The sequence below is a fragment of the Agromyces sp. Marseille-P2726 genome, from assembly GCF_902809835.1.
Lineage (GTDB): Bacteria > Actinomycetota > Actinomycetes > Actinomycetales > Microbacteriaceae > Agromyces.
The window spans coordinates 1-56,577 of the sequence record NZ_CADDWM010000001.1 but is presented as its reverse complement, the minus strand read 5'-3'; the positions used below and the strand labels follow the sequence as shown (position 1 = coordinate 56,577).

The window sequence follows — 56,577 nt, the reverse complement described above, 5'->3', positions numbered from 1 at the left end:
ACGACCGCAGCGACGCGATCGCTGCCGCGCAGAAAGTCCTCGCCGGGATGGCGACCGCGATCCCGAAGGACACCACCGGTGTCATCGAATCGATCCGGATGCTGACATTGGTGCGGAATTCCGCGGTGAAGTCCCGCACGCAGGCGTTGAACCAGATCAAGGACCTCCTCGTTACCGCGCCCACCCCGCTGCGGGAACAACTCCGCCGATTCAGCCTGCCCACGATCGCGAAACACGCGGCCGCACTCCAACCCGACACCGGGCGGTACGCCGATCCGGCACACGCAGCCGAGCATGCCCTGAAACGTCTCGGTCACCGCGTCGCCGCCCTGAACGACGAGATCACCGCCGCAGATCAGGAACTACGCGCCCTGACCACGGCGACCGCACCAACTCTGCTCGCTCGTCCCGGGCTGGGCGTCCACACCACCGCCCAGTTCCTGATCACCGCCGCCGAGAACATCGACCGGATCACCAGCGACGCCGCATTCGCCAGACTCTGCGGAGCCGCACCCGTCCCAGTATCGTCCGGACAAACCCACCGGATGCGACTGCACCGCGGCGGCGACCGGCAAGCCAACCGAGCGCTGCACATGATCATCATCGGCCGGATGAAGAACGACCCCGACACCCGCGCCTACATCACCCGAAGACTCACCGAAGGCCTCTCAAAACGCGACACCATCCGCGCCCTGAAACGCTACGTCGCCCGCCAAGTCTTCAACGACCTCAAAACCGACCTCACCAAGAATCGACATCCATAGGACCATCGACCGGTGGCCTGCGGGCGCTACTCGACGACCGGTGGGCTTCGGCGGCGCTCCTCGACGACCGGTGGCCTACCGACGGCGCTTGGCCGGCGTCTCGGCGAGCTGTCGGCGCGGCACCGGCCGCACGGGCTCGCCGCGGCGATCCTGCCCGGGCAGCGGCCGCGATCGCCGGCCGTACAGCAGGTCCGACGAGTCGAGCAGCCACGGCACGAGCGCCACCGTCACCCCGTGCACGAGCAGCAGCTTCTGCCGGATGCGGCGGGACTTGTGGTTGTGCAGGAGGTTCTCCCACCAATGCCCGACGATGTACTGCGGGAGGTACACGGTGATGACCTCGGCCCCGAACTGCTCGCGGCGCGACTTGATGTACTCCATCAGCGGGTGGCTGAGGTCGCGGTAGGGCGACGAGAGCACGCGCAGCTTCACGTGGATGTTCTGCTTGACCCAGTCCTTCTTGAGACGCTTCGTCTCGTCGTCGTCGATCGACACGTGCACGGCCTCGATGGAGGCATGCCGGGCCGCGATCGCATAGTCGAGCGCCTTCAGCGTGGGCTTCTGCATGCGTCCGACGAGCACGATGGCGTGGTCGCCTGCGGCGCCGAACGTGGTCGTCGGGTCCACCGCGATCTCCTTCTCGACGTCGCGGTAGTACCGGTTCACCCCCAGCATGAGGAAGAACAGGATGGGCATCATGACGAACACGATCCACGCGCCGTGCGTGAACTTCGTGACGGTCACCACGATCAGCACGACCGCGGTCATGACCGCGCCGAGCGCGTTGATCGCGAGGGCTCGCCAGATGGCGGCCGGGGAGAGCGGCTTCGCATCGGCATCCGCTCGCGCCTTCGATGCCTTCGACCTGGCCGACGCCTTCGACCTGCTGGACCCCTTCGAGCTGCTGGTCGCCTTCGACGCCGGATGCCGCAGCCGGCCCAGTTCCGCCATCCAATGCCGCACCATGCCGGTCTGGCCGACCGTGAAGGAGACGAACACGCCGATGATGTAGAGCTGGATCAACACGGTGAGGTTCGCCTGGAACACCACCAAGATCACGGATGCCGCGAGCGCGAGGATCACGACGCCGTTCGAGTAGATCAGCCGGTCGCCCCGCGTCGACAACGACTTGGGGGCGTAGCCGTCGCGCGCGAGCACCGATCCCAGCAGCGGGAACCCGTTGAAGGCGGTGTTCGCGGCGAGGAGCAGCACGAGCGCGGTCGCGACCTGGATGACGTAGAAGAACACCGTGTCGCCGCCGAAGGTCGCGGCCGCCACCTGCGCCATGAGGCTCGGCTGCGGCTCGGTCGCGCAGTCGGTCCACCCGATGAGCTGGCACGGATTCTCGGCGTAGTGCACGTTCGCGATGAGCGCGAGTGCGGTGAGACCCGCGAACAGCACGATCGCGATGCCGCCCATGAGCGTGAGGGTCGCCTGCGCGTTGCGGATCTTCGGTCGCCGGAAGGCCGGCACGCCGTTCGAGATCGCCTCGACACCGGTGAGCGCGGAGCATCCGCTCGCGAACGACCGCAGCAGCAGCAGGATGATGCCCGCCTGCGTGAGCGACTCCGCCCCGACGCCGAACGCGGCCGACTCGGCGATGGGGGCGTCGCCGAACGCGGTACGGGTGAGTCCGACGACGATCATCACGAAGACGCTGCCGATGAACAGGTAGGTCGGCAGGGCGAACGCCTTCGACGACTCGCTGACGCCCCGGAGGTTCACCGCGGCGAGGATGATCACGAAGACCACCGCGATCTCGACGCGGAACGGGTTGAGCTCGGGGAATGCCGAGATGATGTTGTCGACGCCCGACGCGACCGAGACGACGACCGTCATGATGTAGTCGACGAGCAGGGCGGATGCCACGACGAGGCCGGCTTTCTCGCCGAGGTTGCGATTCGCCACCTCGTAGTCGCCGCCGCCCGATGGGTAGGCGCGGATGAGCTGCCGGTAGGACGCCACCACCGTGACGAGGAGCACGATGACGGCGAGCGCGACCCATGGCGCGAAACTCAGGAACGCGAGCCCGCCGATCGTGAGGATCATGAGCAGTTCCTGCGGCGCGTACGCCACCGAGGACAGCGGATCGCTGGCGAAGATCGGGAGCGCCAAGTGCTTCGGAAGGAGTTGCCCCTCGAGCTTCTCGGTCGGAAGGGGGTCCCCGATGATCCAGTGTTTGGGAGATTTCAGTTCGGTGGGCGGTGCCTCCGCCTCATGTACCACGGCGGATCACACTACGCCCCCGGCGGCGCGTGTCAAGGGGCATGCGTCCCGCGTCAGCGGGCGAGGAGGTACGCGGCCGCCGCCGCGGCCAGCCCGAGCGTCAACGTCACGACGACGTTGAGGATCGCGGCTCGCCGGCGACCGCCGTCGGCGAGCTCGATCGTCTCCACCGTCCACGTGCTGAACGTGGTGAGTCCGCCGCAGAAGCCGGTGACGAGGATGAGCCGCAGGTCGCCGTCGAGGGCTGCCCGCTCCGTGAGGCCGATGAGTGCGCCGGCGACGCCGGAACCGACGACGTTGACGATCAGGATGCCGCCCGGCAGGTGTCCGGGGCGTACCGGAAGGGCGCGCGAGAGCCGGTAGCGGAGTACGGCGCCGACCGCGCCGGCTACGAGCACGGCAACCACGATGAGCGGGGAGAGGGAGCCCGTCACAGGGGCTCCCCGGCATCCGTGACCTCGGTCGGCATGGGACGGTGGGCGATGAGCGAGCCGATGCGCAGCCCCGCGGCGGCGAGGGCGAGCCCGGCCACGACCGAGCCGAGCAGGTACGCCGCGGCGACCCACGCCTCGCCCGCGCGCGTGAGCACGATGAGCCCGGCCATCACCGCCGAGAGCGTGGTGAACGAACCGATCACCCCCGATCCGAGACCGGCCTTCAGCCAGGTGGGCGTCGACGGGCGGGTCCAGACTCCGCCCGCCAGCCAGCCCAGCACGAACGAGCCGACCAGGTTCACGACGAACGTCTCGACCGGGAACGCTGCGTCGTCGTGCGGGAACGCGAGGTCGAACGCCAGGCGCAGTCCCGTGCCGATGACGCCGCCCACGGCGACCGCGAGATAGGCGCGCACCCCTGCAGGCTACGCCGTGCGCTCGGCGAGCTCGATGACCCAGTCGTTCGTGTGCAGGATGTTGCCGGGGGAGACCTCGAAATCGAGCTCACCGAGCAGTGCGAATCCCGCCTTGCGGCAGACGGCGTTCGACGCCGGGTTGTCGACGCGCGGATAGGCGTGCACCGGGAGCGTCTCTCGGGCGGCGCGCGCCCGGTCGAGCATGGCGACGACGGCGGCCGGCGCGATGCCGCGCCCGCGATACTCCTGCTCGACCGACCAGCCCGCCTCGAGCGCCGGCTCCCCGCCCACGTCGTGGTGCCAGTAGCCGACGAGCCCGACGCCCTCGGGATGCCCCGGGATCACGATGCGGAACTGGCAACCGGTGCCCTCCCGCTCGAGGCGAAGGTATCGCTGGTGACGGGCGATCACCTGCTCGTCGGTCTCGACGCCGCCCATCTGGTCCATGAGTTCGGGCGTGTTGGCGCGTCGCACGAGATCGAGGTCGTCGGACGACAGGGGAACGATCGCGACGTCGGTCATCTGCTCATCGAACCACGGGCCGCCAACGCTGGCCAGCGGTGATCGAGTAGCGACGGTCGAAGGCCGACGCGTATCCAGATCGGCACGCGAGGTCTCGATACGCCGCCGGCTTCGCCGGGCGCTACTCGACCACCGGGGTCAGCGCTCGGCGAAGGTGGCCAGCACGTCGGCGCGAACCTGGGCGAGGCGAGCCTTGAGCAGGTTCACCGCCTCCGAGCTCACGCGTCCGCGATGCGCTTGGTTGCGAAGGTCGGTGCGCACCTGCTGGCGGAACTCGTTCAGCACGAGATCCGCCTCATGCACGGCACGGTTCGAGTCGACGTGCGGGTTCGCCGTACCGCCCGCACCCGCGTCGCTCGCCGGGGTGCGCGTCGCCGCGCGCTTGGCCTCGCGCGCGGCACTCGCGAGCTCGGCGCGGAGCGAGCGCATCGCGTCGTTGACCTCAGCGCGCACGCCGTCGGCGAGCCGACGAACGGAATCGGTGAGGTCGTCCTCGATGGCGTCGAGCTCGTGGCGCCGTGCGTCGAGCTCGGCCCGACCGGCATCCGTGATCTCGTAGACGGTCTTGCGGCCGTCGGTCGACTTCGTGACGAGACCCTCCTCCTCGAGCTTCGCGAGGCGCGGGTAGATCGTGCCGGCGCTCGGGCTGTACGTGCCGCCGAACCGGTCGGAGAGGGCCTGGATCAGCTCGTAGCCGTGGCGCGGCTGCTCCTCGAGCAGCGCGAGCAGGTAGAGCCGCAGGTGGCCGTGGGCGAAGACGGGCGGGGTCATGCCGAGGCACCGCCCTCGTTCGCGTCTGAACCCGCCGCGGCATCCGTCGCCCTCGTGCTCGAGCCGCCGCTCGTGGAGGCGCCCGCGTTCACGGGAGCCCGGTGCATGACCGAGATGTTGCCCGAGACGCTGTTGGCGCCCAGGTCGAGCCACCGGCCGGCGAGCTCGCCGACGACGCGCTCGAACCCCTTGCCGAGCACGCCCTTGATCGACGAGTCCTCGAGCAGCACGGTGCCGCCGACGGTGTTGATGCGGTAGCGCGCACCGGAACCCGGAACGAAACGCACGGTGAGGTTGCCGGACACGGTGTTCGTGTCGATACGGTCGGGCGTGCCGTACGCGTCGACGATCATGCTGCCTGAGACCGTGTCGGCGTTGAACGCCACCACGTCGCCCGTGGCGACGACGTCGCCCGAGACGGAGTGCGCGGTGATGCGCCCGGTGTGGTTGCCGGCGGAGATCTCGCCCGAGACGCTCGAGAGCTCGACGTCGCCCTCGTGGCTGTCGAGCACGACATCGCCCGAGACGGTGCTCAGCTTCGCGTCGGTCTGGAATCCCGAGACGAGCGCCTCGCCCGAGATCACGCCGAGCTTCATCGCCACGTGACGCGGCGCGAGGATCGACACCTCGGCCTTCGCGTTGCCGACCCAGCCCTTGAACGCCTCGATGAAGTTGTCCCAGCGCAGTTGCGGGTGGTCGATCTCGAGGGTGTCGCCGTCGATCTCGATCCTCAGCTCCTTGCCGGTCACGCCCGAGACCTCGACACGTGCGCCCGGCTCGTCGTGGGCGATGACATCGACCTTGCCTCCGATGAGGCTCACCTTCAGCTTGCGTACGAGCTCGATGTCGATGACCCGGCTCTCTCCGGGCGCGATGACCCACTTCTCGATGGCCATGGTGTACTCCTTCATTGCCGGGGGCGGATGCCGCGGCATCCGGCCGGCCCTTGAAACCTGTCTCGCGATATATCGCGTTTCGATGCCTTCACGATATATCGCGTCTCCGCCGGGCGCAAGGCCGGAGCGGAAATCGACCTGGTCGGATCGAGGTTCGGTGGTTGACCTTGACGCCGCGTCAACCTCTAGCGTGGCAATCGCGGGGGAGCAACCCCGACGATCGTGAGAGGAGCCCGCCGTGGACTGGTCGATCCAGGAGATCGCCAAGCTCGCCGGCACGACGAGTCGCACCCTTCGTCACTACGACGACATCGGGCTGCTCGCGCCGGCGCGCATCGGCGCGAACGGATATCGGTACTACGACGAGCCGGCGCTCCTGCGACTGCAGCGAATCCTGCTGCTGCGCGAGCTCGGGCTCGGGCTCCCCGCGATCGCCGACGTGCTCGCCCAGGAGGAGAGCGCTCCGCACGCCCTGAGAACCCACCTCGGTTGGCTGCAGCAGGAGCGCGACCGACTGGCGCGGCAGATCGCGTCGGTCGAACGCACCATCGGAGCACTAGAAGGAGGTGAACGACTGATGGCAGAGAACATGTTCGACGGCTTCGACCACACGCAGTACAAGGAGGAGGTCGAGGAGCGTTGGGGCAAGGAGGCGTACGCGAAGAGCGACGCGTGGTGGCGCTCGCTGACCGCTGAAGACAAGGCGGCCTGGCAGCAGCGCGCGACGCAGCTCGGCGCCGACTGGATCTCGGCGCACGAGCGGGGTGTCGACCCAGCGGGAGAAGAGGCGCAGGCGCTCGCGCAGCGCCACTTCGACTGGCTCCGCGACATCCCCGGCACACCCGGCGGCGGCGCGGGCGGCCCGTCGAGGGAGTACTTCCTCGGCCTCGCGGAGATGTACGTGGCCGATGAGCGCTTCGGCGCGAACTACGGCGGCCGCGAAGGCGCCGAGTTCGTCCGCGACGCGATGACCGCGTACGCGGAGCGCAACCTGTAGCGCCGCTCACCGGTCGTCGAGTTGCGACGCGCGGAGCGCGACGCGTATCGAGACGCGGCATCAGGTCTGTCGGTCGTCGAGTTGCGACGCGCGGAGCGCGACGCGTATCGACGCGGCATCTGGTCTTTCGGTCGTCGAGTTGCGACGCGCGGAGCGCGACGCGTATCGAGACGCAGCGTCTGGTCTGTCGGCCGTCGAGTTGCGACGCGCGGAGCGCGACGCGTATCGAGACGCGGCATCTGGTCTCGATACGCGTCGGCCTGCGGCCGTCGCTACTCGACCACCGGCAGGGGCCTGGTCATCGGGTCTCGATACGCGTCGGCCTGCGGCCGGCGCTACTCGACCACCGGCAGGGGCCTGGTCATCGGGTCTCGATACGCGTCGGCCTGCGGCCGGCGCTACTCGACCACCGGCAGGGGCTCGGTCATTGGGTCTCGATACGCGTCGGCCTGCGGCCGGCGCTACTCGACCACCGGCTGGCCGCCGCTTCCGCGGTATCCGTTCGCGGTGCTCGTTCCGCACGCTTGATCGCGAACAGCGGGATCGTGTAGCCGCAGAGCGGCCCGATCAGGAGCGCGAAGGCAACGGTGCCGATGCCGGCGTTGCCGCCGAGCAACCAGCCCGCGCCGAGCACGAAGACCTCGATGCCCGTGCGGACGATCCAGATCTTCCAACCGGTGACGCGGTGCAGGCCCGTCATCAAGCCGTCGCGCGGTCCAGGGCCGAAGTGCGCACCGATGTAGAGCCCGGTCGCGATCGCGAGCACCACGATGCCGGCGGGGAGCAGGAGGACCCGCACCCACAGGTCGAGCCCCGGCGGGATCAACCACAGTCCGACATCGGCGGCCGGCCCCACCAGAAGGGCGTTCATGACGGTGCCGAACCCGAGCCGCTGCCGGATCGGGATCCACAGGAGCAGCACGACGCCGCTCGTGATGACCGTGATCAGGCCGAAGCTGAGCCCGGTCTGCTTCGCGATGCCCTGGGTCAGAACGTCCCACGGGGCCACGCCGAGCTCGCCGCGCACGATCATCGCGATGGCGATGCCGTACAGGAACAGCCCGACGAAGAGCTGGAGGAAGCGGCGTACGAGCACCGGAGCAGGATCGGAAGGCCGGCGGAGGAGGCGAAGCATGGAACCAATCCAATTCCAAGATTGGCCTTTTCGCAAAGTACCAATCACCGTAAAGTGGCTTTATGGCTGACCTCGCGCTCACCGCGCGGTCGCTCGAGCTCCTGCTCGGCGACTGGCGCGGAACCGGAAATGCCTATGAAGCACTCGCCGAACGCATCCGGCTCCTCATCGTCGACGGGCGTATCGCCGTCGACACGCGCATCCCCGCCGAGCGCGATCTCGCCGAGCGCCTCGGCATCAGCCGCACGACGGTCACGGCCGCCTACCGTCACCTGCGGGAGCAGGGGCTGCTGCACAGCGTGCGCGGGTCGGGCAGCGTCGCCCGCCTCCCGGGTGCGCCCGCGATCCTCCCGGCTCCCCTCGAGAGCGAGTACATCGACTTCTCGAAGGCGTCGCCGTCGGCACTGCCGTGGCTCCCCGATGTGGCCCGGCAGGCGGTCGACGACCTTCCGGGCTACCTGGGCGACGCCGGGTTCGACCCGATCGGCCAGATCGTGCTCCGCGAGGCGATCGCCGATCGGTACACCACGCGGGGGCTGCCCACCTCACCCGACCAGATCATGGTCACCATCGGGGCCCAGCACGCGATCGCCCTGCTCTCGCGTGCGCTCGTCGGTCGTGGCGACCGCGCGCTCATCGAGGTGCCCACGTATCCGCATGCGTACGAGGCGTTCCGCGCGGCGGGAGCGCGTCTCGTGCCGGTGCCGGTCGCGCCGCAAGGTCGGGGCGTCGACGAACGCGAGGAGACCGCGGCGCTGGTGCAGGCGATCCGGCACTCCAATCCGGTCGCCGCGTACCTCATTCCCGATTTCCAGAACCCGACAGGCCGCACGATGAGCCGCGAGGCGAGGGCGCAGGCGCTCGATGCGGCGGCGCGCCAGGGCACGGTCGTGATCGCCGACGAGACGACCGCGGAGCTCGACATCGATCGTGCGCGAGCGTTCCCGCCCATGGCGGCCGACGGCGCGGCGGTCATGGTGGGCTCGGTCGGGAAATCGGTCTGGGGCGGCATCCGGGTCGGCTGGATCCGTGCCGATCGCCCGCTCATCCGACGCCTGCTCGCCGTGCGTTCGCCGGGCGACCTCGGCACCCCGATCCTCGAACAGCTCATCGTCACCCGCCTGCTCGGGCGCATGGACGAGATCATCGAGCTTCGTCGCGAGCAGCTGCGCGCCGGTCGCGATCGGCTCGAGCGCCTGCTCGCGACCACCTTCCCCGAGTGGGACGTGCCACATGTCGACGGCGGCATCGTGACCTGGATCGGTCTCGGCTCGCCCGTCAGTTCGCAGCCCGCGCTCGCCGCTCGGCGCGAGGGGCTCATCGTGGCCGCGGGGCCGCGCTTCGGCGTCGACGGGGCATTCGAGCGGTTCCTGCGCCTGCCGATCTGCTACTCCCCCGAGACGACGGATGCCGCGGTGGCGGCGCTCGCCCGAACGTGGCGATCGCTCGCGCACTCGCCGGTGGTCGAGCCCGAGCCGGCCCTGCTCGCGTCGGTCGTCTAGGGCGGGCACGCCCGAAGAGCGGGACGGCGTCGGTCCCCGAACCCTCCGCCGCCCCGCCGTCCTCTCACGCGGTCAGCGCCGCATCGAGAACCTGCGTGCGCCCACCGCGGCCAATGCGACCCCGCCGAGGATCGCGAGCGCGATCATCCCGAGGTCGGCCATCGCCTCCACCTCGCTGAGCGGGCGACTCGCGGATGCCGCGATGACCGACGTTCCCGGCGCGCTCGCCGTCGACGCGGCGATGCACATCTCGCCCTGATCCGACCCTTGCGGCGACCCGACGGCAGCGGTGGCGTCGGTCGGCTCGACCGATTCACTGCGACCCGTGTCATCGGTCGGGACAACCGGACGGATGCAGTCCCTCGGATCACCGGGATCGGTCGGGTCGGCCGGGTCCTTCGGGTCGGCCGGGTCCTTCGGGTCGGCCGGGTCCTTCGGGTCGGCCGGGTCCTTCGGGTCGGCCGGGTCCTTCGGGTCGGCCGGGTCCTTCGGGTCCGGGTTGCCCGGCACGACGATCGTCGTCGAATCGTCCGTCGTGCTGTCGCCGATCACCGAGACGGCGTTGCCGCCGATGGTGATGGGCAGGGACAGGTTCGGAACGAGCTGTGTTCCCCCGAGCAGCCCGTCCGAACCGTCCGTCAGTGCGGAGCCGCCCCCGGCTCCGGGTAGCACGACCGTCGTGGCATCCGTCGACGTGCTGTCTCCGATGACCGAGACCGCGTTGCCCGCGATCGTCACGGGCAGGTCGAGGTCGGCGAGCAGTTGCGTGCCGCCGAGGATGGAGTCCTCGCCGTCGGTGACGGCTGATGGGGCACCGCCCTCGCCTGAGCCGCCTGTGGCGACCTTGGTCACGACGTCGTCGGTCGACGAGTCGCCGATGACCGAGATCGCATTGCCGCTGACGGTGATGGGGAGCGACACGTCGATGAGCGCCTGCGTCCCGCCGAGGATCGAGTCCTCACCCGACGTGACCGCCCAGATGCCGTCGTCGCCGCTCGTCTCCGAAGCGTGTGCGACGCCGGCCCCGAGGAGCATGAGCCCCCCGGTGAAGAGGGTCGCGTACAGCGCCCTCAGAGCCATTCTCTTCATGTTCCAGTCCTCCTGACTGATGGGAGTTGTCGCTCCCGGGCAGGGAGCGATGACCGTCTTCCGCCGAAGCACGAGGGTTCGTGCCGGCGGACCGGTTCCCGTCAGTCAGGGGTGGAATCGGTGTCGTACACCGGCGACGACGGCAGTTCGTCGTCGACCGAGTGGAGCACCAGCGATGCGAGCGCGTCGAGTTCGAGGGCCGCCGACGTCGCGTCGGAGGTTCCGGATGCCCCTGCTCCGGAGCCAGAGGCGCCGGTACCGCCCGCGCCCGAACCGCCCTGGGGAACGGCGGGCACGGCTGGCGCCTCACCGCGGAGTGGACCGCCGCCGCCGGCAGGCGCGGTCGTACCGCCGGCCGTGCCGCCCGGCCCAGCCGGGCTCGCAGCACCGGGCCACGAGCCGATCGCCTGACCATGCGCCGCCGCGGTATCCGAAGCGCTCGGAACGGGTGCGCCGCCGCCCGGCGCGACCGACGGGCCGGGCGCCTCGGTGCTCGGGGCGAGCGGAATCTCGGGCAGCTGGGGGATCACGCCGCTGCCCTCGGTCGGGAGCCGTGGCGCCGATCCGACCACGGTGGCCAAGGTGCCGTCGACGAGGCCGGCCACGGGGTCGACGACGCTGCCGAGCGCGCCGTCGCCGACCAGGCCGCCGACGATCGGCACGGCGCCGACCGCACCGTCGAGCAATTCGGTCGCCGGCGTGGTGATGGTGCCCACAACGCCGCCACCCATGAGGTCGGAGGTGTCGACCAGGTCGGCGATCGCACCGCCGACGGGCGCGGGCGCGTCCGCCACGACGGGCTCGAGCACCGCGGACACCGGCTCGGCGACGGTGTCGACCGCATTGCCGAGGGCTCCGCCGACGGCGCCGGTGATCGAGGTCACGCCGCCGAGCGCGGAACCGGCCGTTCCGAGGAGTCCGGAGGGATCGCGTTCGTCGGCGGCGGCGCTCGACGTGGACGAGAAGAGACCGATGATCAGCCAGGCGGCGCAGATGACGAGCGCGAGGAGCACCCAACGAAGCCACGGCACGTGCCGAGCGGCATCCGCTGACCCTGACCCCATCGCACCCCCTGATCTGGTCTCGACCGTACCGAAACGGGCGGGCGTTCGTCCAGCATCGCCGCGCGTGCCGGCATGTCGGCCGCCTGACTCCCAGCTGCCCGTGACATCGGGAGCCCACGCCCCTGCGAGAATCGTGGGATGCACCTGCTTGCCGCGCTCAGCATGAGGAACCGGGCGCTGATCGCGTTGGTGACGGTCGTCGTCGCCATCTTCGGCGGCATCGCCCTGACCAACCTCAAGCAGGAGCTCGCACCCTCGATCGAGTTCCCGCAGCTCTCGATCGTCACGTCCTACCCAGGTGCAGCGCCCGATGTCGTGAACACGGATGTCTCCACGCCGATCGAGACGGCGATCCAGGGCATCACGGGGCTCGAGTCGACCTCCACCACGAGCTCGACCGGCCTCTCGCGCGTCACGGCCGTGTTCACCTACGGCACCGACCTCGCCTTCGCCGAGCAGAAGCTGCTCTCGGCGGTGAACCGCATCGCCGGTGAGCTTCCCGAAGACGTCGACCCGCGCGTGCTCGCGCTGAGCCTCGACGACTTCCCGGTGATCGCGGTCGCGGTGACGGGCGCCGACGACGTCAGCGCGCTGTCCGACGAGATCGACCGCACGACCCTCGGCGAGATCCGCGACCTCGATGGCGTGCGTGACGCGAGCCTCATCGGCGACGTCGGGCAGCGCGTCACGATCACCCCGAACCCGGCCGAGCTCGCGGCCCGCGGCATCACGCAGCAGGCCATCCGCGACGCGCTGCAGCAGAACGGCCTGCTCGTGCCGGCGGGAACCATCACCGAGGGCGACTCGACCTTCGCGGTGCAGACGGGCGTGGTGATCGGCAGCGTCGACGAGATCGCGGCCCTGCCGGTGCTCGGTGCGACGGAGACGGAGACGGTGACGGATGCCGCCGGCGACGAGTCCGAGGCGGACGGCGGTCAGGCCGCGCTGCGCGTTCCCGTCGCCACGACCATCGCCGACGTGGCATCCGTCGAACTCACCGACAACCCGGTGACCAGCATCTCGCGCGTGAACGGCGAGCCGGCGCTCACGATCACGGTCACGAAGCTGCCGGCCGCGAACACGGTCGAGGTCTCGAACGCGGTGCGTGAGCTGCTCCCCGAGCTCGAGGCGAGCCTCGACACCACGAACCCGGGCGCCTCGTTCACCGTGGTCTTCGACCAGGCGCCGTACATCGAGCAATCGATCGAGTCGCTCGCCACCGAGGGCCTGCTCGGACTGGTGTTCGCGGTGATCGTGATCCTCGTCTTCCTGCTCTCGGTGCGCGCGACGCTCGTGACGGCGATCTCGATCCCGACCTCGGTGCTGATCACCTTCATCGGGCTCCAGGCCGCCGACTACACGCTGAACATCCTGACGCTCGGCGCCCTCACGATCGCCATCGGCCGCGTGGTCGACGACTCCATCGTCGTCATCGAGAACATCAAGCGGCACCTCGTCGAGGGCGCCGACAAGGCGTCGACCATCGTCCGCGCGGTGCGCGAGGTGGCCGGGGCGATCACGGCATCGACGATCACGACCGTCGCGGTGTTCCTGCCGCTCGCGCTCGTCGAGGGCGTCACCGGCGAGCTGTTCCGACCGTTCTCGTTCACGGTGACCATCGCGCTGCTCGCCTCGTTGCTCGTGTCGCTGACGATCGTTCCCGTGCTCGCGTACTGGTTCCTGAAGCCGGCGAAGCTCCGGCGCACGGGCCCCGAGGCGGAGGCCGGCGTCGAGGAGGCGCGCGAAGCGGAGCTCGCGGCGGCGGCGTTCGTCGACGACGTGTGGCTCGCGCCCGAGCTTCGGGACGCCGACGGAAACACGGGGCTCCGGCCCAAGCCCGCCACGGTGCTCGCGGAGCCCGTCGGGAGCACGGCGAGCGAGCCCACGCGACCGGGCGCCGGCGGCGCCGGCCGTGCGGCGACGCCCCCTTCACGGGGCTCGGCGGGCGTTCCCGACGAGCTCGAGCACCCGACGCGGCTGCAGCGCGGCTACCTGCCGATCATCGAGTGGACCCTCAAGCACGGCGTCGTCACCCTGGTGATCGCGGTGCTGATCCTCGGCGGCACCATCGCGCTCGTGCCGTTCATGAAGACGAACTTCCTCGGCTCGAGCGGGCAGAACACCTTCCAGGTGTCGCAGGAACTGCCCGTGGGCACGAGCCTCGAGGCGATGGACGAGGCGTCGCAGTCGGTCGAGCAGGTGATCCGCGACACCGAGGGCGTCGAGACCGTGCAGACGTCGATCGGCTCCGGCGGGCGCGGGCTCGCGGCCGCCCTCGGCGGCGGTGGCGGCTCGACCATCACGTACTCGATCACGACCGACGAGGACGCCGACCAGGACGCACTCCAGGCGTCGGTCCGCGCCGAGCTCGCCGAGCTCGACGACGTCGGTGAGATCACGCTCGCGGCGGCCAGCGGCTTCGGCGCCTCGAACGACATCGAGGTCGACGTGACGGCGTCGAACGCCGAGGACCTGCGGGCGGCGACCGACGCGGTGCAGCAGGAGCTCGACTCGCTCGACTTGCTCGCCCAGACCAGCTCGAACCTGTCGGAATCGCGCCGCTACATCGCCGTGGAGGTGAACCGGGCGGATGCCGCGGCCGCGGGCTACTCCGAGGTCGCGCTCGGCGGCATCGTCTCGGCGGCGATGCAGCCGCAGCCGGCCGGCTCCGTGGTGATCGACGAGAAGACGCTCACGATCTACCTGGCGTCGCAGGATCCGCCGTCCTCGGTCGAGGCGCTCTCGGCGCTCGGGATCCCGACGCCGACCGGGATCGTGCCGCTGGCCTCGCTCGCGACCGTCGCCGAGGTCGACGGACCGTCATCCGTCACGACCGTGCAGGGCCTTCGCAGCGCGACGATCTCGGCGACGCCGAACGACGACGACCTCGGCACCGCGAGCGCGCAGGTGTCGGCGGCCATCGAGGCCGCCGACCTGCCGGCGGGTGCCTCCGCCGCCATCGGCGGCGTCTCCGCCGACCAGGCGGAGTCGTTCTCGCAGCTCGGGCTCGCGCTGCTCGCCGCGATCCTCATCGTCTACATCGTGATGGTCGCGACGTTCCGCTCACTCCTGCAGCCGTTGCTCCTGCTCGTGTCGGTGCCGTTCGCGGCGACCGGTGCCATCGCATTGCAGGTGATCACCGGCATCCCGCTCGGCGTCGCATCGCTCGTCGGCGTGCTCATGCTCGTCGGCATCGTCGTGACCAACGCGATCGTGCTCGTCGACCTCGTGAACCAGTACCGCGACCGTGGCATGAACGTGCGCGACGCCCTGCTGCACGGCGCGTCCCGGCGTCTGCGTCCCATCCTCATGACGGCGCTGGCGACGATCTTCGCCCTGCTGCCGCTCGCGATCGGACTCACCGGCAGCGGCGGGTTCATCTCGCAGCCCCTCGCGCTCGTCGTGATCGGCGGCCTGGTCTCGTCGACCGCCCTCACCCTCGTCGTGCTGCCCGTGCTCTACGATCTCGTCGAGGGTGGTCGGGAGCGCCGTCGCGCGCGCCGCGCCGCGAATGATGCTGATCCGGTGATCGTGTAGTGCCGCCGCAGGCGACGCCGATCGGGGGCCCCTGGGGCTGGTCTCGATACGCGTCCGGCTTCGCCGGGCGCTACTCGACCACCGGTGGTGCAATACGCGTCCGGCTTCGCCGGGCGCTCCTCGACCACCGGTGGTGCAATACGCGTCCGGCTTCGCCGGGCGCTACTCGACCACCGGTGGTGCGAGCGCGGCGGCCTTCGCGAGCAACGCGGCCCGTTCGCGCTCGTTGCCGGTGAGCCGCGCCGCCGCCTCGAACTCGCCGCGCGCCTCGTTCGAGCGCCCGAGACGCGAGAGCAGCTCCGCACGCACGGCGGGCAGGCCGGGGTAGCCGGCGAGCCGGCCCGATCGCTCGAGGTCGTCGACGATGCGCAGCGCGCTCGCCGGGCCGGTCGACATCGCCACGGCGACCGCGCGGTTGAGCTCGACCACGGGCGACGGCGCGAGGCGGCCCAGTGCCTCGTAGAGCACGACGATGCGTGCCCAGTCGGTCTCGTCGGTCGAGGCCGCCACCGCGTGGCACTCGGCGATGGCGGCCTGCAACCCGTACGAGGCGCGCCCGCGCCCGAGGCGGTCGGCCCGGGCGAGTGCCGCGCGGCCGCGCTCGATCTGCGCACGGTCCCATCGGGAGCGATCCTGCTGGTCGAGCGGCACGGGCGTCCCGTCGTGCGCGACGCGTGCCCGGAACCGCGACGCCTGGAACTCCATGAGCGCCACGAGCGACTGCGCCTCGGGCTCGCGCGGCATGAGCCCCGCGACCATTCGGGCGAGCCGCAACGCCTCGGCCGAGACATCCGGCCTGGTCCATTCCTCGCCCGCGGCGGGCAGGTACCCCTCGTTGAAGATCAGGTAGAGCACGCTCAGCACGGAGCCGAGGCGTTCGGCGTACTGCTCGGGGTCGGGCACCGCGAACGGCACGTTCGCGGCGGCGAGCGTCTTCTTGGCTCGCACGATGCGCTGCTGCACGGTCGCGACCGGGACGAGGAAGGCGCGCGCGATCTCCTCGGTCGTGAGGCCGCCCACGATGCGCAGCGTCAGGGCGATCTGCGCCTCTCGCGAGAGCACGGGGTGGCACGAGACGAAGATCAGCCGCAGGATGTCGTCGTCGATCGTGTCGGGGTCCCAGAACTGACCGGATGCCGCGCCGTCCTGCTGCTCGAGGTCGCGCGCCATGGCGGCGTACCGCTCGTCGAGCCGCTCGCGCCGGCGCCATCCGTCGATGGCCCGGCGTTTCGCAACCGTCGTCAGCCACGCGCCGGGGTTGTTCGGAACGCCCTCCGACGGCCACTGCCGCAGCGCCTCGAGCATCGCCTCCTGCGCGAGGTCCTCGGCCTGTCCGACGTCGCCGACGAAGCGCGTCAGCGTGGCGATGATGCGCGCCGATTCGATGCGCCACACCGCGCCGAGCGCCCGACGGGCGCGGTCGGCATCGGGGTTTCGAGACGTCGACGTCGTCGGCTCCTCAACCCCCGAAACGTGGACCGCGCCCGAGGCATCCGTCGTCATGGAATCAGCCGTTCGAGCCCGCGGCCTTCTTCTCGAGCTCCTCGCGCCAGCCGGCCTCCTTCTGGATCCACTCGTTGTCCTGCGGGAAGTCCTCGAGCTCGTTGACGCGACGCACCTCGAGCTTCGAGCCGGGACCCAGCGGGCACCGCTTGGCCCACTCCGCAGCCTCCTCCTTGCTCGAGACCTCGATCATCCAGAAGCCGTTGAACAGCTCCTTCGCCTCGGCGTAAGGACCGTCGGTGACGACCGGCGGGGTCGAGTCGAAGTCGACCACGAAGCCCTCCTCGACACCCGCGAGGCCTTCGCCGCCGATGAGCACGCCCGCCTTCATGAGCGACTCGTTGTACGCGCCCATGGCCGCGATGATCTCGTTGAAGTCGAGGTCCTTCGACGCCTCGATGGCCTCCTGGCTGTCGCGCATGATCAGCATGTACTTCATCGTGTTCTCTCCCTGTCGTTGCGGGCCGACGTGCCCGCCTTCACTCTGGCGTCGAACGGCGACGCCGCCGATCGACATCACGCCCAGAATTCTTCGAGCATCCGCGATGCTGCACGCGCTGCGCCACTACAGCACCCTTCGCGCCAACTCGAGTGGCGCAGACGAGTCGCAAGTGGCGCAGCGGCGGGTCAAGCGATATTCCGCAGGGAGCCGCTGAGGCGCCAGACCTCACGTGACGCCGGGGCCGAGCGGCGTGCCCTGGTGGAACACGAGTCGCGGCCGGTTGCCCGAGATGCGCCAGAGCGAGCTGCGGCGGCTGCGCTCGCCGTTCGCGTCGAGCGTGTAGGTGAGCAGCGCCAGGTCGGGCGCCACGAGCTCGACGTGCTCGCCCGTGACGACGGCCGACTGGAGCTCGACCGCGTCGGATCCCGTCATCACGTCGATCAGGGCGTCGCGCGTCCAGAGCCGGCCGCTCTTGCCGATCTCTCGGAAGGATTCGTGCAGCAGTTCGCCGAGCGATTCGGGGTCGCCTCGCACCTCGGGTTCGAGCAGTCGCTTCTCGGCGCCCGCGACGAGCACCGCGATCGAGTCGTCCATGCCCGACACGCTACCCGTCCACGGTGCCGTCGCCCAGATCGGAGCCGAACGCCTACGGGGCGATCGCTGTCTGCCGAACCGGCGGCGACCCCGTGCTGCCGACCCGCTCGAGCACCGACCGCGCCGACGACTCGGGGCGCAGGTCGAGGCGACGCAGCAGCTGCGCGTTCGCCGCGACGATGATCGTCGACAGCGACATCAGGAGGGCGCCGACCGACATCGGCAGCACGAATCCGATCGGGGCGAGCACCCCCGCCGCGAGCGGCACCGAGATCAGGTTGTAGCCCGCGGCCCACCACAGGTTCTGCTGCATCTTGCGGTAGCTCGCACGTGACAGCTCGATCACCGAGAGCACCGAGCGGGGGTCGGATGACGCGAGGATGACGCCGGCCGATGCGATCGCGACATCCGTGCCCGCCCCGATCGCGATGCCGACATCGGCCTGCGCGAGTGCCGGCGCGTCGTTCACGCCGTCGCCGACCATCGCGACCGAGAGGCCCTCGCGCTGGAGTTCCTGGACCTTCGCGGCCTTGTCCTCAGGGCGTACGCCGGCGAACACGCGATCGATGCCGAGCTGGGCGGCGACGGAACGGGCGACGGGCTCCGCGTCGCCCGTGATCATCACGACCTGGATGCCCAGCGCGTGCAGCGCATCGACCGCCTCGCGCGACTCGGGCCGCACCTCGTCGGCGAGCGCGATGGCGCCCACGACCTCGAGGTCGCCCGAACCGGCCGATGGTCCGACGAGCACGTGCAGCACGGTCTGGCCCGCTTCGTGCCAGCCGGCGGATGCCGCGAGCGGCTGCTTCCCCTCACGCGCGAGCAGCCCGGGGCCGCCGACGTGCACGGTGCGCCCGTCGACGAGCGCGCGCACGCCGATCGCGGCCGAGGCCTCGAAGTCCGTCGCGGACGACACCGTGAGGCCGCGCCGCGAGGCATCCGCGACGATGGCCTTGGCCAGGGGATGCTCCGAGAACGACTCCGCCGCAGCGGCGAGCGCGATCAGCTGGTCGGGGTTGAAGCCCGGCGCCGCGAACGCGTCCGTCACGGCCGGTTCGCCCTTGGTGAGCGTGCCCGTCTTGTCGAAGAGCACCGCGTCGACGGTGCGCATGGTCTCGAGGGCGAGGCGATCGGTGACGAGCACGCCTCCGCGGGCGGCTCGCTCGGTCGCGATCGAGACGACGAGCGGAATGGCGAGGCCGAGCGCGTGGGGGCACGCGATCACGAGCACGGTGATGGTGCGCACGACGGCGTCGTCGGGGTTGCCGAGCAGGGTCCAGACGATCGCGGTGATGACGCCCACCCCGAGCGCGAACCAGAACAGCCATCCGGCGGCACGGTCGGCGAGGCGCTGCGCACGGGTGCTCGAAGCCTGCGCCTGGGCGACGAGGCGTTGGATGCCGGCAAGGGCGGTGTCGTCGCCCACGGCCGAGACCCGCACGCGGATCGCGGTGTCGGTCGCGACCGTGCCCGCGACCACGTGGTCGCCGGGGCCGCGGCTCACCGTCGTGGACTCGCCGGTGATCATGGACTCGTCCATGGCGGCGGTGCCGTCGACGACCTCGCCGTCGGCGGGCACGCGTCCGCCGGGACGCACGATCACCACGTCGCCCACGCGCAGCTCCGACGGCGACACGATCTCGACGGTCGACGTGCCGCCCGCACCCCCGGCGGGCGAGCCCGTCGAGACCACCCGCTCCGCCTCGTCGGGAAGCAGCGCCGCCAGCGCGTCGAGCGCCGACGAGGTCGCCGCGATCGAGCGCATCTCGAGCCAGTGGCCGAGCAGCATGATCACGATCAGGAGCGCCAGCTCCCACCAGAAGTCGAGGGCGTGATCGAGCACGCCGAGGGTCGCGCCGAGCGAGGCGAAGTACGCCACGGTGATGGCGAGGCCGATGAGGAGCATCATGCCGGGCTGGCGGGCCTTGAGCTCCGACCAGGCGCCGGTGAGGAACGGGCGGCCGCCCCAGAAGTAGAGCACGGTGCCGAGCACCGGCGAGATCCACGGGATCAGCGCGTTGTCGGGCAGCGAGTACCCGATGATCCCGGCGAACATCGGGCTGAAGAGGATCGTGGGCACCGCGAGCACGAGCATGATCCAGAACAGGCGCCGGAACTGGCCGACGTGATCACCGTGGCCGCCATGGCCCGCGTGCGCGTCGTGCTCGGCGTGCGCGTCGTGTCCGGCGTGCATGTCGTGTCCGGCGTGCGCGTCGTGCCCGGCGTGCGCGTCGTGTCCGGCGTGCATGTCGTGTCCGGCGTGTGCCTCGTGACCGGCGTGCGCCTCGTGCCCGGTGTGCGCGTCGTGCGGGGCGCCGTGCGCACCGGGCGATTCGGCCATCGTCCCGGTCGTCCGAGCATCCTGCCCATGGGGGTGTCCGCCATGGTGTTCGTGCCCGCGTTCGTGTATGTCGTCGCCGGTCATGTGCATCGATTGTCCTCCCTGATGCTGGCTGCAACCAGATACCCCAGCCGGGTATTCCGTCCTTGCGGAGGTGAACCGGCACCCAGAGGATGAGGGCATGCCGAATCGCTCGGAGGCCTCGATCGACCTGCCCGATGTGCCTGATCCGGTGCGAACGGATGCCGCAGCCGTCGCACGCGCTCTCGGCGTCGACCCCGACCGCGGCCTTTCGAGCGAAGAGGCATCCCGGCGGCTCGCCGAGGCCGGCCCGAACGAGCTGCGCAGCACCCGGCGCAATCCGCTGTGGCGGCGGATCCTCGCTCAGTTCACCGACCCGCTCATCCTGCTGCTGCTCGTCGCCGTCGCCATCTCGTTCATCGCGTGGCTCCTCGAGGGAGCCGACGGCCTGCCGATCGACGCGATCGTGATCCTCGCGATCATCCTGCTCAACGCGGCGCTCGGCCTCATCCAGGAGGCCCGCGCCGAGAACGCGGTGGCGGCGCTCTCGGTGATGACCCGCGCCCAGTCGACGGTGCTGCGCGATGGCGAACTGACCTCGGTGCCGAGTGCGGAACTCGTGCCCGGCGACATCCTCGTGCTCGCCGAGGGTGACCAGGTCGGAGCCGACGGCCGCCTGTTCCGTGCGAACGCGCTTCGTGTCGCGGAGGCGTCCCTCACCGGCGAGAGCGCCGCCGTCGAGAAGCGCCCCGCAACGATCGAGCGCTCGGAGGCGATCCCGCTGGGCGATCGCACCGACATGGTCTACAAGGGCACGGCAGTCAGCCGCGGAACCGGGCGCGCCATCGTCACGTCGACCGGCATGTCCACCGAGATGGGTGCCATCGCGACCATGCTCGACGAGACCGTCGAGGAGCCCACACCGCTGCAGAACGAGGTCAACCACCTCGGCAAGCTGCTGGGTCGCATCGTGGTGGTGATCGCCCTCGTCGTGATGATCACGATCGCGCTCCTCGAGGGCATCAGCACGCCGACGGATTTCGTGCAGGTGCTGCTGCTCGGCGTCTCCCTCGCCGTGGCGGCCGTGCCCGAGGGCCTCCCGGCCGTGCTGTCCGTCGTGCTCGCGCTCGGGGTGCAGCGCATGGCGAAGCGCAACGCGGTGGTGAAGAACCTCTCGAGCGTCGAGACGCTGGGGTCGGCATCCGTCATCTGCACCGACAAGACCGGCACGCTCACGACGAACCAGATGACGATCGAGCGGGTCGTCACGGCGTCGGGCACCGTCGATCTCAGCGGCGTGGGTTATGCGCCCGTCGGTCGTGCCACGAGCGGCGGATCGGAGGTCACGGAGGGCGAACTGCACCGCGAGGCGCAGTTCGTACTCGGTGCCGGATCGCTCGCCAACGACGCGCAGCTCGCCGAGCACGACGGTGAGTGGGAGATCCAGGGCGATCCGACCGAGGCGGCGTTCCTGGTCGCGGCCCGCAAGCTCGAGGGGACGATCGAGCGCACCTCGCACTACGGCCGTGTGGGGGAAGTGCCGTTCAGCTCCGAGCGCAAGATGATGTCGACCGCCCACCGGCATGAGAACGGTGCGGTGCTCCTCTTCAGCAAGGGTGCGCCCGACGTACTGCTCGAGCACTGCTCGCACGTGCAGGTCGGCGATGCCACCGTGCCGCTCGACGCGGAACGCAGGGCACGTGCGCTCGCCGCCGTCGAGGCGCTGTCGGATGCCGCGTTCCGCACGCTCGGCGTCGCGTACCGTCCGGCGCCCGAGCTGCAGAACATGTCGGGCGGCGAGGACCGGCCGCCGATCGACGAGTCGTACGAGCACGACCTCGTGTACGCCGGCGTCGTCGGGATCATCGACCCGCCTCGCCCCGAGGCACGACCCGCGATCGCCGAGGCGCATACCGCCGGCATCCGGGTCATCATGATCACCGGTGACCATCCCGCGACGGCAGCGCGCATCGCTCGTGACTTGGGCATCATCCCCGAGGACGGGGTGGCGCTGCCGGGCGTCGAGCTCGATGGCATGGACGAGCAGCGGCTCCGCGAGACCGTTCGTGAGGTGTCGGTGTTCGCGCGCGTGGCGCCCGAACACAAGCTGCGCATCGTCGACGCGCTGCAGGCCGACGGGCACATCGTGGCCATGACCGGCGACGGCGTGAACGACGCGCCCGCGCTGAAGTCCGCCGACATCGGCGTCGCGATGGGCATCACGGGCACCGAGGTCACCAAAGAGGCGGCGAAGATGGTGCTCGCCGATGACGACTTCGCGACCATCGTGCACGCCGTGCGCGAGGGGCGGGTGATCTTCGACAACATCCGCAAGTTCCTGCGGTACCTGCTCTACTCGAACATGGGCGAGGTGCTCACCGTGTTCTTCGGCATCGTGTTCGCCGGCGTGCTGGGGCTCTCGGCGGCATCCGAGGGCGAGCTCGTGCTGCCGCTGCTCGCGACGCAGATCCTCTGGATCAACCTCGTCACCGATTCGGGGCCTGCGCTGGCGATGGGCGTCGATCCCGAGATCGACGACGTCATGGCCCGCCCGCCGCGAGGACTGCACGACCGCGCGATCGACACCGGCATGTGGATCGGGATCGCCGTGACGGGCTTGGTGATCTCGGTCATCACGCTGCTGACGATGGACATCTTCCTGCCCGGCGGGTTGATCCCGGGCGGCACGGACACGCTCGAGGTGGCCCGCACCGCCGGCTTCACCACGCTCGTGTTCGCGGGGCTGTTCACCGCGTTCAATGCTCGCTCAGCCTCGTCGAGCGCGTTCCGCGGGCTGTTCGCGAACGGATGGCTGTGGGGGGCCGTGGTGCTCGCCGTCGTGCTGCAGGTCGCCGTCGTGTTGCTGCCGCCGCTGCAGGTGGCGTTCGGCACGGCATCGCTCGACGGAGCGCACTGGCTCGTGTGCGCCGCGATGGCGTCGATCGTGCTCTGGGTCGAGGAGCTTCGGAAGGTCGGCATCCGGGTGCTGGAGCGGCGACGCCGTTCGGTGGTCGAGTAGCGCCGCCCGCAAGGCGCGCGTATCGAGACCCAGCGGCTCCGTCCGATCTCGATACGCGTCCGGCTTCGCCGGTCGCTACTCGATCACCGCAGTGGTTCGCGCTACGAGAACACGCGAGACCGCGGCATCCGATCGTGATGTGATCTCGGAATGGACATCCTCATCCTCGGTGGCACCCAGTGGCTCGGACGCCGTCTCGCGCAGCAGGCGATCGCCCGCGGACATCGGGTGACGTCGCTCGCCCGCGGTGAGGCGGGAGCTGCCGCCGACGGGAGCGTGCTCGTACGCGCCGATCGTTCGCGGCCCGGGGCCTACGACGAGGTCGTGCGGCACGATTGGGACGCCGTGATCGACGTCACCCGGCAGCCCGGTTTCGCGCGTCGTGCCGCGGCCGAGCTCGGCCCGCACGCCGCGCACTGGACCTTCATCTCGTCGGGCAACGTCTACGCGGCGCACGATCAGCCGGCTGCCGACGAATCCGCTGCTCTGATGCCGCCGCTCGAGGCCGGCGAGTCCACGCCCGAGACGTACGGCGAGGCGAAGTCGGCGATCGAGCTCGCGTACCGCGAGGCCGTCGGCGAGCGACTGCTCGTCATCCGCCCGGGGCTGATCGCGGGGCCGGGCGACGCCTCAGGTCGTACCGGATACTGGGTCGCGCGTGCGGCTCGCGATGACGAGCCGATGCTGGTGCCCGACATTCCGGATGCCGCGGTGCAGGCGATCCACATCGACGACCTCGTGCGGTTCACGCTCGATTCGATCGAGCGGCGGCTGACCGGTGCGTTCAACGCGGTGGGCGATCGCGGAACGTTCGGCGACTGGCTCGAGCTCTCACGCGAGGTCGGCGGACATCGCGGAGACGTGGTGCCGGCGCCGTCGGCGTGGCTGGAGGCGCAGGGTGTTGCGGAATGGTCGGGGCCGGAGTCTCTTCCGCTCTGGATCATCGACCCGTCGTGGAGCGCGTTCCAGGATCGTTCCAACGCGGCGGCCAAGGCGGCCGGGCTGCGCCTGCGCCCTGTCGAGCAACTGCTCGCCGAGGTGCTCGAGTGGGAGCGAGGCGAGGGACTCGAGCGTGAGCGCGGCGCTGGGCTGAGCGCCGCACGGGAGCGCGAACTGCTGGCGGTGCTCCGCGGCTGAGTCAGGCGACCGCGGTCGGAGTCACGGCCGCGAGCGCCACGGCGGCGAAGGCCGCGACGGCGAGCGGCGTCGGGATCGTCTACCCGAGATGCCACCGGTCCCGCATCAGCGGGATCCTTCACGGTCCCACATCCGATCGTCAACGGCGCACCCTATAGCGGAGATGAAGCACCCGGTTGCCCAGGACAACGACATCTGGGTCTTCGAGCAGGTGCTGCGAAACGACGGAGCCGAAGTAGCGCTTGCCGGACCCGAGCACGACGGGTGCGACGTCCATGCGTACCTCGTCGACGAAACCCGCGGCGAGCACCTGGCCGCCGACGTCGCCTGCTGCGACCTCGACAGTGCGGTCACCCGCGAGCTCCTTCGCCATGGTCACGGCAGCCTCAATGCCGTCGACGAAGTGGAACGCCGCGTTGGGGCCCCAGCCCTCGGGCGTCGGCCGGTGTGTCACGACGACGACGTGGTCGATCCCGCTCGGAGGCTTGCCGTCCCAGCCGTCCGTGATGTCGAAGACGTGGCGGCCGGCGATGGTCACCCCGATCTGGTCCCAGTACGGCCGGATGTGTTCGTAGGACGCTTGCGACACGTTCAGGACGCCGCTGTCGTCCAACGGCACGTCACCGCTGACCAACCATTCGAACAGGGGACCGGGATCGTCGTTCTCAGCCGCAATGAACCCATCCACCGAGACCGACGCATTCATGACCACTTTCCCCATGAGTTCCTCCTCCGTTCGGAGTCCCAAGTCTCGTGCGTCGCGTGTGGTCCCTCTTGTAAGAAATCAATCGGCCGGCAGCGGCCAGCCCTCAAGCGCGTGGTCGGGATGCTCGCGGAGAAAGCGCTGCCGGACTTCGACATACCGCGTCGGCGTGAGCCCGGTGAACTCCCGGAACTCGTGGACGAAGTGGGCCTGGTCGAAGTAGCCTGCGCCAGCGGCAACGTCGCCCCAGTCGACAGGTGCGGCCACGTCGATCGCCAACACGGTGGCGGTGAATCGGTAGCTTCGCGCCAGCCGCTTCGGCGTGACGCCGATGACCTCCTTGAACCGCCTCGCCAAGTACGTGCTGCTCGCGTGGGCTGCCACGCCGAGGTCGCGGATCGGCACCGCTCCGCCGGTCTCCGCGATGGCGCTGCTCATGTGGCGGACGATGCCCAGGCCGTTGATCGCGCGCAGCCGCCGAACCAGTTCCTCCTCGAGCAACATCAGCATCTCGTGCGGTGCGTGCGCCGCGATCAGTCGGCGTCGCAACTCCGAGATGGCGGGCCGGCCCCAGATCTGCTCCACCGTCGCCGGACGGTCGCACAACTCGGCCGCGGGCATCGGAAGAAACGGTGCGAGCCCCCACGGCCTGAAGTGGACGCCCACGGACCGAGTCGGAGATGGGTAGCCGAACTCCCACGCACGGGTGGGCGTGGCGACCGCGCAGCCGTCGGCGTATTCCACGGCTACTGCGTGGCTGCCTGCGCGGATGACGAATGGCGCCCCGAGGTTGACGATGAGCAAGGGCGCGGGCGCCGCCGGCAGCATCAACCGGGAGTACGGCGGCGCGCCCTCCAGGTAGTAGAGGTCGTCGATCAGCCCGTCCAGCGGCGGACCGGGCACCCTGGACACATACTCCACACTGACATCATCCCCGACGGCCCATCTGACATCACGCGCGGCCGCAAGCATCGAGCCGACGCCACTGACCGGAGGCGCCCCGATCCGGCGCCTCGGTGATCGGCTACCGTCGTGAGCATGGCGACGACGCTTTCGCACGATCCCCTGTGGCCCCGCGCGGGCGGGTGGGCGCCGCTGCCGGCCCTTCGACAGGCTCAGGCACCAGCTGAGCCCGCGGCATCCGTCGACCTCGCGATCCTGGGGGTGCCAGCCTGGCGCACGTCGCTGTCACCGACGAACGCGCACGCCACCCCGGCCGCGATCCGCGAGGCGCTGCGACGGTACAGCCCCGCGCTCATGCCCGATCGGCGCGCGGCCGTCGACCGCGGCATCGGCGCCGAGGCATCCGACCCCGTCGACCTCGACGAGCTGCGGTTCGCGGATGCCGGCGACATCGACGAGCCCGACAGGCACGAGGGGGAGTCGCGGACGAAGGCGGCGGTCGGGGCGGCACTCGAGCGGGCGGCCACGCTCATGGCGCTCGGCGGCGACAACTCGGTCACCGTCGCGACCGCGCTCGGCGCCTGGGGCGACGACCTCGACCGCGCGGGCCTCGTCACCATCGACGCGCACTACGACCTGCGCGATGGCGTGTCGAACGGATCACCCGTTCGCCGGCTCGTCGAGGCGGGGCTCGATCCGCGCCGCATCGTGCAGATCGGCATCGCCGACTTCGCGAACTCGGCGGCGTACGCCAGGCGCGCGCTCGAGCTCGGCATCACCGTGATCCACCGCGATGAGCTGCACGGCCGGCGCCCGGCCGACGTCATGGCCGAGGCGCTCGACATCGCCGGCGCCGCCGGAGGCCCGGTCCACCTCGACGTCGACGTCGACGCGTGCGACCGCTCGGTCGCTCCGGCGTGCCCGGCCTCGGTGCCCGGCGGGCTCACGGCGTGGGAGCTGCGGGCACTCGTGCGCGCCGCGGCATCCGATGACCGCGTTCGCAGCGCCGACCTGGTCGAGATCGATGCGACGATGGATGCCGCAGACCAGCGCACCGTGCGACTCGCCGCGATCTGCGTGCTCGAGTTCGCCGCCGGGCTTCGGGCACGCGACCTGGCCCCGGGTGGCAGACTCGACCCATGAAGACGCTCCTGCTCGTCCGTCATGCCAAATCCGACTGGGGCCATCACGGCCTCGACGATCACGAGCGACCGCTCAACGGCCGCGGGCAGCGGGATGCGCCCGAGATGGGACGGCGGCTGGCCGAACGCGGTGTCGCCCCCGACGTGATCCTCTCGAGCACCGCCGTGCGGGCGCGCACGACGGCCGAGCTCATCGCCGAGGCGATCGGCTTCGGCGCCGCCCGGGTCATCACCGATGAGCGGCTCTACGCGGCATCCGCCGATGAGGTGCTCCGTGTGGTGGGCGAGCTCGACGGCGACCTGTCGGTGGCGATGGTCGTGGGGCACAACCCCGAGATGGCGTCGCTCGCGCATCGCTTCTCGGAGGAGATCCACGAGATGCCGACGTGTGCGGTCGCGGAGTACACGTTCGCTGTCGACGCCTGGTACGAGCTGGAGGATGCCCTGCCCACCAGCGTGTGGGTGGATACACCGCGGTCGTAGGGCGCCGGCCTGCTGCTGTGCCGGCGGCGGCCGGCAGGGCGGGCTCGCGAAATGCATGAGAATCCGGCCTCTGCACCGTCAGTCGAGCCCATGAGGCGGATGCTCATGCATTTCGTCGCGCCTCACTCCGGCGACGCCGCGAGCATCCGTTCCACGTACGGCGTCGCGGGCGACGCCCGCAACTCGTCCAGCGCGCCGCGCTGCGTCACGCGGCCCGCCTCGAGCACGAGCACCGAGTCGGCGAGGGCAGCAGCGTCCGCCGGGCTGTGCGTCACGAGCACCGTCGCCCCACCGAACTCGCGCACGTGGGTGGCGAGCTCGGCCCGCATCTCGTCGCGGATCTCGATGTCGAGCGCCGACATCGGCTCGTCGAGCAGCAGGACCTCGGGGTCGGCGGCGAGTGCGCGGGCAAGGGCGACGCGCTGGGCCTGTCCGCCCGAGAGCTGCGCGGGCAGACGGTCGGCGAGATCGGCGAGCCCGTAGCGTTCGAGCCAGGGCTCGGCGGCGGCGCGAGCAGCGGCACGGGCGCTGCCGCGCACCCGTGCGGCGAAGGCGACGTTATCGTGCACGCTCAGGTGCGGGAACAGCACGTAGTCCTGGAACACCACCCCGATGCCGCGATGCTCGGGCGGCAGCCCGTCGATGGCTCGTGACCCGATCGACACGTGCCCTGACGAGAGCGGAACCAGCCCCGCGACGGCCGCGAGCAGCGTCGACTTCCCGGCCCCGTTGGGTCCGATGATCGCGAGCGGATGCCCCGGCTCCACGTCGAACGCGGCCGCGATGCGCTGCTCGCCGCGCGCGACCTCCACGTCGGCGTGGAGCGATGGCCGGACCGGTGCCGCACCGCCGTCGCGCGCGGCATCCGTCGCCGTCATCCGCGGACCCCTGGAAGCCATCGATCGCGCAGCCCGAGCAGCACCCCGATCGACACCGCGAGCAGCAGCAGCGCGAGTGCGACCGCCTCGGCGGGGTCGGTCTGCATCGCGAGGTAGCTCGCGATCGGCAGGGTGCGGGTGACGCCGGGCAGCGAACCGGCGAAGGTGATCGTCGCGCCGAACTCGCCGAGGGCTCGCGTGAAGCACAGCACCGCGCCGGCCGCGACGCCGGGCGCCACGAGCGGCAGCGTCACGTGCCGGAACACCTGCCACCGAGAGGCGCCGAGGGTGGCGGCGGCGAGCTCGGTCCGCCGGTCGGCCGACCGCAACGCACCCTCGACCGCGAACACGAGGAACGGCAGCGACACGAACACCTGTGCGATCACCACGGCGCCGGTCGTGAACGGGATCGTGAGCCCGAACCACTGTTCGAGCGCTGAGCCGACGAGTCCCCGGCGTCCGAGCAGGAGCAGCAACGCGATGCCGCCGACCACCGGGGGAAGCACGAGGGGCACCGTCACCGCGGCCCGAAGCAGCCGGCGGGGGAGCGTCGGCCATCCGGTGGCACGCGCCAGCAGGGCCGCGAGCGGGACGCCGAGCACGAGGCACACCGCGGTCGCCATGATCGCCGTCCCGAATGAGAGCACCAGCGCCGCGATCACGGACTCGCGTACGAGCAGTTCGGGCAGGTCCGCCCACGGCGCACGCACGATCAGCGCGATGATCGGGAGCACCAGCACCGCCAGCCCAGCGATGGCGAGCACCGCCACCGGCCACGCGAGCCGGCCAGGGGCGTGCGCGGTCGTCCGCGCCACTACGGCGCTCCGAACCCGAACCGGTCGAGCACCGTTCGGCCCTCGGCGCCGGCCACGAACGCCACGAAGGCGGCCGCCGTCGCGGGCTCAGCGGCATCCGTCAGCGCAGCGATCGGGTACCGGCTGACGACGGATGCCGCGTCTGGAACCTCGATGCCCTCGACCGAGCCACCCGCCGAACGCACGTCGGTGCGATAGACGAGGGCCGCATCGACCTCGCCGAGCGACACCTTCGTGAGCACCGCCTTCACATCGGACTCGAGCGTGTCGGGTGCGGCGGTCACGCCCTGCTGCCGGAGGAGCTGCTCCGATGCGGCTCCGCACGGCACCGAGACGTCGCAGAGCGCCACGCGCAGCGAGGAGTTCGCCAGGTCGTCGAGGCCGGTCACCGCGGCGGGGTTGCCGGCCGGCACGACGAGTTCGAGCGTGTTCGTGGCGAACACGGCGGGGTCGACGGCGAGCCCGGCATCCACGACCGACTGCATCGGCGGCTCGGCGGCCGACGCGAAGACGTCGACCGGCGCGCCCTCGGCGATCTGCTGGGCGAGCGTTCCGCTGCCGCCGAAGTCGAGCACGACCTCGACCGACGGATGCTCCACCTCGAACTGTGCTGCGAGCTCGTCGAACGCCTCGGTGAGGGATGCCGCAGCGAACACGGTGATCGTCGCCGGGTCGGCCTCCGAGGTGACCGTGCCCGACGTAGCCCCGGAGCCCCCTGCGTTCGATGCGCACCCGCCGAGTGCGGCAGCGAGGAGCACGGCGAGCGTCGTTGCGATGCGCCGCGGCATCCATGTGTTCATCATGTGCCGGACCCCGGCGGCAGTTCGATGGCGACGTTCGTCGCCTTGACGCTCGCGGCCGCCAGCATGCCGGGCTCGAGGCCGAGCTGGTCGGCGGCCTCCCGGCTCATGAGCGAGACGACCCGGAACGGCCCGGCCTGCAGGTCGACCTGCGCCATGACGCCGTCGCGCTGTACCCGGATGACGAGTCCGACGAACCGGTTGCGGGCCGACGCGCGGGCAAGCGGGAACGCCTCCGCGAGCGCGGTGCCCGTGCCGGCCTCGGCCATGAGCGGCACCAGGTCGGTGCCCTCGACGACGAGCATGCCGTTCGCACCGCGCGTGGTTGCGAGGCGGCCCTGAGCGGACCAGCGGCGTACGGTGTCGTCGCTGACGCCGAGTAGAGCGGCCGCCTCGCTGATGCGGAACCGCGTCACGGCTGCATCCGCACATGCGTGTCCATGCCGGTAGCATAGCCGCGAAAGCGGCGAGCCGACGCCCGAGGATGCTCCCCCGTAAAGCCTGAGAGAATCGAGGCATGGCCCCGATCGACCCCGACTCGCCCCGCTACGCCCGCCAGCGCGTGCTGCCGGGATGGGGCCCCGACGCCCAGCGCAGACTCGCCGAGGCGCGCGTCGTCGTGCTCGGAGCCGGCGGGCTCGGCAGCTTCGTCGTGCCGGCCCTGGTCGCCGCCGGCGTCGGCACCCTGGTGCTCGTCGACGACGACGACGTCGACCTCACGAACCTGCACCGCCAGACCATCCACATGCCCGCCGACATCGGCCGCCCCAAGGTCGATTCGGCAGCGGATGCCGCAGCCGCCCTCTCCCCCGACACCGATGTCGTCACTCTGGCGAGGCGGGTCCACGCCCCGAACGCCGCCGACATCCTCGCCGGGGCCGAGCTCATCGTCGACGGCACCGACGACCTGTCCACGACGTATGCAGCGGATGCCGCGGCGTCCCGTCTCGGGATTCCGCTCGTGTGGGGATCCGCCGCCCGGTTCTCAGGACAGGTCGGCGTCGCCTGGGACGCGCACGGCATCTCGTACCGCGATCTCTTCCCCGAGCCGCCCGCCGACGGCGGCCTGAGCTGCGAGATCGACGGCATCATGCCCACCGTGTGCACGGTGACGGGCGGTCTCATGGCGGGCGAAGCGCTGAAGCTGCTGACGGGCGTGGGCGAGCCGCTCCTCGGAAGGGTCGCCGTGTTCGACGGCCTGACCGGGCGTACGCGCGAGATCGTGTATCGGCGCGCGGAAACGGGGGTGGGTCTCGAGACGCGTCCGGCTACGCCGGGCGCTCCTCGACCCGCAGAGGCGGCTACGCCGGGCGCTCCTCGACCCGCAGGGCCGGCTACGCCGGGCGCTCCTCGACCCGCAGGGGCGGCTGCGCCGGCTCCTCGACCCGCAGGGGCGGCTACGCCGGGCGCTCCTCGACCCGCAGCAGTGGCCCGACCCACGAGATCGCGTGACATGTCGGCCGAGGAGGTGGCGGCCGAGCTCGAGCGCGACGACGCTCCGCTCCTCCTCGACGTGCGCGAGCCGTGGGAGGCCGAGATCGCGTCGATCCCGGGTTCGACGCTGATCCCGTTGGGAGAGCTCGGCGCCCGCGCCGTGGAACTCCGCGGCGCGGCATCCGTCATCGCATACTGCCACCACGGGGTCCGCTCGGCACGCGCCCTCGACCTGCTCGACGCGGCCGGAATCTCGAACGCGAGGCATCTCGCGGGCGGAATCGAGGCGTGGTCGCGCACCGTCGACCCGAACGTCGCGCGGTACTGATGACCGACCGCATCCCGGTCGACGAGCACGCCGCCTTCGTGCGGTCACTGCTCGCAGGGCTCGGGGCTCGTCCGACGGAGCGGGTCGCGCTGGCCGGCGCGCTCGGTCGCATCACCGCGTCGCCCGTGGAGTCGCCGGTCGCCCTGCCTCCCTTCCGCAATTCGCAGATGGACGGCTTCGCGGTGCGTGCCGATGACGTGACGGATGCCCCGGTCTCGTTGCCGATCGTCGGCGAGATCGCCGCGGCGCCCGGAGTGCCGGCACCGCTCGTGCCCGGCACGGCCGCGCGCATCATGACCGGCGCGATGCTGCCCGACGGTGCCGACGCGGTCGTGCCCGTCGAGGACACCGAGCCGGTCGGTGGCGACGTGGTCGGTGTGCTCGTCCTGCGTCCTCGACGGGCGGGGGAGTACGTGCGCGAGGCCGGTTCCGACCTCGCCGCCGGCGAGGACGTGCTGCCTGCCGGCATCCGGCTCGCGTCGCGCCATCTCGCGGCGGTCGCGGCATCCGGCCTCACCCATGTGTTGGTGCGCGAGCGCGTGCGGGTCGCGGTCATCAGCACCGGCAGCGAACTGGTGGCGCCGGGCGAGGCGCTCGGCCCGGGGGAGATCCCCGACGCGAACGGCGTCGCACTCGTCGCTGCGGTGCGCGCGGCCGGCGCGGTGGTCGTGCACGAGGGGCGGGTCCGCGACGATGCGAACCGGCTGCGGGGCGAACTCGATGCCGCCCATGACGCCGGTGCCGAACTGGTGCTGACGAGCGGCGGCGTCTCGATGGGCGCCTACGAGGTGGTCCGCGAGGTGGTGGTGCCGCTCGGCGGGTGGGTCGGCACCGTGGCGATGCAGCCGGGCGGGCCGCAGGCGGCGGGCGCGTATCGCGGCATGCCGGTCATCGGGTTCCCGGGCAATCCGGTGAGTGCGCAACTCTCGTTCGAGCTGTTCGTCGCTCCAACGATGCGGGCGATCGCCGGGCTCCCACCAGCGGAGCACGCGCGGCTCGAGCTCGCGGAGCCGCTGCGGTCGGTCGCCGGCAAGCGCCAGTTCCTGCGCGGCCGCCGCACCGCCGACGGCCGGGTGGTCGTGGTCGGTGGGCCCGGATCGCACCTCGTGGCGGCGCTCGCGGCATCCGACCTGCTCATCGTCGTGCCCGAAGAGGTCGAAGTCCTCGACGCGGGCGCGCTCGTGGATACCGTGGAACTATGACCTCGCTCACCCACCTCGACGACGACGGCCGTGCTCGCATGGTCGACGTCGGCGCCAAGCCCGTGACCCGCCGGGTCGCCATCGCCGAGGGCCGCCTCGACACGACCGCCGAGGTCGTCGCGCTCGTCCGCAGCGACGGCCTGAAGAAGGCCGACGTGCTGCCGACCGCTCGCATCGCCGGCATCTCGGCGGCCAAGCGCACGAGCGAGCTCATTCCGCTCGCGCACATCGTGCCCCTCGACGCGGTGTCGATCGACTTCGGCTTCGAGGAGGCCGCCGTGACCATCCGGGCGACCGCGTCGACGACCGCGCGTACCGGCGTCGAGATGGAGGCGCTCACCGCGGTCGCGCTCGCCGGCCTCACCCTGCACGACATGGGGAAGGCCGTCGACCCGGCGGCACAGCTCGGCGGCATCCGGCTCGTCGAGAAGCGGGGCGGCAAGGGCGGGGTCTGGCGAGCGGATGCCGCGGGGTCGGGTGGCGAGGACGAGGCGGGTTTCGAGACGCGACCGGCTGCGGCGGGCGCTCCTCGACCCGCGGGATCGGCGACCGTGCTCGTGGTCTCGACACGAGCCGCCGAGGGAGTGGCCGACGACCTCACCGGACCGGTCATCGCCGCCTGGCTTCGCGAACGCGGATTCGACCCCGGCGAGCCGGTGGTCGTCGCCGACGCCGACGTGTCCGACGCGATGCGCCGCGCGGTCGCGGGGTCGCCGGCCGTGCTCATCACCACCGGCGGCACCGGCGTGAACCCCGGCGACGAGACCCCCGAGGCGACGCTCGCCGTGCTCGATCGCGACCTGCCCGGCGTGGCCGAGGCCATCCGCAGCGCGGGACGCGTCGCCACGCCGACTGCCGCGCTGAGCCGCGCGCTCGCCGGGGTCGCCGGACGCACCGTGGTCGTGAACCTGCCCGGCTCGCGTGGTGGCGTGGCCGACGGGCTCCGGGTGCTCGACGACCTGCTCCCCCACCTGCTCGACCAGGTCGCGGGCGGCGACCACGGGCCGCGCGACACCTCGGTGCCCGAGGCCGACATGGCCGAGGCGGCGTCAGCGGATGAGGAGGCGTCGGATGACTGAACCCGAGGTCCTCGCGCTGGTGACGTCCGAGCGCATCGTCCGGTCGGCGATCGAGGCGTTCGTGACCACGCGGCAGGATGGCGCCGTCGTGACGTTCGAGGGGATCATCCGCGATCACGACCACGGCGCATCCGTCACCGCGCTCGACTACGAGGCGCACCCCGAGGCCGAGCGCTTCCTCCGCGAGACGTGCGTCCAGGTCGCCCGCGAGACCGGGCTTCGCGTCGCCGCCGCGCACCGGGTGGGGGCGCTCACGATCGGGGATGTCGCGCTCGTGGCATCCGTCGCCGCCCCGCACCGTGCCGAGGCGTTCGCGGCGTGCGCGCTGCTCGTGGACCGCATCAAGGAGCGCACGCCGATCTGGAAGCGCCAGCACCTCGAGGGCGGCACCACGGAGTGGGTCAACCTCTGACTCAGGCGCTCCGACTCAGACGGCGGCGCTCGACGCCGAGAGCGCTTGCCGGCGCACCGCACCCGGCGTCGTTCCCATCGTGCGGGCGAACGCTCGGGTGAAGGCCGCCTCCGACTGGTAGCCCAGTTCGGCGGCGACCTGTGCCACCGTGGCATGATCATCGCGCAACCGGCCTGCCGCGACGGTCATGCGCCAGCGCGTCAGGTAGGCCATCGGCGCCTCGCCCAGCATCCCCGAGAATCGCGCGCTGAACGAGGACCGCGACATCGTGGCTGCGCGTGCGAGCTGTTCGAGGCTCCAGTCGCGGCCGGGTTCGGCGTGCATCGCCTCGAGCGCGCGGCCGATCCGGTCGTCCTGCAGCGCCAGCAGCCAGCCGTCGCGACCGGTGGGATCATCTGACAGCCAGGCGCGGATGGCCTGCACGACGAGGACGTCGGCGAGCCGCGTCGCCACCGCCTCCGCGCCGGGCTGGGCGCGGGTGAGCTCGTCGGCCATGAGTCGGAGGGTGTCGCGGATCGACGACGCCATGGCGGGCGCATCGCCGCGCACCGTCAGCACGCTCGGCAGTCCGCGGACCAGTTCGCGGGCGGCAGGGTCATCGAACGCGACGATCCCGCAGATCAGACGCGTCGCCCGCCCGCCCCCGCCGTGCCGGAGCACCGAGTAGTGCGGGCCCAGGTACTGCTGCGGAAGCCGATCCACTCGGGGTGACGGCCCGATGCCGGGCGCACTCATGATGTCGTGGCCACGGCCGCGGGGCACGAGCGCAAGGTCGCCGGCCCGGAGCTCCACGGGGTCGGCGCCGTCGACGCGCAGCCAGCACGAGCCGGTCGTCGGCACGTGGAAGCTCACCGAGTCGGCGATCGCCGGCATCTCCAGGCCCCACGGCTCGGTGAGCTCGGACCGGCAGTAGAAGACCCCGCGCATCCGCAGCGTCTGCAGGACTCGCGCGATGCGGTCGCGGCCTTCCCACGGTGGTGTGGCATCCATACCTCGATTCTGCCCGCTGTCCTCATCGAACGTCCTCGAGCGCTGGACGAATGAGCAAGGATCGCGGATCTTCCGGCATGGTGCGACCGCTCGGGTCCTCCTACCGTCGGTTGCACGAACAACCTCGATGAAGGAGTGGAACATGTATGCAGTAGCAGGAGCAACGGGACGCGTCGGATCGGCAACGGCACGCGAGCTGCTCGCCGAGGGCGCGGCGGTGCGGGTCCTCGTTCGAGACCACCGACGTGCCGCGGAATGGATCCGGCAGGGCGCCGAGGCCCGCGTCGTCGACCTCGCCCGATCGACGAGCGCTGCAGCGGGCGATCGAGGGGTGCGACGGCTTCTTCGCGCTCCTCCCGTTCGACCTCACGGTCGACGACCTCGACGCCTACGCCGACGTGATCACGGCATCGGTGGCGGGGGCGGTCGCCGACAGCGGTGTTCCGCACGTCGTGATGCTCTCGGCCGGGGGAGCCGACCTCGCCGAGGGAACCGGCCCCATCTCGGGTCTGCACCGAATGGAGCAGGCCCTGTGGTCGACGGGAACCGTGCTGACCGCACTCCGGTCGGGGCACTTCCAGGAGAAGGTCGGCGATCTCATCGAGGCGGCGCGCGCCGGCGTGTACCCGGTCTTCGCCGCGTCGGCCGACATCCCCGTTCCGATGGTGGCCACCCGCGACCTCGGGGTCGCGGCCGCCCGGGCGCTGAGGTCGCCGGATGCCGCGGGTGCGGCGATCGACGTGCGCGGGCCTGCGTATTCCGAGCGGGAGGTCGCGCGCGTGCTCGGATCGGCGCTCGGACGGGAACTCGACGTGGTCGTGCTTCCCGAGGACGCGTGGGTGCCCGCGCTGACCGACGCCGGATTCCGTCCGCACGCGGCCGAGAGCCTCGCCGCGCTCTACCGCGCCGACGCGAGCGGGCTGCTCGCACCTCGCGCGGAACGCGCGATCGACGTCGACACGCCGATCGAGACCACGATCGCCGCCCTCGTCAAGGGCCGGATCGCGGCCTGATCGTCGGCTCCCCTTCGCCGCTCAACCGCCGGCGAAGGGGGGCAGCACGTCCACCTGCGCCCCGAGGGGGGCGGCACTGTCGCGGTGCACGACCCCGTCGACGAGGAACGAACCGTTCGCGACGACCCGCGCCATCGCGTGGCCGTAGCGGGCGACCAGGAACTCCTTGAGCTCGCCGACCGTCGTGCCGGCGGCGTCGGTCGCCAGGGACTCCTCCTCGAGTCCGGCCGCCTCGGCCGCCGCGGCGAAATAGCGCACCAGCACTGCGGTCCGTGCCGTCACGGATGCCTCGACCACGGATGCCTCGACCACGGATGCCTCGCCCACGGATGCCTCAACCACCGATTCCTCCCATCGAACGTGCGGGCCGCACGAAGTCGGCGGCGTCGATGCCGTGGCCCGCCTGCTTCCCCCACATGGCCGCCCGCCCCCGGTCGGCGAGCTCGGCGTCGGACGCCCCGGCTCGCAGCATGCCACGCAGGTCGGTCTCGTCGTCGCCGAACAGGCACGAGCGCACGGTGCCCTCAGCCGTCAGGCGGGTGCGATCGCACGCAGAGCAGAACGACCGGGTCCCCGACGCGATGATGCCGCCCGTGGCCGGTCCGCCATCGACGAGCCACTCCTCGGCGGGTGCCGACGGGTCGTCGCGTCCGGCCGCTTCCAGCGTGAACCGCGTGCGAAGCACCTCGAGCAGCTCTTCGGCGGCGACCATGTTGTCGCGCTTCCATGTCTCGTCGGCATCGAGTGGCATCTGCTCGATGAAGCGGAGGCGGCATCCGTGGTCGATCGCCCAGGCGAGCAGTGCCGGCGCATCGTGCAGCGTCTCGCGCATCGCGACCGCGTTGATCTTCAGCGGGCCGAGACCGGCCCGGTGGGCCGCGGCGATGCCGTCGAGCACACGGGGCAGGCGGTCGCGCCGGGTGAGGCGGGTGAAGTGCTCGCGATCGAGGGTGTCGAGCGACACGTTGACTCGCGCGAGGCCGGCGTCTTTCAGCGCCTGCGCCGAGCGATCGAGTCCGATGCCGTTGGTGGTCATGGAGAGCGGGGTTCCGGGCGCTGCCGCAGCGCTCAACGCGATGATGTCGACGAGGTCGCCGCGGGTGAGCGGCTCACCGCCCGTGAACCGCACCTCGCGGACCCCGAGGTCGTGCACGGCGATACCGACGAGTCGCGCGATCTCGGTCGCGGAGAGCAGTTCGTCGCGCGGGATGACGGGCAGGCCCTCGGCCGGCATGCAGTAGGTGCAGCGCAGCGAGCACGCCGAGGTGATCGAGATCCGCAGGTCGTGGGCGACGCGGCCGAAGCGGTCGATGAGCCCGGGCACGTCGGGCCGGCCGTCAGTCGGCGGGGCCTCGGCGGGCGACCGCCGCACCGTCGGCATGCCGAGTGCGAGCGTGGTCATACCTCCACCATACGTGTCGATTCCCGCGCCGCGTCGGCGCTGGTCGCCCTGCGGCAGTGCGATCAGCGGCCCACACGACTCCTCGAGCGCTGCTCGGGTGGGGCCATCGGCTCCCATCCGCGACGAGCGGGTCGCGCCGCACGTCCGCCGTCGCCTGAGCGGTACACGATGTAGGGCCGGAACAGGTAGCCGACGGGCGCCGAGAACACGTGCACGAGTCGGGTGAACGGCCAGAGCGCGAAGAGCGCGGTCGCGGCGAGCACGTGCAGCTGGAACGCGAGCGGGACCTCGGTCATCAGCTCGGGCTGCGGCTGGAAGAGGATGAGGCTCCGGGTCCACGGTCCCACCGTGCCGCGGTACTCGTAGCCGGCGCCGAACACCTGGTAGAGCACCGTGGCCGCGGTGCCGAAGGCGATGGTCGCGCCGAGGAACACGTACATGGTCTTGTCCATGCGGGTCGTGGCGAGGAAGACCGGTCCGGTGGTCCGCCGGCGGTAGATGAGGATCGCCAGCCCCCCGATGGTGAGCACGGCGGCAGCCGTGCCGAGCACCGTCGCGCCGATGTGGTAGATCTCGTGGGAGATGCCGATCGCCTCGAGCCACTCGGCAGGCACGAGCAGTCCGACCGCATGGCCGATCAGCACGAACAGGATGCCGAGGTGGAATGCGGGCGACCCGATGCGCAGCAGACGGTTCTCGTAGACCTGGCTCGAGCGCGTCGTCCAGCCGAACTTGTCGTAGCGGTACCTCCAGATGTGCCCCACGATGAACACCGCGGCTGCGGCGTACGGGAAGGCGACCCAGAGCAGGATGTCGAGCGGGGTCATGAGCGCACCTCCGCAGCTGCGGCGCCGACCGGGATGAATGGCGGCAGTTCGACCGGTCCGCCGAGGCCGACCGATTCGGTGGGCGGACCCTCGTTGATGAGTCGCAGGTACCGTTCGCGGGTGCGCTCGTCGATCTCGGCGAGCGACATCCCGACCGCCTCGATGAGATCGGCGTACGGGCTGCCGACCGCGAGCAGTGCTGCGCGCAGCACCTCGATGCCCTCGCGATGCGAGGCGAGCAGCCGGTCGCCGACCGGCGATCCGCTGCGCGCCGCGAACTCGAGCACCGCGGGCAGATAATCGGGCAGTTCCTCGGCGTCGAACTCCCATCCGGCCGCGCGATACGCCTCGAGGAACGCGACGAGTGCCGCGCCCCGCCGGCGTGTGTCACCGGCGGCGTAATAGCTGAGGTACATGCAGCACTTGCGCTTGAGGTCGAACGTGGCGACGTAGCGGCGCTCGCGTTCGGCGGGCTCGAGCGGCTCGATGTCGTCCAGGAATGCGAGGAGCACGGCGCGCACCGGTGCGGGCAGCGTGCCCACCTCCCGGCGCAGCACCTGCAGCCGGTCGCCATAGGCGGCGTCGGGGTAGTCGAGCAGCAACGAGACCGCCATCTGCGTCGTCGCGCGATCGGCAGGCGACATCCGCACCGAGCGCACCGGCTCGGGCGCCTGCCGCACGCGGATCTGGGGCGTTCGGATGCCGCTCATGACGACGACTCCGGCGAGCGCGGCCCCGAGGGGCCCGACCCCGACGTCGACCCCGATGCCGCCGGGTTCCCGGGCGCCTCGGGCGTCCCCGGCCCGGACCGCGGCGGGAACAGTCCCTCGGGCGGGTCCCCGAGCCCGTCCCAGTTCAGCAGGTTGACGCGCCCGGGCGTCGATGGGCGGTCGGCGGTCTGTCGGCTCTGCAGCACGTGGAAGTTCTCGACCGCGACCGGGACCTGCGGCCCGCTCGACGAACCGAACGGGCCGGCGCCGCCCATGCCGGGGCCGCCGTCGTAGTCGAGCGAGCAGGCGATCTCCTCGAGCGCCTCGGCCTGTTCGACATGCGCCGTCGGGATCACGTACCGTTCCTCGTACTTCGCGATGGCGAGCAGCCGGTACATCTCCTCGATCTCCGCCCCCGTCATGCCGACGGACGCGGCGATCGACTCGTTCCGCTCGTCGCCGAGGTTGATGTCGCGCATGTACGAGCGCATCGCCGCGAGCTTGCGGAGGGTGGCCTGCACCGGCTGCACGTCCCCGGCCGTGAACAGCCCGGCGAGGTACTCGACGGGGATCCGCAGCCGGTCGATCGCGGCGAACAGGGTGCGGGCGTCCTCGCCGTCGGCACCCGAGTCGGCCACCACGTCGACCACCGGGGAGAGCGGCGGGATGTACCAGACCATCGGCATCGTCCGGTACTCGGGATGCAGCGGCAGCGCCACCCGGTACTGCTGGATGAGGCGCCAGATGGGGCTCTGCTGGGCCGCGTCGATCCAGTCGTCGGGGATGCCCTCGGCGCGGGCGGCGGCGATGATCGCGGGATCGTGCGGGTCGAGGAACACCGATCGCTGCGATTCGAGCAGGTCGTGCTCGTTCTCGACGGATGCCGCGGCGGCGACCCGGTCGGCGTCGTAGAGCACGAGGCCCAGGTAGCGCAGCCGTCCGACGCAGGTCTCAGAGCATACGGTCGGCAGGCCGACCTCGATGCGCGGATAGCAGAGCGTGCACTTCTCGGCCTTGCCGGTCTTGTGGTTGAAGTACACCTTCTTGTAGGGGCATCCGGTCACGCACATGCGCCAGCCGCGACAGGCGTCCTGGTCGACGAGCACGATGCCGTCCTCGACGCGCTTGTACATCGCGCCCGACGGACACGATGCGACGCACGACGGGTTCAGGCAGTGCTCGCAGATGCGCGGCAGGTAGAACATGAACGTCTGCTCGAACTCCATCGCGACGTGCTCGCTCATGTGCTGCAGGACGGGGTCGGATGCCGCGGTCTCGGTCGATCCGCCGAGGTTGTCGTCCCAGTTCGCCGACCACGAGATCGACATGTCGTCGCCGGTGATGAGGCTCTTCGGCTTCGCGACGGGCGTGTGGTCACCGGCCGGCGCGTTGAGGAGCATGTCGTACTCGTAGGTCCACGGCTCGTAGTAGTCGTAGATCTCGGGCAGCTTGGGATTCGAGAAGATCTTCGAGATCTTCGAGATGCGCCCGCCGGCCTTCAGCTTGAGCCGGCCGCGCTTCGTGCGCTCCCAGCCGCCCTGCCAGCGCTCCTGGTCTTCGTAGCCGCGCGGGTAGCCGATGCCGGGCCGCGTCTCGACGTTGTTGAACCAGACGTACTCCACACCCGTGCGGTTGGTCCACGCCTGCTTGCAGGTGACGCTGCACGTGTGGCATCCGATGCACTTGTCGAGGTTCATGACCATCGACATCTGCGCCATGACCTTCATCAGTACGTGACCTCCTGGCTGCGGCGGCGGATGACGGTGACCTCGTCGCGCTGGTTTCCCGTCGGTCCGAGGTAGTTGAACGCGAATGCGAGCTGCGCATACCCGCCGATGAGATGGCTCGGCTTCAGCAGGATGCGGGTCAGCGAGTTGTGGATGCCGCCGCGCAGGCCGCTCGTCTCGGCGCGCGGTACGTCGACGGTGCGGTCCTTCGCGTGGTACATGTACACGGTGCCCTCGGGCATGCGGTGCGAGACGATCGCGCGCGCGACGACCACGCCGTTGCGGTTGTACGACTCGATCCAGTCGTTGTCGCGCACGCCGATCTTCGCGGCATCCTCCCGGCTCATCCAGATCGTCGGTCCGCCCCGAGAGAGCGACAGCATGAAGAGGTTGTCCTGGTACTCCGAGTGGATCGACCACTTCGAGTGGGGGGTCAGGTACCGCACGGCGACCTCGGCGTGACCAGATGACGCGGGCGCTCCGCTCGGGTCGGTCGAGCCCACGGTCGGGGAGTCGCCGAACAGCCGGTGCAGGTCGAGCGGCGGGCGGTAGACCGGGAGGTTCTCGCCGAGCTCGTGCATCCAGTCGTGGTCGAGGAAGAAATGCATCCGACCCGTCAGCGTGTGCCAGGGCTTCAGGTGCTCGACGTTGATCGAGAACGCCGTGTACCGCCGCCCGCCGTGCTCCGACCCCGACCACTCGGGCGAGGTGAGCACGCTGACGGGCCGCGACGACACGTCGGCGAAGGTGATCCGGGATGCCTCGTGGTCCTCGGCCAGCTGCGCGATGCGCTGCCCGGTCTTCTGCTCGAGCTGGCGGAAGCCCTGCACGGCGAGGCGCCCGTTCGTGGTGCCCGACAGCGCGAGGATCATCTCGCACGCCCGAACGTCGGTGTCGAGCCGAACGGCACCCGCGGTGGGTCCGTCGAGCACGATCCCGTTGCGCCGCGCGAGGTCGGCCAGCTCGGGCTCGGGATGGAAGGTGATCGCCTTCGTGACCATGCCGAGCTCCCGCGGCAGCGGGCCCAGCGAACCGAACCGGGCGGCCGTGGCGGGGTAGTCGCGCTCGACCACGACGAGCTTGGGCATCGTCACGCCCGGCACCAGCGGTGCCCCGTCGACCACCGCGCCGTGCGGCGTCGCCATGGCGTCGGGCGTGTCGTGCTGGAGCGGTGCCGCCACGAGATCACGGCGGACCCCGAGGTGCACGGCGGCGAGTTCGCTGAAGCGCTCGGCGATGGTCTTGAAGATGTCGAAGTCGGTCCTCGTCTGCCAGGGCGGCGCGATCGCGGGGTTGAACGCGTGCACGAACGGATGCATGTCGGTCGACGAGAGGTCGTGCTTCTCGTACCAGGTCGCAGCGGGCAGCACCACGTCGGAGAACAGGGTCGTGCTGGTCATGCGGAAGTCGCTCGTCACCAGCAGGTCGAGCTTGCCCTCTGGCGCCTCGCGCCAGGCGATGTCGCGCGGTCGCCGCTCGGGTGGTGCCTCGGACGCCAGCACCGCGGCATCCGTGCCCAGGAGGTGCTTGAGGAAGTACTCGTTGCCCTTGCCCGAGGAACCGAGGATGTTGGCCCGCCACACGTTGACGACGCGGGGGAAGTTCTCGGGTGCGTCGGGGTCCTCCACGGCGAAGTGGAGGCTGCCCTCCTTGAGCCGCCCCATCGCGTAGTTCGCCGGGTCGTCGCCTACGGCATCGGCCTCGTCGACCAGGTCGAGCGGGTTTCGGTCGAACGTGGGATAGCTCGGCATCCACCCGCGCTTGACCGACTCCACGAGGCAGTCGGCGGTCGTGCGACCGGCGAAGGCGCCCCTCGCGAGCGGTGACGCGAGCCGGTCGGCGGGAAGGCCGTCGTACCGCCACTGGTCGGTGGCGAGGTACCAGAACGCCGTGCCGATCATCGCGCGCGGGGGCCGCGCCCAGTCGGCCGCCGTGCCGTACTGATTCGAGCCGGTGAGCGGCCGGACCTTCTCCTGCCCGACGTAGTGCGCCCAGCCGCCGCCGTTGACGCCCTGGCATCCCGTCATCGTGGTGAGCGCGAGGAACGTGCGGTAGATCGTGTCGGAGTGGAACCAGTGGTTCGTGCCCGCACCCATGAGGATCATCGAGCGGCCGCCCGAGCGCTCGGCGTTGTCGGCGAATTCACGGCCGATGCGCTCGGCCTTCGCCGCCGGCACCGACGTGATCTCCTCCTGCCACGCGGGCGTGCCGGGCGACGTGGGGTCGTCGTACCCCGTCGGCCAGAGCCCGGGAAGGCCGAGGGACTCGCGCGGCACGCCGTACTGCGCGAGCAGCAGGTCGAAGACCGTCGTCACGGTACGGCCCTCGACCGTGGCGACGGGCACGCCGCGGCGGACCACTCCGGCGCCGCCTTCGTGCTCGCGGCCCGGCTCGGGCGCGACGTCGAAGCGCGGCAGGTCGACGGCGACGGATGCCCCGCGCCACTGCTCCCCGTCGGCGATCGACAGCAGGGGGTCGATGTCACCGAGGTCGAGGTTCCATGCCCCCTCGTCGTCGGCGCTGAACCGGTGCCCGAGCGACCCGTTGGGAACGACCGGCTCGCTGTTCGCGGTGAGGAGCACGGTCTTGAACTCGGCGTTCGTCGCGCGGGCGGTGAATCCGCCGAGGTCGGCCGCCGTGAGGAACTTGCCCGGCACCCACGCGTCGCCGCGCTCATCGAGGGTGATGAGGTACGGGGCATCGGAGAACCGCTTCAGGTAGTCGACGAAGCGCGGGGTGCGTCGGTCGACGAGGAACTCCTTCAGGATCACGTGACCCATCGCCATCGCGAGCGCCCCGTCGGTTCCGGGGTGCGGCGCGAGCCATTCGTCGGCGAACTTCGTGTTGTCGGCGTAATCGGGTGAGACGGTGATGACCTTCTGGCCGCGATAGCGCGCCTCCGCCATGAAGTGGGCATCGGGAGTGCGGGTGACGGGCACGTTCGAGCCCCACATCATGAGGTACGACGAGTTCCACCAGTCGGCCGACTCGGGTACGTCCGTCTGGTCGCCGAAGACCTGTGGGCTCGCGACGGGCAGGTCGGCGTACCAGTCGTAGAACGACAGCATCGTGCCGCCGATGAGGTTGATGAAGCGGGCCCCGGCCCCGTGCGAGACCATCGACATGGCGGGGATCGGAGAGAACCCCGCGATGCGGTCGGGCCCGTAATTCTTGATCGTGTGCACGTGCGCCGCTGCCACGATCTCGGATGCCTCGTCCCAGGTGGTGCGGACGAGGCCGCCCTTGCCGCGCGACCGCTTGTAGGCCCGGGAGCGCTCGGGGTCGTCGGTGAGGTCGGCCCACGCCAGCACCGGGTCCCCCAGTCGGGCCTTCGCCTCGCGATACGCCGACACGAGCACGTCGCGAACGTACGGGTAGCGAACGCGGGTCGGGGAGTACGTGTACCAGCTGAAGGCGGCGCCTCTGGGGCATCCGCGGGGCTCGTACTCGGGGGAGTCGGGACCCACGCTCGGGTAGTCGGTCTGCTGGGTCTCCCACGTGATGATGCCGTCCTTGACGTAGACCTTCCACGAGCAGGAGCCCGTGCAGTTGACGCCGTGCGTCGAACGCACCACCTTGTCGTGCGACCAGCGGTCGCGGTAGAACGCGTCGCCCTGGCGCCCGCCCTCGAGGTAGACCGAGCGCTGGTCGGGCGAGACGCTGCCCGGCCGCACGAACCGGCCCATCGACAGCAGTGCGGAGGCGAGGGGCCCGTCGGTCGCCGGCTCGGTCGAGGTGCTGGTCGCTTGGCTCACAACGGCCCTCCCGGGGAACAGGCGGCAAGCGTCACCCTGAGGCTCGGCGTCACTGCCGCGGTCTTGGCCCCATTATGCGCTGTGTTGCGATGCACGGGAATGGAGGCCGCCGGAACCGAGCCGATTCGACCGGAGGATCCCCGCCGGATGTGCTGGCGCGCCACGCGGCGCGCGGATATGGTCGGCACCAGCAGTGCGACACGACGATCTCGCAGGGCAAGGGGGCCGACATGCAGGCAACGTCGACGCAACCGGAACGCACCGCGCTGCGAGGTCGATTCGGCCAGGTCCTGCTGGCGACCCTCGCGTCGACGGTCGGATTCTGGGCGTGGATGGTGATCGCGCCGCTCCAGAAGACGTACGCCACGGAGATGGGCCTCGATGAGGGCCAGATCTCGCTCATGCTCGCCATGCCGGTGCTGGTGGGAGCGCTCGGGCGCATCGTCACCGGTGCCCTCACCGATCGGTTCGGCGGGCGCAGGATGTTCACCTTCGTGCTGCTCGCGGCCGTTCCGCCCCTGCTGCTCGTCGCCTTGGCGGGCGTGCTGGGCAGCTTCCCGCTGCTGCTCGTGGCGGGCTTCCTCCTCGGTATCGCCGGCACCGTGTTCGCCGTCGGCGTGCCGTTCTCGAGCGCATGGTACGAGCCGAAGCGCCGCGGTTTCGCGACCGGCGTGTTCGGCATGGGCATGATCGGCACCGCGGTCTCGGCGTTCTTCACGCCGCGGCTGGCGGAGAGCATCGGGTACCTGCCGACGCACCTGCTCATCGCGGCGATCATGGTCGCGACCGCGATCGTGGTGTGGCTGTTCCTGCGGGATTCGCCGCTGTGGGAGTCGAGCCACCAGCCGCTCGTTCCGAAGGTCCTCGGCGCGCTGCGGCTGCCCATCACGTGGGAGATGTCGTTCCTCTACGCGATCGTGTTCGGCGGCTTCGTCGCGTTCTCGACCTTCCTGCCGAAGTACCTGACGACGATCTACCCCGACGAGGTCGATCCCATCGGAGCGGGCACGCGCACGGCCATGTTCGCCGCCGCGGCCGTGATCGCCAGGCCGATCGGCGGCGTGCTGTCCGATCGCTTCGGGCCCAAGATCATCTCGCTCATCTCGCTCGCGGGCATCGTGGCCCTCGCCTATATCGTCGGCCAGCAGCCGCCCGAGGGCATCGTCACCGGCGTCACCTTCCTCGCGATGGCCGGGGCGATGGGACTCGGAATGGGCGCGGTCTTCGCCTGGGTCGGGCCGTCGACGCCGAAGGACAAGGTGGGGGCGGTCACCGGTGTCGTCGCGGCGGCCGGCGGCCTCGGCGGGTACTTCCCGCCCCTGGTGATGGGTGCGACGTACAACGCCGAGACGAACTCGTACGCGCTCGGGTTGTGGCTGCTCGTGCTCGTCGGCGCGTTCGCGCTCGTCGTCGCGGGCATGCTGCGCGACGCGCGACCGAGCGCCTGAGCACCCCGGTCGATGGTCCTATGGATGTCGATTCTTGGTGAGGTCGGTTTTGAGGTCGTTGAAGACTTGGCGGGCGACGTAGCGTTTCAGGGCGCGGGTGGTGTCGCGTTTTGAGAGGCCTTCGGTGAGTCTTCGGGTGATGTAGGCGCGGGGGTCGGGGGCGGTCTTCATCCGGCCGATGATGATCATGTGCAGCGCTCGGTTGGCTTGCCGGTCGCCGCCGCGGTGCAGTCGCATCCGGTGGGTTTGTCCGGACGATACTGGGACGGGTGCGGCTCCGCAGAGTCTGGCGAATGCGGCGTCGCTGGTGATCCGGTCGATGTTCTCGGCGGCGGTGATCAGGAACTGGGCGGTGGTGTGGACGCCCAGCCCGGGACGAGCGAGCAGAGTTGGTGCGGTCGCCGTGGTCAGGGCGCGTAGTTCCTGATCTGCGGCGGTGATCTCGTCGTTCAGGGCGGCGACGCGGTGACCGAGACGTTTCAGGGCATGCTCGGCTGCGTGTGCCGGATCGGCGTACCGCCCGGTGTCGGGTTGGAGTGCGGCCGCGTGTTTCGCGATCGTGGGCAGGCTGAATCGGCGGAGTTGTTCCCGCAGCGGGGTGGGCGCGGTAACGAGGAGGTCCTTGATCTGGTTCAACGCCTGCGTGCGGGACTTCACCGCGGAATTCCGCACCAATGTCAGCATCCGGATCGATTCGATGACACCGGTGGTGTCCTTCGGGATCGCGGTCGCCATCCCGGCGAGGACTTTCTGCGCGGCAGCGATCGCGTCGCTGCGGTCGTCCTTGCCGCGTCGGGCGCGGGTGGCCTTGTCGGTGGTGTTCACTTGGAGGACGTGGATCCCTGCACCGGTCAGCGCCCGAGTCAAGCCGGCACCGTACGAGCTGGTCAGCTCGACCCCGATCCGGTCGATGATCCCGTACGAGCCGGCCCAGTCCACCAGTGCCTGGTAACCGGCCGGCGTCGCCGGGAACGCGGCGTCGCCTTCGAGCCGGCCGTTCAGATCAAGCACTGCCGCGTGATGGGTGTCCGTGTGCGTATCGACACCGACGACGACAGTCGTGCCCGGGACGGGCGCGTTCGGGGTGGGTAGCATGATGGGTGTCTCCTCTCGAGTGATCGATCGGATGACCGCACCGGGCCGGGCGGACAAGACATTGAAGAGTCGGCGGACAGGGTCCTATTAGGTCACATCCCACGCCCGGCCCGGTCTCCCGAACCGACGTGATCGACAAGCCCCGAGCAGGGCCGACAAATCGGCCGAATGACATCACAACGAGTCCGTCGAGTAGCAGGTCAGACCCAACCCGAGACCGCCACCACCATTCTCAATGTCGAGTAGCGCCCGGCGCAGCCGGACGCGTATCGAGACGGGCCCGCGTCTCGGTCGTCGAGTAGCGCCCGGCGAAGCCGGACGCGTATCGAGACGCGTGTCGTCACACTGGGACAGCGCCGCGACGTCTGCGAGCACTGAGCCGCCGTATCGTCCCGCGAGCGGATCGCTGAACGCGACCCGGCGACGCTTGACCCCACTGGGCGTCGAACCGTCTCGAAAGCCGATCCCTTCGGGAGAACACGCGGAATCTACCGGTTCAGTCAGAGAAGAGATTCCTCCTGTGCAGAGGGACGCTCAACGGGACGTCCTTGTATTCAGGAGTCGGCCCGAGGACCGGAGATTCGGCTACCAGAGCGCTGATGCCTACCCGTCGGCGGGCCAGCTCTCGGCGAGGGCGCTCGCTCGAGCGGACAGGTCGGCGAGCGAGCCGTTGCCGGCACCCACCGCGAGGCCCACGACGAACGTACTGAGCGGGGCGGCCGGTCGCGCCACGCCGTGGGCGATGTCGCGGGCGAGGTCGAGGATGGTGCCGACCGGAACGGTGGCGGGGTCGATGCCGAGTTCGGCCGCCAGGGCGGCGAGCCACCGGTCGAGCGTGTCGGGGGACTGCTGGTCGTTCACTGCGCCGCCTCCTGTTCGGTGGAGCGGGCTCGTTCGAGGTCGCTCCACGTGTCGATGTCGTGGGTGCTGCCGCCGTCGGCGACGAGGGTGAGGTCGAGGGATGCCGCGAGCCGCCGCATCGACGCACCCGTGACGCCGCGCTCGAGTTCGAGGACGTCGAGCGAACGCTCGAGCGACGAGCGCGAGTAGATCGCGGCGAGCCACTGGGTGTTGCCGTCGGCGTCGACGAGGCACACGCCGTCGCCGACGCTCGCCTCCGAGCGTGCCTCGCCCAGGCGCCGCGTGGCGTCGTGGGCGTCGGGCATGTCGCGGGCGAGCACGAGGACGTCGTCGTTCGGTGATCGAGTCGCGCCGCGCGCAGCGCGACGCGGATCGAGATCTGGGTCGCCCGGTCTCGATACGCGTCCGGCTTCGCCGGGCGCTACTCGACCACCGGGGACGCCGAGCGCCGCGAGGCCCGCGGCGACTGCTGCGACCGGGCCGCCGAACGGTGGGTCCTCGCGCACCACCGTGCAGCCGGGCGCATCCAGTTCGGACGGACCGACCACGATGATCCGAGCGCATCCCACCGTTCGTGCCGCATCGATCGCGATCGAGAGGAGGCTCCGACCACCGACCACGAGGTCGGGCTTGCTCGCGCCGCCCAGCCGCTCTGCACGCCCGCCTGCGAGGATGATCGCGTCGAGCGGGCCGGGCGCACCAGCGGGGTTCATCGCGTGACCGCCACCTCGACCGTGTCTCCCTCGGCGACGTGCTCCATCTCTTCGGGGACCACCGCGAACCCGTCGGCGGCCGCGAGCCCGCCTACGAGGTGCGAGCCGGAACCGCCCGCGGTCGCGGGACGTACGGTCGGCCCGTCGGCTCCTTGGCCCACCACGATCGGCATGTACTGCCGCTTGCCGCCGGGCGACCGCCAGCCGACCTCCGCGACGGCTCGCCACGTCGGCCGCATCACCTCGGCGCGTCCCTGCAGGCGCAGGAGCGCCGGGCGGACGAAGGCCTCGAACGACACGGCGACGCTCACCGGGTTGCCCGGCAGCCCGAAGACCGGCGTGCCGTCGGACAGGGTCCCGAATGCCTGCGGCTTGCCGGGCTGCATCGCGACCGTCGCGAAGCGAACCGTACCCAGTTCGCCGAGCACCTGGCGCACGACGTCATGAGCGCCGACGCTGACACCGCCGGCGAAGACGACCAGGTCGCACGCCCCGCGTCGATCGAGCCAATCGCGAAGCGCCGCGGGATCGTCGGCGAGGCGTAGCCGCTCGCTCACGACGCAGCCCGCCTCGGCCACGAGCGCCGCGAGCAGCAGCGAGTTCGAGTCGTGGATCATGCCCCGGCCGAGCGGCCGCCCTGGCTCGACCAACTCGCTCCCGGTGGCGACCACGGCGACCCGAGGGAGGGCGGTCACGGGCAGCTCCGCGTGGCCGGCGGCCGCCGCCGCGGCGATCCGGCGGGCACCCAGCGCCATGCCCGCGGTGAGGACCCGGTCGCCGGTGCGCAGGTCCTCCCCGCGGAGGCGGATGTGGTGGCCCGGGCGGGGAGCTCGGCGGATCGCGACGCGCGTGGCGGCGGCATCCGTCAGCTCGACCGGGACGACGGCGTCGGCACCGGGCGGAATGGGCGCGCCCGTCATGATGTGCGCGGCCTGGCCGGCGCCGATCGAGACGTCACGCGCGGGACCGGCGGGCAGGTCGGCGACCACGTCGAGCACGACCGGGGCGTCGGAGCCCGCCGTCGCGACATCCGCGCGGCGCACCGCGTAGCCGTCCATGGCCGAGTTGTCGAACGACGGCAGGTCGACGAGCGCGTCGACGGAGGTCGCCAACGTGCGGCCCGCGGCATCCGACAGCGGCACCCGCTCGACACGGGCGACCGGCGTGACCGTCGTGAGGACCCGCTCGAGGTGCTCGTGCACCGGGATGAGGGTACCGACGCCGTCGGGCGCCGCCGGGGTGGTCGGCATACTTCCACGCTAGTCGACCGGTGACAGCGGGTGCCCCGGTCACTAGACTCCCGCCATCGGGGAGGAGGACGTCATGTCGTTCATCACCAGGGGATTCAGCGGTCGCAGTCGCGAACACGACGACCGGCTCCCACCCGGCCAGACGCTCGTGCACGATTTCCCGGTGCTGTCGGCAGGACCGACCCCCGACATCGACACGGCCGACTGGGAGTTCACCGTGCGCGCCGAATCGGGCGAGCGCAGCTGGAACTGGGACCAGTTCATGTCGCTCGAGATCGACGAGGTCGACACCGACAGCCACTGCGTGACCCACTGGTCGAAACTCGGCACCAAGTGGCGCGGCGTGTCGCTCGACACCATCTTCGAGCACGTCGAGACCGACCTCGACTACGTCATGGCGCACAGCTATGGCGGGTACACCACGAACGTGCCGCTCGACGAGCTGCTCGACGCCAAGGCGTGGATCGCGTTCGAGTTCGACGGCGAACCGCTCGAGGCCGAGCACGGCGGACCCGCGCGACTGCTCGTGCCGCACCTCTACTTCTGGAAGAGCGCGAAGTGGGTGCGCGGGCTGGAGATGATGGACCAGGACGAGCCCGGCTTCTGGGAACAGAACGGCTACCACATCCACGGCGACCCCTGGAAGGAAGAGCGCTACTGGTGACCGACTCGGTCGGTTCCTCCGTCGGCCGGGTGACGGATGCCGCAGCGGGGCCCTCGTCGGTTTCGCCGATCGCCGCCGTGCCACGCTCCGGATGGCACGTCGCGACGGTGGTCGCGGCCCGCAAGGAGACGCCGAACGCGGCACGGCTCGAGCTCGACGTCGACGGATGGCCCGGCAACGCCGCCGGGCAGCACCTCGACATCCGGCTCACCGCACCCGACGGCTACACGGCGACGCGCTCGTACTCGATCGCGTCGTCGGGTCCGGGTGCCCGGGTGACGCTCGCGATCGACAAGCTGCCCGACGGCGAGGTGTCGCCGTTCCTCGTCGACGAGGTGCGCGAGGGCGACATGCTCGAGGTGCACGGGCCGCTCGGCGCGTTCTTCGTGTGGCGGCCGGCGGCCGAACGCCTGGCGGTCGACGGTGTGCGGCCGGTGCAGCTGATCGCCGGCGGGTCGGGGGTCGTGCCGCTCTTCGCCATCGCGAGCGCGCATGCGGCGGCCGACGATCCGACGCGATTCCGCCTCCTCTATTCCGTGCGTACGCCCGACGACATCTACTTCGCCGACGAGCTCCGGGCGCTCGCGTCGGCGTCGGCGCCGTTCCAGGTCGACTACGTCTACACGCGGCGAACGCCCGAGGGCTGGCCCACGGCGCCCGGGCGGATCATGCGCGACACGCTCGAGGCCGCGGTGATCCCGGCTGCGGAGCATCCGCTCGTCTACGTCTGCGGTTCGACGGGATTCGTCGAGCGCATCGCCGACTGGATGGTGGAGTTCGGGCACGATCCACGTTCGATCCGCACCGAGCGCTACGGAGGCTCGTGATGACCCATCTCGACGGCAACTCGCTCGCCGGACCGCTCGCGGAGTACTTCGCGTTCGACGTGACGATGGCGGTCGCGCGGTGCGACGGATGCGGCACCTCGGCCGAGCTCGCTCGGGCGATGGTCTACCCGAGCGGTGCCGGCACGGTGGTGCGGTGCGGCACGTGCGACCGGGTGCTCATGACGGTCGTCGAATCCGAGGACCGGGCGTGGATCCGGTTCACCGGGGTCGGCGCGATCGAAGTGCGCCGAGACCCGCTGGTCGACGAGCGGCCGGCGTAGCCGGACCTGTCTCAACTCCGACCGATCTGCGAGGCTGGGGCGATGTGGATCGGCTGGATCGAGTTCGACCTGCTGCTCGGCGACGTGCACTCGTTGAAGGAGAAGCGAGGCGTGCTCCGCCCGATCCTCGCCGACCTTCGGCGAACGACCGAGGCGAGTGTGGCCGAGGTCGCTCAGCAGGACCTGCATCGCCGCGCCGTCATCGGCGTGGGGGTCGTGGCGTCGGGGGCCGAGCGGGTGACCGACACGCTCGACCGCGCCGAGCGTCTCGTGGCATCGCGTCCCGACGTCATGCTCCTCTCGGCGCGCCGGCGGCTGCGTCGGAGCGACGACGACTGATCACGCGACGAGCGCTCCGTCCTTCCACACCGATGCCACGAGCGGAACGCCCGGCCGGTACGCGAGGTGCACGTGGCTCGGCGCATCGAGCAGCACGAGGTCGGCGCGCGCACCCGGGCGGATCACGCCCACATCCGTTCGCCGAAGCGCCGCCGCACCGCCCGCGGTCGACGCCCAGACCGCCTCGGCCGGGGTCATCCGCATGTCGCGCACGGCCACCGCGATGCAGAACGGCATCGAGCTGGTGAAGCTCGATCCCGGATTGCAGTCGCTCGCGAGCGCCACCGTCGCGCCGGCGTCGATGAGGCGACGTGCGTCGGGATACGGCTGGCGGGTCGAGAACTCGACGCCCGGCAGCAGGGTGGCGACGGTGTCGGATGCCGCGAGGGCCGCGACATCCGCGTCGCTCAGGAAGGTGCAGTGATCGACGGATGCCGCGCCCAGCTCGACCGCGAGGCGCACTCCGTCGCCCTCGCCGAGCTGGTTGCCGTGCACGCGCACCCCGAGGCCGACGGCGGCGCCCGCCTCGAGCACGCGACGGGACTGCTCGGCCGTGAAGGCGCCGCGCTCGCAGAACGCGTCGATCCACTTCGCGTGCGACGCGCACGCGTCGAGCATCTCGCCGACGACGAGGTCGACGTAGGCGTCGGGGCTCTCGGCGAACTCGGCCGGCACCACGTGCGCGCCGAGGAACGTGACCTCGGCGGTGACCTCGCGCGCGAGGCGCACGAGCCGCTCCTCGTCGGCGACCGACAGGCCGTAGCCCGACTTGATCTCGAAGGTCGTCGTGCCCTGACCGTGCAGCCCGGCGACGAACTCGGCGAGGCGGGCCCGCAGCTCGTCGTCGGTCGCGGCGCGCGTGGCCGCGACGGTCGTGCGGATGCCGCCCGCCTCGTAGCGGCGCCCGGCCATGCGTGCGGCGAACTCCTCCGCCCGGTCGCCGCCGAAGACGAGGTGCGTGTGCGAGTCGACGAAGCCGGGGATGACCGCTCGGCCGCCCACGTCGACGATGTCGGGTGATCGAGTGGCGCCCGGCGAAGCCGGACGGGTATCGAGATCTGCTGCGTCTCGATACGCGTCGCCGCCGGCGGCGGCGGCGCCACTCGACGCCCGGCTGCCGACCCACGTGATGCGGCCATCTTCGAGGCGCACCGCGGCGTCGCGGATGATGCCGAGCGGGCCGCCGTCGCGGTCAGGTGCCGGATCGTTCGTGACCAGCTCGCCGATGTTCGTGATGAGTGTGCGGCCGGCTCGCGGCATCCGTCAACCTTCCATCATGGGCACACGCAGACCGCGCTCGCGAGCCACCTCGACCGCACGGTCGTAGCCGGCGTCGACGTGCCGCATGACGCCCGAGCCGGGGTCGTTCACGAGCACGCGAGCGATCTTCTCCGCCGCGAGCTCGGTGCCGTCGGCCACCACGACCTGCCCGGCGTGGATGGAACGGCCGATGCCGACGCCGCCGCCGTGGTGGATCGAAACCCACGTCGCGCCCGATGCCGTGTTGAGCAGGGCGTTGAGCAGGGGCCAGTCGGCGATCGCATCGGAGCCGTCGGCCATCGCCTCGGTCTCGCGGTAGGGCGAGGCCACCGATCCCGAGTCGAGGTGGTCGCGGCCGATGACGACGGGCGCCGAGAGCTCGCCCGAGGCGACCATCTCGTTGAACCTCAGCCCGGCGAGGTGGCGCTCCTTGTAGCCGAGCCAGCAGATGCGCGCGGGCAGGCCCTCGAAGTGCACCTTCTCGCCCGCCTGCGTGATCCAGCGGCGCAGGTGCTCGTCGTCGGGGAAGAGCTCGAGGATGGCGCGGTCGGTGGCCGCGATGTCGGCGGGGGCGCCCGAGAGCGCCGCCCAGCGGAACGGTCCCCTGCCCTCGGCGAAGAGCGGCCGGATGTAGGCGGGCACGAAGCCGGGGAACTCGAACGCGCGGTCGTAGCCGCCGAGCTCGGCCTCGCGGCGGATCGAATTGCCGTAGTCGAAGACCTCGGCGCCCTCGTCCTGGAAGCCCACCATCGCGGCCACGTGCTTGGCCATGCTGCCTCGAGCGCGGGCGGTGAAGCCCTCGGGGTCGCGTTCGGCCTCAGCGTGCCAGTCCTCGAATGCGACGCCGACCGGCAGGTACGAGAGCGGATCGTGGGCGCTCGTCTGATCTGTGACGATGTCGACCTTCAGGTCGCCGGCGCGGTGGCGCAGGAGCAGGTCACCGAACACGACGGCGGCGTTGCCCACGACGCCGACCGACAGCGCCTCGCCCGCGGCCTTCGCCGCCGTGACCCGTGCGATCGCGGCCTCGAGATCGGTGGTGTACTCGTCGAGGTAGCCGTGCTCCACGCGGCGCTGCAGGCGCGACTCGTCGACATCGACGATGAGCACGGCACCGCCGTTCATCGTCACGGCCAGCGGCTGGGCGCCGCCCATGCCGCCGCATCCGGCGGTGAGCGTCAGCGTGCCGGCCAGGCTGCCGCCACCGTGCTCATCCGACTCGCCCTTCCGGGCGGCGAGCGCCCGGGCGACCGCCCCGAAGGTCTCGTACGTGCCCTGCAGGATGCCCTGCGTGCCGATGTAGATCCAGGAGCCGGCGGTCATCTGGCCGTACATCGTGAGCCCGGCCTGCTCGAGGCGGCGGAACTCGGGCCACGTCGCCCAGTCGCCCACGAGGTTCGAGTTGGCGATGAGCACGCGCGGCGCCCACTCGTGCGTGCGGAAGACGCCGACGGGCTTGCCCGACTGTACGAGCAGCGTCTCGTCGGACTCGAGCTCCTCGAGCGTGCGCACGATGGCGTCGAACGCCGCCCACGACCGGGCGGCCTTGCCCGTGCCGCCGTACACGATGAGGTCCTCGGGGCGTTCGGCCACCTCGGGGTCGAGGTTGTTCATGAGCATGCGCAGTGGCGCCTCGGTCTGCCAGCTCTTCGCGGTGAGTTGCGAGCCGCGTGCGGCGCGCACGGTGCGGGTGGGTGCATCGGTCATGATCCGATCACAGCGCACCCGGCACCAGTCGACAACGGATGCCGCGGTGCGGTCGTCCGGGATCCCAGACGCCCCGGCGCATCCCGGTGGGGCGGGCGGACTCAGCCGAGCGTCACGCCGCGGGCCGCCATGAACGGGATCGCGTCGACGGCCGTGCCGTCGAGGTGCACCTCGAAGTGCAGGTGGCATCCGGTCGATGCACCGGTGGTGCCGACCGTGCCGATGAGCTGGCCCGCTGTGACGGCTTGTCCGGGCGAGACGAGGATGCCGCCGGGCGAGAGGTGTCCGTACCCGGTGTCGACGCCCTCACCGTGCTCGATGAGGATCCAGTTGCCGAGGCCGCCGTTCGGCCCGGCCGAAAGCACGACGCCGTCGGTGGCGGCGAAGACCGGTGTGCCGCAGGATGCCGCGAGGTCGGTGCCGCGGTGGAAGTCGTTCACGCCGGGCAGCGGCTTGTTCGGCCGCGGGCCGAAGCGGTCGGTGATGCGACCGGCGACCGGCGACGACCAACCCTGGGCGCTCAGCTGACCGGAGTCGGCGGGAAGGGATTCGAGCAGCAACGAGACATCGCTCGACGCCAGGCGGGTGTCGAGATCGCGCGACTGCAGGGTGGTCAGCGCCTGTCGTGCCGCCGCAACCGCCGCCTCGGCGCTCGCGACATCGGCCTGGCGGTCTTCGACGGGAACCGCGTCCACCGCCTCCCACGCGGCGTCGGCCCGAGCCTGGGCGGCGTCGGCGGCGTCGCCTCGGCGCTGGGCGATCTCGAACAGCTGGTCGGCGTCGCCGTGGATCTGCGCCACGCGCGCCACGCCGCCGAGTCCGGCGAGCAGGTCGTGACCGGCGCCGAAGACGGCATCCATCGAGGAGAACGTCGTGCCGTCGCCCTGTGCGGCGGCGAAGTAGGCGCGCATGGCGGCATCGGCGTCGAGCTGCGCCTCGTCGGCGACGAGCTGCAGTCGCTCGGCGATGGCGCGGGCGACGTCGCGGGTTTCACGTGCATCGGCCAGCGCCGCCTCGGCACGACGGAGGTCGGCCACCGCGGCGTCGAGCCGCAGACGCGCCTGGGCGAGGGCCGCCGTCTGCGGGTTGGCACTGCCGCTCGTGCGCACGACCGTCGAG

At 71.0% G+C, this 56,577-nt stretch carries 51 protein-coding genes (1 of these 51 only partly in view); 18 read left to right on the top strand and 33 right to left on the bottom strand.

The features are described from left to right. On the top strand, positions 1-764 hold the 3' portion of the coding sequence (locus HUS56_RS00255) for an IS110 family transposase (protein ID WP_173921403.1). The gene continues 313 nt to the left of window position 1, outside the view; the window shows 764 of its 1,077 coding nt (coding positions 314-1,077); its start codon lies off the left edge, out of view; it ends in the stop codon at positions 762-764. 75 nt (positions 765-839) lie between these two features. Here HUS56_RS00255 and HUS56_RS00250 read toward each other — a convergent pair whose 3' ends face one another. From HUS56_RS00250 to HUS56_RS00225, 6 genes are all read right to left on the bottom strand, one after another. Continuing rightward, on the bottom strand, positions 840-2,990 hold the full coding sequence (locus HUS56_RS00250) for an APC family permease (protein WP_254431211.1): 2,151 nt from the start codon (positions 2,988-2,990) through the stop codon (positions 840-842). A 53-nt stretch (positions 2,991-3,043) separates the two neighbouring features. After that, positions 3,044-3,424 (bottom strand): fluoride efflux transporter CrcB, encoded by a 381-nt coding sequence (crcB, locus tag HUS56_RS00245; protein ID WP_173921402.1) that lies wholly within the window; start codon positions 3,422-3,424, stop codon positions 3,044-3,046. Beyond that, positions 3,421-3,840, bottom strand: coding sequence for a CrcB family protein (locus HUS56_RS00240; RefSeq protein WP_173921401.1), 420 nt, complete (start codon positions 3,838-3,840; stop codon positions 3,421-3,423). Before HUS56_RS00240 ends, crcB begins: the two co-directional genes overlap by 4 nt. A gap of 9 nt (positions 3,841-3,849) precedes the next feature. Beyond that, the gene (locus tag HUS56_RS00235) at positions 3,850-4,362 is read right to left on the bottom strand and encodes a GNAT family N-acetyltransferase (RefSeq protein ID WP_173921400.1); all 513 of its coding nucleotides are present in this window, start codon (positions 4,360-4,362) and stop codon (positions 3,850-3,852) included. A gap of 138 nt (positions 4,363-4,500) precedes the next feature. Next, the gene (locus HUS56_RS00230) at positions 4,501-5,133 is read right to left on the bottom strand and encodes a PadR family transcriptional regulator (protein ID WP_173921399.1); all 633 of its coding nucleotides are present in this window, start codon (positions 5,131-5,133) and stop codon (positions 4,501-4,503) included. Then, the gene (locus HUS56_RS00225) at positions 5,130-6,029 is read right to left on the bottom strand and encodes a DUF4097 family beta strand repeat-containing protein (protein WP_173921398.1); all 900 of its coding nucleotides are present in this window, start codon (positions 6,027-6,029) and stop codon (positions 5,130-5,132) included. Before HUS56_RS00225 ends, HUS56_RS00230 begins: the two co-directional genes overlap by 4 nt. A 238-nt stretch (positions 6,030-6,267) precedes the next feature. On the opposite strand from HUS56_RS00225, the gene HUS56_RS00220 reads away from it, so the two are divergent. Continuing rightward, positions 6,268-7,026, top strand: a complete 759-nt coding sequence (locus HUS56_RS00220) for a MerR family transcriptional regulator (RefSeq protein WP_173921397.1) — start codon at positions 6,268-6,270, stop codon at positions 7,024-7,026. 424 nt (positions 7,027-7,450) lie between these two features. On the opposite strand, the gene HUS56_RS00215 is transcribed toward HUS56_RS00220, so the two are convergent. Continuing rightward, a complete protein-coding gene (locus HUS56_RS00215) occupies positions 7,451-8,161 on the bottom strand; it encodes a YitT family protein (protein ID WP_173921396.1) in 711 nt (236 codons plus the stop codon). A gap of 62 nt (positions 8,162-8,223) precedes the next feature. On the opposite strand from HUS56_RS00215, the gene HUS56_RS00210 reads away from it, so the two are divergent. Then, the gene (locus HUS56_RS00210; RefSeq protein WP_173921395.1) at positions 8,224-9,663 is read left to right on the top strand and encodes a PLP-dependent aminotransferase family protein; all 1,440 of its coding nucleotides are present in this window, start codon (positions 8,224-8,226) and stop codon (positions 9,661-9,663) included. A gap of 72 nt (positions 9,664-9,735) precedes the next feature. Here the strand turns inward: HUS56_RS00210 and HUS56_RS17095 are convergent, their stop codons facing one another. Both HUS56_RS17095 and HUS56_RS00200 read right to left on the bottom strand, forming a co-directional pair. After that, positions 9,736-10,752 carry a hypothetical protein gene (locus HUS56_RS17095; protein ID WP_217423899.1) on the bottom strand — a complete coding sequence of 339 codons (1,017 nt, stop codon included), beginning with the start codon at positions 10,750-10,752 and terminating at the stop codon, positions 9,736-9,738. A 101-nt stretch (positions 10,753-10,853) separates the two neighbouring features. After that, positions 10,854-11,816: a hypothetical protein gene (locus tag HUS56_RS00200; protein ID WP_173921394.1), complete on the bottom strand. Its 963-nt coding sequence runs from the start codon at positions 11,814-11,816 to the stop codon at positions 10,854-10,856. Between the two features lie 138 nt (positions 11,817-11,954). On the opposite strand from HUS56_RS00200, the gene HUS56_RS00195 reads away from it, so the two are divergent. Beyond that, positions 11,955-15,353 carry an efflux RND transporter permease subunit gene (locus HUS56_RS00195; protein ID WP_173921393.1) on the top strand — a complete coding sequence of 1,133 codons (3,399 nt, stop codon included), beginning with the start codon at positions 11,955-11,957 and terminating at the stop codon, positions 15,351-15,353. A 162-nt stretch (positions 15,354-15,515) separates the two neighbouring features. On the opposite strand, the gene HUS56_RS00190 is transcribed toward HUS56_RS00195, so the two are convergent. The 4 genes from HUS56_RS00190 to HUS56_RS00175 form a co-directional block, all read right to left on the bottom strand. Beyond that, positions 15,516-16,856 (bottom strand): RNA polymerase sigma factor, encoded by a 1,341-nt coding sequence (locus HUS56_RS00190; protein WP_173921392.1) that lies wholly within the window; start codon positions 16,854-16,856, stop codon positions 15,516-15,518. A 4-nt stretch (positions 16,857-16,860) separates the two neighbouring features. After that, positions 16,861-17,295, bottom strand: coding sequence for a YciI family protein (locus HUS56_RS00185; protein WP_173921391.1), 435 nt, complete (start codon positions 17,293-17,295; stop codon positions 16,861-16,863). A 228-nt stretch (positions 17,296-17,523) separates the two neighbouring features. Beyond that, positions 17,524-17,892 carry a DUF4440 domain-containing protein gene (locus HUS56_RS00180; protein ID WP_173921390.1) on the bottom strand — a complete coding sequence of 123 codons (369 nt, stop codon included), beginning with the start codon at positions 17,890-17,892 and terminating at the stop codon, positions 17,524-17,526. A 52-nt stretch (positions 17,893-17,944) separates the two neighbouring features. Further along, positions 17,945-20,233 (bottom strand): heavy metal translocating P-type ATPase, encoded by a 2,289-nt coding sequence (locus tag HUS56_RS00175; RefSeq protein WP_371808278.1) that lies wholly within the window; start codon positions 20,231-20,233, stop codon positions 17,945-17,947. Between the two features lie 181 nt (positions 20,234-20,414). On the opposite strand from HUS56_RS00175, the gene HUS56_RS00170 reads away from it, so the two are divergent. Further along, entirely contained in the window at positions 20,415-23,273 is a 2,859-nt protein-coding gene (locus tag HUS56_RS00170) for a cation-translocating P-type ATPase (RefSeq protein WP_173921388.1), read from the top strand. A 150-nt stretch (positions 23,274-23,423) separates the two neighbouring features. Continuing rightward, the gene (locus HUS56_RS00165) at positions 23,424-24,410 is read left to right on the top strand and encodes an NAD-dependent epimerase/dehydratase family protein (RefSeq protein WP_173921387.1); all 987 of its coding nucleotides are present in this window, start codon (positions 23,424-23,426) and stop codon (positions 24,408-24,410) included. A gap of 139 nt (positions 24,411-24,549) precedes the next feature. Here the strand turns inward: HUS56_RS00165 and HUS56_RS00160 are convergent, their stop codons facing one another. Both HUS56_RS00160 and HUS56_RS00155 read right to left on the bottom strand, forming a co-directional pair. Beyond that, the gene (locus tag HUS56_RS00160; RefSeq protein WP_173921386.1) at positions 24,550-25,131 is read right to left on the bottom strand and encodes a dihydrofolate reductase family protein; all 582 of its coding nucleotides are present in this window, start codon (positions 25,129-25,131) and stop codon (positions 24,550-24,552) included. 63 nt (positions 25,132-25,194) lie between these two features. Then, a complete protein-coding gene (locus HUS56_RS00155) occupies positions 25,195-26,016 on the bottom strand; it encodes a helix-turn-helix domain-containing protein (protein ID WP_217423898.1) in 822 nt (273 codons plus the stop codon). A 135-nt stretch (positions 26,017-26,151) separates the two neighbouring features. Between HUS56_RS00155 and HUS56_RS00150 the strand changes: the two genes are divergently transcribed. Continuing rightward, on the top strand, positions 26,152-27,159 hold the full coding sequence (locus HUS56_RS00150; RefSeq protein WP_173921384.1) for an arginase family protein: 1,008 nt from the start codon (positions 26,152-26,154) through the stop codon (positions 27,157-27,159). Continuing rightward, the gene (locus tag HUS56_RS00145; RefSeq protein WP_173921383.1) at positions 27,156-27,641 is read left to right on the top strand and encodes a histidine phosphatase family protein; all 486 of its coding nucleotides are present in this window, start codon (positions 27,156-27,158) and stop codon (positions 27,639-27,641) included. Before HUS56_RS00150 ends, HUS56_RS00145 begins: the two co-directional genes overlap by 4 nt. A gap of 122 nt (positions 27,642-27,763) precedes the next feature. Here the strand turns inward: HUS56_RS00145 and HUS56_RS00140 are convergent, their stop codons facing one another. The 4 genes from HUS56_RS00140 to HUS56_RS00125 are packed head-to-tail and all read right to left on the bottom strand — an operon-like array spanning position 27,764 to position 30,550. Further along, the gene (locus HUS56_RS00140) at positions 27,764-28,519 is read right to left on the bottom strand and encodes an ABC transporter ATP-binding protein (RefSeq protein WP_173921382.1); all 756 of its coding nucleotides are present in this window, start codon (positions 28,517-28,519) and stop codon (positions 27,764-27,766) included. After that, positions 28,516-29,334, bottom strand: coding sequence for an ABC transporter permease (locus HUS56_RS00135; protein ID WP_173921381.1), 819 nt, complete (start codon positions 29,332-29,334; stop codon positions 28,516-28,518). The genes HUS56_RS00140 and HUS56_RS00135 overlap by 4 nt, the downstream gene beginning before the upstream one ends. Then, entirely contained in the window at positions 29,334-30,122 is a 789-nt protein-coding gene (gene modA / locus HUS56_RS00130; RefSeq protein WP_173921380.1) for a molybdate ABC transporter substrate-binding protein, read from the bottom strand. The genes HUS56_RS00135 and modA overlap by 1 nt, the downstream gene beginning before the upstream one ends. Before the next feature lie 11 nt (positions 30,123-30,133). After that, on the bottom strand, positions 30,134-30,550 hold the full coding sequence (locus tag HUS56_RS00125) for a molybdopterin-binding protein (protein ID WP_173921379.1): 417 nt from the start codon (positions 30,548-30,550) through the stop codon (positions 30,134-30,136). Positions 30,551-30,651: 101 nt separating this feature from the next. Here HUS56_RS00125 and HUS56_RS00120 point away from each other — a divergent pair, with 101 nt between their 5' ends. The 4 genes from HUS56_RS00120 to HUS56_RS00105 are packed head-to-tail and all read left to right on the top strand — an operon-like array spanning position 30,652 to position 34,589. Beyond that, positions 30,652-31,896: a ThiF family adenylyltransferase gene (locus HUS56_RS00120; protein WP_173921378.1), complete on the top strand. Its 1,245-nt coding sequence runs from the start codon at positions 30,652-30,654 to the stop codon at positions 31,894-31,896. Beyond that, a complete protein-coding gene (gene glp, locus HUS56_RS00115; protein ID WP_173921377.1) occupies positions 31,896-33,098 on the top strand; it encodes a gephyrin-like molybdotransferase Glp in 1,203 nt (400 codons plus the stop codon). Before HUS56_RS00120 ends, glp (HUS56_RS00115) begins: the two co-directional genes overlap by 1 nt. Next, complete coding sequence (gene moaCB / locus HUS56_RS00110; protein ID WP_173921376.1) at positions 33,095-34,177, top strand: bifunctional molybdenum cofactor biosynthesis protein MoaC/MoaB; 1,083 nt, start codon at positions 33,095-33,097, stop codon at positions 34,175-34,177. Before glp (HUS56_RS00115) ends, moaCB begins: the two co-directional genes overlap by 4 nt. Further along, positions 34,170-34,589: a molybdenum cofactor biosynthesis protein MoaE gene (locus HUS56_RS00105; protein ID WP_173921375.1), complete on the top strand. Its 420-nt coding sequence runs from the start codon at positions 34,170-34,172 to the stop codon at positions 34,587-34,589. The genes moaCB and HUS56_RS00105 overlap by 8 nt, the downstream gene beginning before the upstream one ends. Before the next feature lie 15 nt (positions 34,590-34,604). Here HUS56_RS00105 and HUS56_RS00100 read toward each other — a convergent pair whose 3' ends face one another. Beyond that, positions 34,605-35,579, bottom strand: coding sequence for an AraC family transcriptional regulator (locus tag HUS56_RS00100; RefSeq protein ID WP_173921374.1), 975 nt, complete (start codon positions 35,577-35,579; stop codon positions 34,605-34,607). 245 nt (positions 35,580-35,824) lie between these two features. Between HUS56_RS00100 and HUS56_RS00095 the strand changes: the two genes are divergently transcribed. Continuing rightward, positions 35,825-36,592, top strand: a complete 768-nt coding sequence (locus tag HUS56_RS00095; RefSeq protein ID WP_254431210.1) for a hypothetical protein — start codon at positions 35,825-35,827, stop codon at positions 36,590-36,592. 21 nt (positions 36,593-36,613) lie between these two features. Here HUS56_RS00095 and HUS56_RS00090 read toward each other — a convergent pair whose 3' ends face one another. From HUS56_RS00090 to HUS56_RS00065, 6 genes are all read right to left on the bottom strand, one after another. Beyond that, complete coding sequence (locus tag HUS56_RS00090) at positions 36,614-36,934, bottom strand: MoaD/ThiS family protein (protein ID WP_371808277.1); 321 nt, start codon at positions 36,932-36,934, stop codon at positions 36,614-36,616. Beyond that, complete coding sequence (gene moaA, locus HUS56_RS00085) at positions 36,927-37,994, bottom strand: GTP 3',8-cyclase MoaA (protein WP_173921373.1); 1,068 nt, start codon at positions 37,992-37,994, stop codon at positions 36,927-36,929. The genes HUS56_RS00090 and moaA overlap by 8 nt, the downstream gene beginning before the upstream one ends. 62 nt (positions 37,995-38,056) lie before the next feature. Continuing rightward, on the bottom strand, positions 38,057-38,821 hold the full coding sequence (gene narI / locus HUS56_RS00080; protein WP_173921372.1) for a respiratory nitrate reductase subunit gamma: 765 nt from the start codon (positions 38,819-38,821) through the stop codon (positions 38,057-38,059). After that, a complete protein-coding gene (narJ, locus tag HUS56_RS00075; RefSeq protein ID WP_173921371.1) occupies positions 38,818-39,531 on the bottom strand; it encodes a nitrate reductase molybdenum cofactor assembly chaperone in 714 nt (237 codons plus the stop codon). The genes narI and narJ overlap by 4 nt, the downstream gene beginning before the upstream one ends. After that, positions 39,528-41,258 (bottom strand): nitrate reductase subunit beta, encoded by a 1,731-nt coding sequence (gene narH, locus HUS56_RS00070; RefSeq protein WP_173921370.1) that lies wholly within the window; start codon positions 41,256-41,258, stop codon positions 39,528-39,530. The genes narJ and narH overlap by 4 nt, the downstream gene beginning before the upstream one ends. After that, positions 41,258-44,944, bottom strand: a complete 3,687-nt coding sequence (locus HUS56_RS00065) for a nitrate reductase subunit alpha (RefSeq protein WP_173921464.1) — start codon at positions 44,942-44,944, stop codon at positions 41,258-41,260. The genes narH and HUS56_RS00065 overlap by 1 nt, the downstream gene beginning before the upstream one ends. A 299-nt stretch (positions 44,945-45,243) precedes the next feature. Between HUS56_RS00065 and HUS56_RS00060 the strand changes: the two genes are divergently transcribed. Further along, positions 45,244-46,461: an MFS transporter gene (locus HUS56_RS00060; RefSeq protein WP_173921369.1), complete on the top strand. Its 1,218-nt coding sequence runs from the start codon at positions 45,244-45,246 to the stop codon at positions 46,459-46,461. Between the two features lie 18 nt (positions 46,462-46,479). On the opposite strand, the gene HUS56_RS00055 is transcribed toward HUS56_RS00060, so the two are convergent. From HUS56_RS00055 to glp (HUS56_RS00040), 4 genes are all read right to left on the bottom strand, one after another. Continuing rightward, positions 46,480-47,556, bottom strand: coding sequence for an IS110 family transposase (locus HUS56_RS00055; RefSeq protein ID WP_173921368.1), 1,077 nt, complete (start codon positions 47,554-47,556; stop codon positions 46,480-46,482). A 603-nt stretch (positions 47,557-48,159) separates the two neighbouring features. Continuing rightward, a complete protein-coding gene (locus HUS56_RS00050) occupies positions 48,160-48,417 on the bottom strand; it encodes a DUF6457 domain-containing protein (RefSeq protein ID WP_173921367.1) in 258 nt (85 codons plus the stop codon). Then, on the bottom strand, positions 48,414-49,130 hold the full coding sequence (locus HUS56_RS00045) for a molybdenum cofactor guanylyltransferase (RefSeq protein ID WP_173921366.1): 717 nt from the start codon (positions 49,128-49,130) through the stop codon (positions 48,414-48,416). Before HUS56_RS00045 ends, HUS56_RS00050 begins: the two co-directional genes overlap by 4 nt. Continuing rightward, a complete protein-coding gene (gene glp / locus HUS56_RS00040) occupies positions 49,127-50,380 on the bottom strand; it encodes a gephyrin-like molybdotransferase Glp (RefSeq protein ID WP_173921365.1) in 1,254 nt (417 codons plus the stop codon). Before glp (HUS56_RS00040) ends, HUS56_RS00045 begins: the two co-directional genes overlap by 4 nt. Positions 50,381-50,453: 73 nt before the next feature. Between glp (HUS56_RS00040) and HUS56_RS00035 the strand changes: the two genes are divergently transcribed. From HUS56_RS00035 to HUS56_RS00020, 4 genes are read left to right on the top strand one after another with little or no spacing between them, the layout of a single operon-like run. Beyond that, on the top strand, positions 50,454-51,044 hold the full coding sequence (locus HUS56_RS00035; RefSeq protein ID WP_173921364.1) for a sulfite oxidase-like oxidoreductase: 591 nt from the start codon (positions 50,454-50,456) through the stop codon (positions 51,042-51,044). Then, positions 51,041-51,871 (top strand): FAD-binding oxidoreductase, encoded by an 831-nt coding sequence (locus HUS56_RS00030; RefSeq protein ID WP_371808276.1) that lies wholly within the window; start codon positions 51,041-51,043, stop codon positions 51,869-51,871. The genes HUS56_RS00035 and HUS56_RS00030 overlap by 4 nt, the downstream gene beginning before the upstream one ends. Continuing rightward, positions 51,871-52,152 carry a DUF6510 family protein gene (locus HUS56_RS00025; protein ID WP_173921363.1) on the top strand — a complete coding sequence of 94 codons (282 nt, stop codon included), beginning with the start codon at positions 51,871-51,873 and terminating at the stop codon, positions 52,150-52,152. Before HUS56_RS00030 ends, HUS56_RS00025 begins: the two co-directional genes overlap by 1 nt. A gap of 42 nt (positions 52,153-52,194) precedes the next feature. Further along, positions 52,195-52,491, top strand: coding sequence for a DUF503 domain-containing protein (locus HUS56_RS00020; RefSeq protein ID WP_173921362.1), 297 nt, complete (start codon positions 52,195-52,197; stop codon positions 52,489-52,491). Here the strand turns inward: HUS56_RS00020 and hutI are convergent, their stop codons facing one another. The 3 genes from hutI to HUS56_RS00005 form a co-directional block, all read right to left on the bottom strand. Beyond that, the gene (gene hutI, locus HUS56_RS00015; RefSeq protein WP_173921361.1) at positions 52,492-53,751 is read right to left on the bottom strand and encodes an imidazolonepropionase; all 1,260 of its coding nucleotides are present in this window, start codon (positions 53,749-53,751) and stop codon (positions 52,492-52,494) included. A 3-nt stretch (positions 53,752-53,754) separates the two neighbouring features. Beyond that, positions 53,755-55,458: a urocanate hydratase gene (hutU, locus tag HUS56_RS00010; RefSeq protein ID WP_173921360.1), complete on the bottom strand. Its 1,704-nt coding sequence runs from the start codon at positions 55,456-55,458 to the stop codon at positions 53,755-53,757. Between the two features lie 101 nt (positions 55,459-55,559). Next, a partial coding sequence (locus HUS56_RS00005) for a M23 family metallopeptidase (protein ID WP_173921359.1) occupies positions 55,560-56,577 on the bottom strand: 1,018 nt, incomplete at its 5' end.

Excerpts from the sequence above, each read along its gene's own strand:
- HUS56_RS00235 (WP_173921400.1), bottom strand. The coding sequence starts at position 4,362 with ATGACCGACGTCGCGATCGTTCCCCTGTCGTCCGACGACCTCGATCTC.
- HUS56_RS00230 (WP_173921399.1), bottom strand. The coding sequence starts at position 5,133 with ATGACCCCGCCCGTCTTCGCCCACGGCCACCTGCGGCTCTACCTGCTC.
- HUS56_RS00225 (WP_173921398.1), bottom strand. The coding sequence starts at position 6,029 with ATGGCCATCGAGAAGTGGGTCATCGCGCCCGGAGAGAGCCGGGTCATC.
- HUS56_RS00215 (WP_173921396.1), bottom strand. The coding sequence starts at position 8,161 with ATGCTTCGCCTCCTCCGCCGGCCTTCCGATCCTGCTCCGGTGCTCGTA.
- HUS56_RS00210 (WP_173921395.1), top strand. The coding sequence starts at position 8,224 with ATGGCTGACCTCGCGCTCACCGCGCGGTCGCTCGAGCTCCTGCTCGGC.
- HUS56_RS17095 (WP_217423899.1), bottom strand. The coding sequence starts at position 10,752 with ATGAAGAGAATGGCTCTGAGGGCGCTGTACGCGACCCTCTTCACCGGG.
- HUS56_RS00200 (WP_173921394.1), bottom strand. The coding sequence starts at position 11,816 with ATGGGGTCAGGGTCAGCGGATGCCGCTCGGCACGTGCCGTGGCTTCGT.
- HUS56_RS00195 (WP_173921393.1), top strand. The coding sequence starts at position 11,955 with ATGCACCTGCTTGCCGCGCTCAGCATGAGGAACCGGGCGCTGATCGCG.
- HUS56_RS00190 (WP_173921392.1), bottom strand. The coding sequence starts at position 16,856 with ATGACGACGGATGCCTCGGGCGCGGTCCACGTTTCGGGGGTTGAGGAG.
- HUS56_RS00185 (WP_173921391.1), bottom strand. The coding sequence starts at position 17,295 with ATGAAGTACATGCTGATCATGCGCGACAGCCAGGAGGCCATCGAGGCG.
- HUS56_RS00180 (WP_173921390.1), bottom strand. The coding sequence starts at position 17,892 with ATGGACGACTCGATCGCGGTGCTCGTCGCGGGCGCCGAGAAGCGACTG.
- HUS56_RS00175 (WP_371808278.1), bottom strand. The coding sequence starts at position 20,233 with ATGGCCGAATCGCCCGGTGCGCACGGCGCCCCGCACGACGCGCACACC.
- HUS56_RS00170 (WP_173921388.1), top strand. The coding sequence starts at position 20,415 with ATGCCGAATCGCTCGGAGGCCTCGATCGACCTGCCCGATGTGCCTGAT.
- HUS56_RS00165 (WP_173921387.1), top strand. The coding sequence starts at position 23,424 with ATGGACATCCTCATCCTCGGTGGCACCCAGTGGCTCGGACGCCGTCTC.
- HUS56_RS00160 (WP_173921386.1), bottom strand. The coding sequence starts at position 25,131 with ATGGGGAAAGTGGTCATGAATGCGTCGGTCTCGGTGGATGGGTTCATT.
- HUS56_RS00150 (WP_173921384.1), top strand. The coding sequence starts at position 26,152 with ATGGCGACGACGCTTTCGCACGATCCCCTGTGGCCCCGCGCGGGCGGG.
- HUS56_RS00145 (WP_173921383.1), top strand. The coding sequence starts at position 27,156 with ATGAAGACGCTCCTGCTCGTCCGTCATGCCAAATCCGACTGGGGCCAT.
- HUS56_RS00140 (WP_173921382.1), bottom strand. The coding sequence starts at position 28,519 with ATGACGGCGACGGATGCCGCGCGCGACGGCGGTGCGGCACCGGTCCGG.
- modA (WP_173921380.1), bottom strand. The coding sequence starts at position 30,122 with ATGCCGCGGCGCATCGCAACGACGCTCGCCGTGCTCCTCGCTGCCGCA.
- HUS56_RS00120 (WP_173921378.1), top strand. The coding sequence starts at position 30,652 with ATGGCCCCGATCGACCCCGACTCGCCCCGCTACGCCCGCCAGCGCGTG.
- glp (WP_173921377.1), top strand. The coding sequence starts at position 31,896 with ATGACCGACCGCATCCCGGTCGACGAGCACGCCGCCTTCGTGCGGTCA.
- moaCB (WP_173921376.1), top strand. The coding sequence starts at position 33,095 with ATGACCTCGCTCACCCACCTCGACGACGACGGCCGTGCTCGCATGGTC.
- HUS56_RS00105 (WP_173921375.1), top strand. The coding sequence starts at position 34,170 with ATGACTGAACCCGAGGTCCTCGCGCTGGTGACGTCCGAGCGCATCGTC.
- HUS56_RS00100 (WP_173921374.1), bottom strand. The coding sequence starts at position 35,579 with ATGGATGCCACACCACCGTGGGAAGGCCGCGACCGCATCGCGCGAGTC.
- moaA (WP_173921373.1), bottom strand. The coding sequence starts at position 37,994 with ATGACCACGCTCGCACTCGGCATGCCGACGGTGCGGCGGTCGCCCGCC.
- narI (WP_173921372.1), bottom strand. The coding sequence starts at position 38,821 with ATGACCCCGCTCGACATCCTGCTCTGGGTCGCCTTCCCGTACGCCGCA.
- narJ (WP_173921371.1), bottom strand. The coding sequence starts at position 39,531 with ATGAGCGGCATCCGAACGCCCCAGATCCGCGTGCGGCAGGCGCCCGAG.
- narH (WP_173921370.1), bottom strand. The coding sequence starts at position 41,258 with ATGAAGGTCATGGCGCAGATGTCGATGGTCATGAACCTCGACAAGTGC.
- HUS56_RS00065 (WP_173921464.1), bottom strand. The coding sequence starts at position 44,944 with ATGGGCCGGTTCGTGCGGCCGGGCAGCGTCTCGCCCGACCAGCGCTCG.
- HUS56_RS00060 (WP_173921369.1), top strand. The coding sequence starts at position 45,244 with ATGCAGGCAACGTCGACGCAACCGGAACGCACCGCGCTGCGAGGTCGA.
- HUS56_RS00055 (WP_173921368.1), bottom strand. The coding sequence starts at position 47,556 with ATGCTACCCACCCCGAACGCGCCCGTCCCGGGCACGACTGTCGTCGTC.
- HUS56_RS00045 (WP_173921366.1), bottom strand. The coding sequence starts at position 49,130 with ATGAACCCCGCTGGTGCGCCCGGCCCGCTCGACGCGATCATCCTCGCA.
- glp (WP_173921365.1), bottom strand. The coding sequence starts at position 50,380 with ATGCCGACCACCCCGGCGGCGCCCGACGGCGTCGGTACCCTCATCCCG.
- HUS56_RS00035 (WP_173921364.1), top strand. The coding sequence starts at position 50,454 with ATGTCGTTCATCACCAGGGGATTCAGCGGTCGCAGTCGCGAACACGAC.
- HUS56_RS00025 (WP_173921363.1), top strand. The coding sequence starts at position 51,871 with ATGACCCATCTCGACGGCAACTCGCTCGCCGGACCGCTCGCGGAGTAC.
- HUS56_RS00020 (WP_173921362.1), top strand. The coding sequence starts at position 52,195 with ATGTGGATCGGCTGGATCGAGTTCGACCTGCTGCTCGGCGACGTGCAC.
- hutI (WP_173921361.1), bottom strand. The coding sequence starts at position 53,751 with ATGCCGCGAGCCGGCCGCACACTCATCACGAACATCGGCGAGCTGGTC.
- hutU (WP_173921360.1), bottom strand. The coding sequence starts at position 55,458 with ATGACCGATGCACCCACCCGCACCGTGCGCGCCGCACGCGGCTCGCAA.